At 70.8% G+C, this 56,243-nt stretch carries 53 protein-coding genes (2 of these 53 cut by a window edge); 24 read left to right on the plus strand and 29 right to left on the minus strand.

Annotation, left to right across the window (positions count from 1 at the left end; genetic code table 11):
- The 3 genes from ACGFX9_RS35925 to hmgA all read right to left on the minus strand — a co-directional run.
- Nucleotides 1-544, minus strand: the 5' end (the start) of a protein-coding gene (locus ACGFX9_RS35925; RefSeq protein ID WP_393483216.1) for a type ISP restriction/modification enzyme. 671 nt of this gene lie to the left of the window's left edge; only the first 544 of its 1,215 coding nucleotides appear in the window; the start codon lies at nt 542-544; its stop codon lies beyond the left edge, outside the window.
- Between the two features lie 15 nt (nt 545-559).
- Nucleotides 560-1,309, minus strand: a complete 750-nt coding sequence (locus ACGFX9_RS35930; RefSeq protein ID WP_393483219.1) for a GntR family transcriptional regulator — start codon at nt 1,307-1,309, stop codon at nt 560-562.
- A 65-nt stretch (nt 1,310-1,374) separates the two neighbouring features.
- Nucleotides 1,375-2,730, minus strand: coding sequence for a homogentisate 1,2-dioxygenase (gene hmgA, locus ACGFX9_RS35935; RefSeq protein ID WP_393483221.1), 1,356 nt, complete (start codon nt 2,728-2,730; stop codon nt 1,375-1,377).
- A 102-nt stretch (nt 2,731-2,832) separates the two neighbouring features.
- Here hmgA and ACGFX9_RS35940 point away from each other — a divergent pair, with 102 nt between their 5' ends.
- From ACGFX9_RS35940 to ACGFX9_RS35955, 4 genes are all read left to right on the plus strand, one after another.
- Entirely contained in the window at nt 2,833-3,477 is a 645-nt protein-coding gene (locus ACGFX9_RS35940; protein ID WP_393483223.1) for a TetR/AcrR family transcriptional regulator, read from the plus strand.
- A 133-nt stretch (nt 3,478-3,610) separates the two neighbouring features.
- On the plus strand, nt 3,611-5,872 hold the full coding sequence (locus ACGFX9_RS35945; protein WP_393483226.1) for a molybdopterin oxidoreductase family protein: 2,262 nt from the start codon (nt 3,611-3,613) through the stop codon (nt 5,870-5,872).
- Between the two features lie 121 nt (nt 5,873-5,993).
- Nucleotides 5,994-7,427: a CitMHS family transporter gene (locus ACGFX9_RS35950; protein WP_393483229.1), complete on the plus strand. Its 1,434-nt coding sequence runs from the start codon at nt 5,994-5,996 to the stop codon at nt 7,425-7,427.
- Complete coding sequence (locus ACGFX9_RS35955; protein ID WP_393483231.1) at nt 7,427-8,695, plus strand: MFS transporter; 1,269 nt, start codon at nt 7,427-7,429, stop codon at nt 8,693-8,695. Before ACGFX9_RS35950 ends, ACGFX9_RS35955 begins: the two co-directional genes overlap by 1 nt.
- 78 nt (nt 8,696-8,773) lie before the next feature.
- Here ACGFX9_RS35955 and ACGFX9_RS35960 read toward each other — a convergent pair whose 3' ends face one another.
- The 3 genes from ACGFX9_RS35960 to ACGFX9_RS35970 form a co-directional block, all read right to left on the minus strand.
- The gene (locus tag ACGFX9_RS35960; protein WP_393483234.1) at nt 8,774-9,988 is read right to left on the minus strand and encodes a S8 family peptidase; all 1,215 of its coding nucleotides are present in this window, start codon (nt 9,986-9,988) and stop codon (nt 8,774-8,776) included.
- A 307-nt stretch (nt 9,989-10,295) separates the two neighbouring features.
- Nucleotides 10,296-11,405 carry a hypothetical protein gene (locus ACGFX9_RS35965; RefSeq protein ID WP_393483237.1) on the minus strand — a complete coding sequence of 370 codons (1,110 nt, stop codon included), beginning with the start codon at nt 11,403-11,405 and terminating at the stop codon, nt 10,296-10,298.
- Between the two features lie 2 nt (nt 11,406-11,407).
- Complete coding sequence (locus tag ACGFX9_RS35970; protein WP_393483239.1) at nt 11,408-12,478, minus strand: hypothetical protein; 1,071 nt, start codon at nt 12,476-12,478, stop codon at nt 11,408-11,410.
- A 180-nt stretch (nt 12,479-12,658) separates the two neighbouring features.
- On the opposite strand from ACGFX9_RS35970, the gene ACGFX9_RS35975 reads away from it, so the two are divergent.
- The 3 genes from ACGFX9_RS35975 (at nt 12,659) to ACGFX9_RS35985 (ending at nt 16,753) form a co-directional block, all read left to right on the plus strand.
- Entirely contained in the window at nt 12,659-14,047 is a 1,389-nt protein-coding gene (locus ACGFX9_RS35975; RefSeq protein WP_393483242.1) for an aldehyde dehydrogenase family protein, read from the plus strand.
- Between the two features lie 59 nt (nt 14,048-14,106).
- Nucleotides 14,107-15,189: a Zn-dependent alcohol dehydrogenase gene (locus ACGFX9_RS35980; RefSeq protein ID WP_393483244.1), complete on the plus strand. Its 1,083-nt coding sequence runs from the start codon at nt 14,107-14,109 to the stop codon at nt 15,187-15,189.
- A gap of 187 nt (nt 15,190-15,376) precedes the next feature.
- Entirely contained in the window at nt 15,377-16,753 is a 1,377-nt protein-coding gene (locus ACGFX9_RS35985) for an MFS transporter (protein WP_393483247.1), read from the plus strand.
- Here the strand turns inward: ACGFX9_RS35985 and ACGFX9_RS35990 are convergent.
- The 3 genes from ACGFX9_RS35990 to ACGFX9_RS36000 are packed head-to-tail and all read right to left on the minus strand — an operon-like array spanning nt 16,719 to nt 19,219.
- Nucleotides 16,719-17,762: an urea transporter gene (locus ACGFX9_RS35990; protein WP_393483250.1), complete on the minus strand. Its 1,044-nt coding sequence runs from the start codon at nt 17,760-17,762 to the stop codon at nt 16,719-16,721. The two genes, ACGFX9_RS35985 and ACGFX9_RS35990, sit on opposite strands and share 35 nt — an antisense overlap.
- A 55-nt stretch (nt 17,763-17,817) precedes the next feature.
- Nucleotides 17,818-18,525, minus strand: a complete 708-nt coding sequence (locus ACGFX9_RS35995; RefSeq protein WP_393483253.1) for an ArsR/SmtB family transcription factor — start codon at nt 18,523-18,525, stop codon at nt 17,818-17,820.
- Between the two features lie 43 nt (nt 18,526-18,568).
- Nucleotides 18,569-19,219 carry a TetR/AcrR family transcriptional regulator gene (locus ACGFX9_RS36000; protein ID WP_393483256.1) on the minus strand — a complete coding sequence of 217 codons (651 nt, stop codon included), beginning with the start codon at nt 19,217-19,219 and terminating at the stop codon, nt 18,569-18,571.
- An 84-nt stretch (nt 19,220-19,303) separates the two neighbouring features.
- Here ACGFX9_RS36000 and ACGFX9_RS36005 point away from each other — a divergent pair, with 84 nt between their 5' ends.
- The 3 genes from ACGFX9_RS36005 (at nt 19,304) to ACGFX9_RS36015 (ending at nt 21,536) form a co-directional block, all read left to right on the plus strand.
- Complete coding sequence (locus ACGFX9_RS36005) at nt 19,304-20,455, plus strand: acyl-CoA dehydrogenase family protein (protein WP_393483259.1); 1,152 nt, start codon at nt 19,304-19,306, stop codon at nt 20,453-20,455.
- 86 nt (nt 20,456-20,541) lie between these two features.
- Nucleotides 20,542-20,832, plus strand: a complete 291-nt coding sequence (locus ACGFX9_RS36010; protein ID WP_393483262.1) for a YiaA/YiaB family inner membrane protein — start codon at nt 20,542-20,544, stop codon at nt 20,830-20,832.
- A 68-nt stretch (nt 20,833-20,900) separates the two neighbouring features.
- Complete coding sequence (locus ACGFX9_RS36015; protein WP_393483264.1) at nt 20,901-21,536, plus strand: TetR/AcrR family transcriptional regulator; 636 nt, start codon at nt 20,901-20,903, stop codon at nt 21,534-21,536.
- Nucleotides 21,537-21,551: 15 nt separating this feature from the next.
- Here the strand turns inward: ACGFX9_RS36015 and ACGFX9_RS36020 are convergent, their stop codons facing one another.
- Complete coding sequence (locus ACGFX9_RS36020) at nt 21,552-22,016, minus strand: MaoC family dehydratase (RefSeq protein ID WP_393483267.1); 465 nt, start codon at nt 22,014-22,016, stop codon at nt 21,552-21,554.
- A 116-nt stretch (nt 22,017-22,132) separates the two neighbouring features.
- Here ACGFX9_RS36020 and soxR point away from each other — a divergent pair, with 116 nt between their 5' ends.
- Nucleotides 22,133-22,600, plus strand: coding sequence for a redox-sensitive transcriptional activator SoxR (soxR, locus tag ACGFX9_RS36025; RefSeq protein WP_393483270.1), 468 nt, complete (start codon nt 22,133-22,135; stop codon nt 22,598-22,600).
- Here the strand turns inward: soxR and ACGFX9_RS36030 are convergent.
- The gene (locus tag ACGFX9_RS36030) at nt 22,557-23,879 is read right to left on the minus strand and encodes a uracil-xanthine permease family protein (RefSeq protein ID WP_393483273.1); all 1,323 of its coding nucleotides are present in this window, start codon (nt 23,877-23,879) and stop codon (nt 22,557-22,559) included. The genes soxR and ACGFX9_RS36030 overlap by 44 nt on opposite strands.
- A 4-nt stretch (nt 23,880-23,883) precedes the next feature.
- Nucleotides 23,884-25,050, minus strand: coding sequence for an aryl-sulfate sulfotransferase (locus tag ACGFX9_RS36035; RefSeq protein WP_393483276.1), 1,167 nt, complete (start codon nt 25,048-25,050; stop codon nt 23,884-23,886).
- 102 nt (nt 25,051-25,152) lie between these two features.
- Between ACGFX9_RS36035 and ACGFX9_RS36040 the strand changes: the two genes are divergently transcribed.
- Complete coding sequence (locus ACGFX9_RS36040; RefSeq protein ID WP_393483279.1) at nt 25,153-25,728, plus strand: helix-turn-helix domain-containing protein; 576 nt, start codon at nt 25,153-25,155, stop codon at nt 25,726-25,728.
- Between the two features lie 575 nt (nt 25,729-26,303).
- Here the strand turns inward: ACGFX9_RS36040 and ACGFX9_RS36045 are convergent.
- Nucleotides 26,304-27,044: a 3-keto-5-aminohexanoate cleavage protein gene (locus tag ACGFX9_RS36045; RefSeq protein WP_393483394.1), complete on the minus strand. Its 741-nt coding sequence runs from the start codon at nt 27,042-27,044 to the stop codon at nt 26,304-26,306.
- Nucleotides 27,045-27,083: 39 nt separating this feature from the next.
- Between ACGFX9_RS36045 and ACGFX9_RS36050 the strand changes: the two genes are divergently transcribed.
- Complete coding sequence (locus tag ACGFX9_RS36050; RefSeq protein ID WP_393483281.1) at nt 27,084-27,605, plus strand: hypothetical protein; 522 nt, start codon at nt 27,084-27,086, stop codon at nt 27,603-27,605.
- A 15-nt stretch (nt 27,606-27,620) separates the two neighbouring features.
- Here the strand turns inward: ACGFX9_RS36050 and ACGFX9_RS36055 are convergent, their stop codons facing one another.
- Nucleotides 27,621-28,229, minus strand: a complete 609-nt coding sequence (locus ACGFX9_RS36055; protein WP_393483283.1) for a hypothetical protein — start codon at nt 28,227-28,229, stop codon at nt 27,621-27,623.
- Between the two features lie 249 nt (nt 28,230-28,478).
- Between ACGFX9_RS36055 and ACGFX9_RS36060 the strand changes: the two genes are divergently transcribed.
- On the plus strand, nt 28,479-31,295 hold the full coding sequence (locus ACGFX9_RS36060; RefSeq protein WP_393483286.1) for a penicillin acylase family protein: 2,817 nt from the start codon (nt 28,479-28,481) through the stop codon (nt 31,293-31,295).
- A gap of 11 nt (nt 31,296-31,306) precedes the next feature.
- On the opposite strand, the gene ACGFX9_RS36065 is transcribed toward ACGFX9_RS36060, so the two are convergent.
- From ACGFX9_RS36065 to ACGFX9_RS36080, 4 genes are all read right to left on the minus strand, one after another.
- A complete protein-coding gene (locus ACGFX9_RS36065) occupies nt 31,307-32,578 on the minus strand; it encodes a serine-threonine protein kinase (RefSeq protein ID WP_393483291.1) in 1,272 nt (423 codons plus the stop codon).
- Nucleotides 32,579-32,636: 58 nt separating this feature from the next.
- Complete coding sequence (locus ACGFX9_RS36070) at nt 32,637-33,890, minus strand: MFS transporter (protein WP_393483397.1); 1,254 nt, start codon at nt 33,888-33,890, stop codon at nt 32,637-32,639.
- 125 nt (nt 33,891-34,015) lie between these two features.
- The gene (locus ACGFX9_RS36075; protein ID WP_393483294.1) at nt 34,016-35,341 is read right to left on the minus strand and encodes an erythromycin esterase family protein; all 1,326 of its coding nucleotides are present in this window, start codon (nt 35,339-35,341) and stop codon (nt 34,016-34,018) included.
- Nucleotides 35,342-35,448: 107 nt separating this feature from the next.
- On the minus strand, nt 35,449-36,717 hold the full coding sequence (locus ACGFX9_RS36080) for an exo-beta-N-acetylmuramidase NamZ domain-containing protein (protein WP_393483297.1): 1,269 nt from the start codon (nt 36,715-36,717) through the stop codon (nt 35,449-35,451).
- A 155-nt stretch (nt 36,718-36,872) separates the two neighbouring features.
- Here ACGFX9_RS36080 and ACGFX9_RS36085 point away from each other — a divergent pair, with 155 nt between their 5' ends.
- Genes ACGFX9_RS36085 through ACGFX9_RS36095 form a run of 3 tightly spaced genes read left to right on the plus strand, consistent with a single transcriptional unit; the run spans nt 36,873 to nt 39,975 of the window.
- Entirely contained in the window at nt 36,873-37,640 is a 768-nt protein-coding gene (locus ACGFX9_RS36085) for an SDR family oxidoreductase (RefSeq protein WP_393483400.1), read from the plus strand.
- Nucleotides 37,637-39,355 (plus strand): class I adenylate-forming enzyme family protein, encoded by a 1,719-nt coding sequence (locus tag ACGFX9_RS36090; protein ID WP_393483300.1) that lies wholly within the window; start codon nt 37,637-37,639, stop codon nt 39,353-39,355. Before ACGFX9_RS36085 ends, ACGFX9_RS36090 begins: the two co-directional genes overlap by 4 nt.
- 26 nt (nt 39,356-39,381) lie before the next feature.
- Nucleotides 39,382-39,975, plus strand: coding sequence for a TetR/AcrR family transcriptional regulator (locus tag ACGFX9_RS36095; RefSeq protein ID WP_363210818.1), 594 nt, complete (start codon nt 39,382-39,384; stop codon nt 39,973-39,975).
- 74 nt (nt 39,976-40,049) lie between these two features.
- Here the strand turns inward: ACGFX9_RS36095 and ACGFX9_RS36100 are convergent, their stop codons facing one another.
- The 3 genes from ACGFX9_RS36100 to ACGFX9_RS36110 form a co-directional block, all read right to left on the minus strand.
- Entirely contained in the window at nt 40,050-41,264 is a 1,215-nt protein-coding gene (locus ACGFX9_RS36100) for an acyl-CoA dehydrogenase family protein (RefSeq protein WP_393483303.1), read from the minus strand.
- Between the two features lie 7 nt (nt 41,265-41,271).
- Nucleotides 41,272-42,306 (minus strand): phosphotransferase family protein, encoded by a 1,035-nt coding sequence (locus ACGFX9_RS36105; protein ID WP_393483305.1) that lies wholly within the window; start codon nt 42,304-42,306, stop codon nt 41,272-41,274.
- A 251-nt stretch (nt 42,307-42,557) separates the two neighbouring features.
- Nucleotides 42,558-42,854: a hypothetical protein gene (locus tag ACGFX9_RS36110; RefSeq protein ID WP_393483308.1), complete on the minus strand. Its 297-nt coding sequence runs from the start codon at nt 42,852-42,854 to the stop codon at nt 42,558-42,560.
- A gap of 150 nt (nt 42,855-43,004) precedes the next feature.
- On the opposite strand from ACGFX9_RS36110, the gene ACGFX9_RS36115 reads away from it, so the two are divergent.
- Nucleotides 43,005-43,940, plus strand: a complete 936-nt coding sequence (locus tag ACGFX9_RS36115) for an NADP-dependent oxidoreductase (RefSeq protein WP_393483311.1) — start codon at nt 43,005-43,007, stop codon at nt 43,938-43,940.
- Nucleotides 43,941-43,958: 18 nt separating this feature from the next.
- Here the strand turns inward: ACGFX9_RS36115 and ACGFX9_RS36120 are convergent, their stop codons facing one another.
- Genes ACGFX9_RS36120 through ACGFX9_RS36145 form a run of 6 tightly spaced genes read right to left on the minus strand, consistent with a single transcriptional unit; the run spans nt 43,959 to nt 47,676 of the window.
- Nucleotides 43,959-44,315 carry a DUF202 domain-containing protein gene (locus tag ACGFX9_RS36120; RefSeq protein ID WP_393483313.1) on the minus strand — a complete coding sequence of 119 codons (357 nt, stop codon included), beginning with the start codon at nt 44,313-44,315 and terminating at the stop codon, nt 43,959-43,961.
- A complete protein-coding gene (locus ACGFX9_RS36125; protein WP_393483316.1) occupies nt 44,312-44,704 on the minus strand; it encodes a YidH family protein in 393 nt (130 codons plus the stop codon). Before ACGFX9_RS36125 ends, ACGFX9_RS36120 begins: the two co-directional genes overlap by 4 nt.
- A gap of 20 nt (nt 44,705-44,724) precedes the next feature.
- A complete protein-coding gene (locus ACGFX9_RS36130; RefSeq protein ID WP_393483320.1) occupies nt 44,725-45,261 on the minus strand; it encodes an NUDIX hydrolase in 537 nt (178 codons plus the stop codon).
- 15 nt (nt 45,262-45,276) lie between these two features.
- The gene (locus ACGFX9_RS36135) at nt 45,277-46,050 is read right to left on the minus strand and encodes a glucose 1-dehydrogenase (protein ID WP_393483323.1); all 774 of its coding nucleotides are present in this window, start codon (nt 46,048-46,050) and stop codon (nt 45,277-45,279) included.
- Nucleotides 46,047-46,673 (minus strand): TetR/AcrR family transcriptional regulator, encoded by a 627-nt coding sequence (locus ACGFX9_RS36140; protein ID WP_393483326.1) that lies wholly within the window; start codon nt 46,671-46,673, stop codon nt 46,047-46,049. The genes ACGFX9_RS36135 and ACGFX9_RS36140 overlap by 4 nt, the downstream gene beginning before the upstream one ends.
- 25 nt (nt 46,674-46,698) lie before the next feature.
- Entirely contained in the window at nt 46,699-47,676 is a 978-nt protein-coding gene (locus ACGFX9_RS36145) for a DMT family transporter (protein WP_393483403.1), read from the minus strand.
- Nucleotides 47,677-47,867: 191 nt separating this feature from the next.
- Between ACGFX9_RS36145 and ACGFX9_RS36150 the strand changes: the two genes are divergently transcribed.
- The 5 genes from ACGFX9_RS36150 to ACGFX9_RS36170 all read left to right on the plus strand — a co-directional run bounded on the left by ACGFX9_RS36150 (nt 47,868) and on the right by ACGFX9_RS36170 (nt 53,849).
- Nucleotides 47,868-49,523, plus strand: a complete 1,656-nt coding sequence (locus ACGFX9_RS36150; protein ID WP_393483329.1) for an FAD-binding dehydrogenase — start codon at nt 47,868-47,870, stop codon at nt 49,521-49,523.
- Nucleotides 49,524-49,764: 241 nt separating this feature from the next.
- Complete coding sequence (locus ACGFX9_RS36155) at nt 49,765-50,724, plus strand: hypothetical protein (protein ID WP_393483333.1); 960 nt, start codon at nt 49,765-49,767, stop codon at nt 50,722-50,724.
- Between the two features lie 43 nt (nt 50,725-50,767).
- Nucleotides 50,768-52,333 carry an APC family permease gene (locus ACGFX9_RS36160; protein WP_393483336.1) on the plus strand — a complete coding sequence of 522 codons (1,566 nt, stop codon included), beginning with the start codon at nt 50,768-50,770 and terminating at the stop codon, nt 52,331-52,333.
- A gap of 141 nt (nt 52,334-52,474) precedes the next feature.
- Complete coding sequence (locus ACGFX9_RS36165) at nt 52,475-53,140, plus strand: molybdopterin-dependent oxidoreductase (RefSeq protein ID WP_393483406.1); 666 nt, start codon at nt 52,475-52,477, stop codon at nt 53,138-53,140.
- The gene (locus tag ACGFX9_RS36170) at nt 53,112-53,849 is read left to right on the plus strand and encodes a cytochrome b/b6 domain-containing protein (protein ID WP_393483339.1); all 738 of its coding nucleotides are present in this window, start codon (nt 53,112-53,114) and stop codon (nt 53,847-53,849) included. Before ACGFX9_RS36165 ends, ACGFX9_RS36170 begins: the two co-directional genes overlap by 29 nt.
- Here the strand turns inward: ACGFX9_RS36170 and ACGFX9_RS36175 are convergent.
- The gene (locus ACGFX9_RS36175) at nt 53,846-55,243 is read right to left on the minus strand and encodes a gluconate:H+ symporter (RefSeq protein ID WP_393483342.1); all 1,398 of its coding nucleotides are present in this window, start codon (nt 55,241-55,243) and stop codon (nt 53,846-53,848) included. The two genes, ACGFX9_RS36170 and ACGFX9_RS36175, sit on opposite strands and share 4 nt — an antisense overlap.
- A gap of 71 nt (nt 55,244-55,314) precedes the next feature.
- Nucleotides 55,315-55,824, minus strand: a complete 510-nt coding sequence (locus ACGFX9_RS36180; protein WP_393483345.1) for a gluconokinase — start codon at nt 55,822-55,824, stop codon at nt 55,315-55,317.
- Between the two features lie 169 nt (nt 55,825-55,993).
- On the opposite strand from ACGFX9_RS36180, the gene ACGFX9_RS36185 reads away from it, so the two are divergent.
- Nucleotides 55,994-56,243, plus strand: partial view of a FadR/GntR family transcriptional regulator gene (locus ACGFX9_RS36185; RefSeq protein WP_393483348.1) — the 5' end (the start) only. The gene runs 452 nt beyond the window's last position; the window shows 250 of its 702 coding nt (coding positions 1-250); it begins with the start codon at nt 55,994-55,996; the stop codon falls past the right edge of the window.

Raw genomic sequence — 56,243 nt, forward strand, 5'->3', positions numbered from 1 at the left:
GCAGCCCCGGCGTCACATTGGGTTCGAGCCCTCCGGGGCGGCGGAACAACGGCCGGACGCGCCCAGGACGCCCGGCGGGGGAGCGGCCGTCCGGCAGCACGGCGGAGGCAAGGACCGCGGGCCCGGCGGAACCGGTGACGTACCCCTGCTCGACGAGGAACAGCTGCCCCGCGCCGGCGACCCGCCACAGCTCCGGCCGCGCGGCGTCGATCAGGCGGTGGTCCGGGATCAGCCACTGCTCGTCGAAGGGGCCGTGCAGGACGCGTACGGGGTCGGGGCAGGCGCCCGACTCGGTGGCCAGCGGAGCCGTGGTGGCCCGGTGGCCGGGGAGCTGGGCGACCGCGGTGTGCAGCGTGCGGGAGCGCGAGGGGCGCAGCAGCTCCTCGCGGCCCGTCGCGTCCGCCTTCACGAACGCGGCCCAACGGGCTCTGAGGGATGCGGCGTCCGGTCCCATCGGCCACCCACGGCCCGGCCGGAGCGGTGCGACGGACCACGGCATCAGGTCCGCCAGCAGCGGCGCTTCGTCGTGCGTCACGCCCGGCATCGTACGACGAGACCCTTACGTCGCGTCGAGGGTGACGGTGAAGGAGAAGCGGTCGCCGCGGTAGTGGATGCGGGCCACGTCGAGGGCGCGTCCGTCCTCGTCGTACGTGATGCCCGTGTAATGCAGGATCGGGCTGAGCAGCGGTACTTCGAGGAGCCTGGCCGTCTCCGGGTCGGCGAGCGTGGCCTCGACGGTGTCGGTGATGCGGCTGATGCGGACGCCCACGACATCGCGCAGGACCTTCGTCATGGGCCAGCGCGCCAGATCGTCGAGGTCTACCCGCTCGGCGATCTCGGGGCGGATGAAGTTGTGGGCGTGATTGGTCGGTTCGCCCGTCTTCTCGTCGCAGCGCAGCCGGTGGTACGTCGCGACCTCGGCCAGATCCGGGAAGTGCTCGGCGAGTTCACCGGAGACCGGAGCCGTGCCGTGGGCAAGGAGCCGGCTGCTCATGCCCGACTGCTGGGCCACGATCGCGTCGACCGAGCCGAGCAGCCGGACCGGGGAGCCGCGCCGGACGCCGGGCTCGATGAACGTGCCGCGCCGCCGGTGCCGGGAGATCAGGCCCTCGTCCTCCAGCTCCTTGAGCGCCTGCCGCATGGTCAGGACGCTCACCCCGTAGTGCCCCGCGAGCTGCTCCTCGGTGGGCAGCCGGAGCGGGGCGTCGAGGGAGCGGCCGAGTATCGAGGCACGCAGGGACTGCGACACCTGATACCAGAGCGGCAGCTTGCGATTCAGGACGATCGAGTCCGGGGCGAAAGCGGTCACGGTCTCTCCGAATCAGTCCGCATCGGCATCGAAACGGGATCAGTCACCGGATAAGTCACCCGGGATCAGTTTCGAAAATGGCGCTCCAGACCCTCCCACACATCGTCGTATCCGCGCTGCAGATGGGACGCCTGAGCTGCCTGTTCCGTAGCCGTGAGGGGCCAGCGCGTCTCGAACATGAAGGCAAGGCCGTCGTCGATCTTCTGCGGCCTCAGCTCGGCGGCCGACGCCTTCTCGAAGGTGTCGCGGTCGGGGCCGTGCGCCGACATCATGTTGTGCAGCGAACCGCCGCCGGGCACGAAGCCCTCCGCCTTCGCGTCGTACGCGCCCTCGATCAGGCCCATGTACTCGCTCATCACGTTCCGGTGGAAGTACGGCGGCCGGAAGGTGTCCTCGCCCACCAGCCAGCGCGGCGCGAACACCACGAAGTCGACGCCCGCGAGGCCCGGGGTGTCGGACGGCGAGGTGAGCACCGTGAAGATCGACGGGTCCGGGTGGTCGTAGCTGATGGAGCCGAGGACATTGAAACGGTGCAGGTCGTAGACGTACGGGACGTGGTTGCCGTGCCAGGCGACGACGTCGAGCGGCGAGTGGTCGTAGGTCGCCTTCCACAGGTTGCCGCAGAACTTGTTCACCACCTCGACCGGCCGGTCCTCGTCGGCGCTGTCTTCGTATCCGGCGACAGGAGCCCTGAAGTCCCGCGCGTTCGCGAGGCCGTTGGCGCCGATCGGGCCCAGGTCGGGGAGCTGGAAGGCCGCGCCGTAGTTCTCGCACACATAACCGCGGGCGCTCTCGTCGAGCAGCTCCACACGGAAGCGCACCCCGCGCGGGATCAGCGCCACCTCGCCCGGCTCAGCGCGCAGCAGCCCGAACTCGGTGCGCAGCAGCAGCCCGCCCTGCTCGGGGACGACGAGGAGTTCGCCGTCCGCGTCGCTGAACACCCGGTCCGTCATGGAGGAGTTGGCGTGGTAGAGGTGCACGGCCATGCCGGTGCGCTGGGTGGCGTCTCCGTTGCCGCCGAGCGTCCACAGGCCCGCGAGGAAGTCCGTGCCGGGGGCGGGCTCGGGGAGCGGGTTCCAGCGCAGCCGGTTGGGGTCGGGGGTCTCGGCGAAGGGGGCCGTCCGGATGGCGCCGTTGTCCACGCGGGTGAACGCCGGGTGCGCGGCGGAGGGGCGGATGCGGTAGAGCCATGAGCGGCGGTTGTGCGCGCGGGGCTCGGTGAAGGCGGTGCCGCTCAGCTGCTCCGCGTAGAGCCCGAGGGGTGCGCGCTGGGGCGAGTTGCGCCCGTGCGGCAATGCGCCGGGCACCGCCTCGGAGCTGTGTTCGTTGCCGAAGCCGGAGAGGTACGTCAGTGCCTCGGCCGTCTTGCGGGCGTCGCTCGCATCCGGACGGCTTGCGTCGCTGGTGTGTTCCCGGCTCATCATCGGCTCCCTCGTCAACGATTCCTATGGGTCACCGTAGGATTCAGGATTTCCTTCCGCAAGAGGGATCCATGGATGTGAACAATGCTCTACTCTCCCGGAATGCCCCACCGTGATCAGCACCGTGATCAGCCAAAGCCCCCGCCGCCGCCCAGGACCCTGCGCCGCGTGCCCGTGCAGGAGCGCAGCGCCGAGCGTCTGACGCGCATCCTCGATGCCTGCGCCGAGGTCCTGGACGAGGCCGGTTACGAAGGCCTCAGCACCCGCGCCGTGGCGAACCGCGCCGGCGTCCCGATCGGCTCGGTCTACCGCTTCTTCGGCAACAAGCGGGCCATGGCGGACGCCCTCGCCCACCGCAACCTCGACGCGTACGGCGAACGCGTGGCGGCGCGCATGGCGGGGGTGGAGCGCGGCGACTGGCGCGGCGCGGTCGACGCCGCCTTCGACGAGTACCTCGCGATGAAGCGCACCGTCCCGGGCTTCGGCCTGGTCGACTTCGGCATCCCCTCGGCCCCCGAGGCGATGCCCGACGCCAACTCGGACGTCGCCGAACGTGTCGCGGGCCTGCTCGCCGCCCACCTCGACCGGCCGCTGGACGCGAAGCTGCGCCGCACGGTGCTCGTCGGGGTCGAAGCGGTGGACGCCGTCCTTCAACTCGCCTTCCGCGCACACGCGTCGGGCGACCCGGACCTGATCAACGAGACGCGGACCCTGCTGCACGCCTACTTCGCGGGGTCACTGGACTGAGCGGGGTCGCTGGACTGAACCGGGGGGCTCGCGGTTTTGCGACGTGACCCTTCGTGGGGCCTGACGCCATGCATACCGGTCGGTATGGTGAGAGCGCACGCGCGCCGTCGCCGCCGCCCCTGGAGGGTCCGCCATGCCCAGCACCGCCCTGCGTATCTGCCCCCTCTGCGAAGCCACCTGCGGGCTCACGCTCACCATCGAAGGGACCTCTGACAGCGCGCGCGTGACCGGCGCCCGAGGAGACCGGGACGATGTGTTCAGCCACGGCTTCATCTGCCCCAAAGGCGCTTCCTTCGGGGAGGCCGACTCCGACCCCGACCGCCTGAAGGGCCCCCTCGTACGCAAGGACGGCGTACTCCGAGAGGCGAACTGGGAGGAGGCGTTCGACGCCGTCGCCGCCGGGATCCGCTCCCTGGTCGAGAAGTACGGGCCGCAGTCCGTCGGTGTGGTGCTCGGCAACCCGAACGTGCACACCATGGCGGGCGGCCTCTACCCGCCCCTCCTGCTCGGCTCCATCGGCACCCGCAACGTCTTCACCGCGAGCACCGTCGACCAGATGCCCAAGCACGTCTCCAGCGGGCTCCTCTTCGGCGACGCGCTCGCCATCCCCGTGCCCGACCTGGACCACACCGACCATCTGCTGCTGCTCGGCGCCAACCCCCTGGACTCCAACGGCAGCCTGTGCACGGCCCCCGACTTCCCCGGCAAGCTCAAGGCGCTGCGCGCACGCGGCGGCACCCTCACCGTCGTCGACCCGCGCCGCACCCGCACCGCCAAGCTCGCCGACCGGCACCTCGCGATCCGGCCCGGCGCCGACGCACTGCTGCTCGCGGCCATGGCCCACGTCCTCTTCGAGGAGAAGCTCACCGACCTCGGCGCGCTCGAAGGACAGGTGGAGGGCGTCGATGAAGTGCGCGAAGCCGTACGGGACTTCACCCCCGACGCCGTGAGCGCGGCCTGCGATCTGCCCGCCGACACCATCCGCGCCCTCGCCCGCGAACTCGCCGCGGCGCCCACCGCCGCCGTCTACGCCCGCGTGGGCGCGAGCACCGTCGCGTACGGCACCCTCACCAACTGGCTGGTCGACGTCCTGAACGTGCTGACCGGCAACCTCGACCGGCCCGGCGGCGCCCTGTTCCCCCTCTCGGCCACCGACCGCGAACCCCGCCCGGCAGGCCCCGGCAAGGGCTTCGCGCTCGGCCGCTGGCGCAGCCGCGTGAGCGGGCACCCCGAGGCCAAGGGCGAACTGCCGATCGCCGCGCTCGCCGAGGAGATCGACACCCCCGGCGACGGCGCGATCCGCGCCCTCGTCGCCATCGCGGCCAACCCGGTGCTCTCGGCGCCCGACGGCGACCGCCTCGACAGGGCCCTGGAGTCACTCGACTTCATGGTCAGCGTCGACCCGTATCTGAACGAGACCTCGCGCCACGCCCACGTGGTCCTGCCGCCGCCCCCGCCCGCGCAGAGCGCCCACTTCGACTTCGCCTTCAACGCGCTCGCCGTACGCAACCAGGCCCGCTACACCCGCGCCGCCCTCCCCCTGAAGACGGGCATGATGCCGGAGACGGAGATCCTCGCCCGGCTCGTGCTCGCCGCGGGAGGCATGCACGGCGCCGATCCCGGGGCCGTGGACACGATGGTCGTCGACAAGATCATCGGCAAGGCGGTCACCGAGCCGCACTCGGCCGTATACGGCCGTGACCCCAAGGAACTCGCCGCCCTGCTCACCGGCGAAAGCGGCCCCGAGCGGCGCCTCGACCTGATGCTGCGCCTCGGCCCCTACGGCGACGGATTCGGCGTACGAGAGGACGGACTGACCCTGGAGCGGCTCATCGCCCATCCGCACGGCATCGACCTCGGACCCCTGGGCTCCCGCCTCCCGCAGATCCTCAAGACGCGCAGCGGCCGGGTGGAACTCTTCCCCGCGCCCATCGCGGACGACCTGCCGCGGCTCACGCGAGCGTTGCGCGGCGCCCCGGACGAGCTCGTCCTCGTAGGACGGCGTCATCTGCGCTCCAACAACAGCTGGATGCACAACGTCCGCACCCTCACCGGCGGCACCAACCGCTGCACCCTGCACGTCCACCCCGATGACGCGGCCCGCGCCGGCATCGAAAACGGCGGCCACGCGCGCGTGGCCGCCGCCGGCGGCTCGGTCACCGTCCCCGTGGAGGTGACCGACACCGTGCGCCCCGGAGTCGTCAGCCTGCCGCACGGCTGGGGCCACGACCGCCCCGGGACCCGCCTGAGCGTCGCGGCCGAGAACCCCGGGGTCAATGTGAACCAGCTCCTGGACGGCACCCTCCTCGACCCGCTCTCCGGGACGGCTGTCCTGAACGGCTTTGCGGTCTCCGTGACGCCACTCGTACAGGCGATTCCGGCAGCAAGTCGTTGACCTGGAGTTTTGCGCTTATTGCTCGCACGTCAACATCTTGTTAACGCCGGAGAGCGGGTCCTAACGTCATCCGGACCGCCAGACCTGGTGGGAGTTCGATGGTGAACGTTAGGTAGCCCCCATGCTGACAATCCTCGGATTCGTCATGATCGCCACCTTCCTGGTGCTGATCATGATGAAGAAGATGTCGCCGATCGCGGCGCTGGTGCTGATCCCCGCCCTCTTCTGCGTGTTCGTAGGAAAGGGAGCACATCTCGGGGACTACGTCCTCGAAGGCGTCGGCAATCTGGCGCCCACGGCGGCCATGCTCATGTTCGCCATCGTGTACTTCGGCGTCATGATCGACGTCGGCCTCTTCGACCCGATCGTCCGGGGCATCCTGCGCTTCTGCAAGGCAGACCCCGTACGCATCGTGGTCGGCACCGCGCTGCTCGCCGCGATCGTCTCCCTCGACGGCGACGGCTCGACGACCTTCATGATCACGGTCTCGGCGATGTACCCGCTGTACAAGCGCCTCAAGATGAGCCTCGTCGTGATGACGGGCGTCGCGGCCACCGCCAACGGCGTCATGAACACCCTGCCCTGGGGCGGCCCGACCGCCCGCGCCGCGACCGCCCTGAAGGTCGACGCGGCCGACATCTTCGTACCCATGATCCCGGCGCTCGCCATGGGCCTCGTGGCCGTCTTCCTCCTCTCCTACGCACTGGGCCTGAGGGAGCGCAAGCGGCTCGGCACGCTCTCCCTTGACGAGGTCCTGGAGAAGGAGACCGCGGACGAGACGGTCCTGGTGGGCGCGGGCGGCGCCGACGGGCGTACCCCGTCCCTGACGAAGAAGACCACCGGGGGAGCGGGTTCGGGCACGGACGCCGAAGCCGCCTCCGCCGGAGGAGCCGACGCCGACGAGGACGACGGGTTCCAGGGGCTCGACCCCAACCGCTCCACCCTGCGCCCCAAGCTCTACTGGTTCAACGCCGGGCTCACCGTGGTCCTGCTCACCGCCATGATCATGGAGTGGCTGCCGATCCCGGTCCTCTTCCTGCTCGGCGCCGCGCTCGCCCTGACGGTCAACTTCCCGCACATGCCCGACCAGAAGGCCCGCATCGGCGCCCACGCGGAGAACGTCCTCAACGTCACCGGCATGGTCTTCGCCGCCGCCGTCTTCACCGGCGTCCTCCAGGGCACCGGTATGGTCGACAACATGGCCAAGTGGCTCGTCGACGCGATCCCCGAGGGCATGGGCCCGCAGATGGGCCTGGTGACCGGCCTGCTGTCCCTGCCGCTCACGTACTTCATGTCGAACGACGGCTTCTACTTCGGTGTCCTGCCGGTCCTCGCCGAAGCGGGCCAGGCGCACGGCGTCAGCACCCTGGAGATCGCCCGCGCCTCGATCGCAGGGCAGGCCCTGCACATGTCGAGCCCGCTGGTGCCCGCCGTGTACGTCCTCGTCGGCATGGCCAAGGTGGAGTTCGGCGACCACACCAAGTTCACCGTCAAATGGGCCGTACTCACCTCGCTCGTGGTGCTCGGCTCCGGAATCCTCTTCGGCATCATCTGATGCCATCGACACCGGGCCGAGCCTGGTTGCTGCGCCTCGTCATCGCCTTCAGCTTCGCGCAGGGGGCGGTGTCGATGGCGCGTCCGGCCGTCTCCTACCGGGCCCTCTCGCTGGGCGCCGACGAACGGGCGATCGGTGTCATAGCCGGTGTGTACGCCCTGCTCCCGCTCTTCGCGGCCGTGCCATTGGGGCGTCGGACGGACCATGGGCGGTGCGCACCGCTGCTGCCGATCGGTGTGGTCCTGATCTCCGGCGGGTGCGCGCTGAGCGGTACGGCGGGGTCGCTCGGCGCGCTCGCCGCCTGGAGCGGCGTGATGGGCCTCGGCCACCTCTGCTTCGTTATCGGCGCCCAGTCGATCGTCGCCCGGCAGTCCGCCCCCGACGAACAGGACCGTAACTTCGGGCACTTCACGATCGGTGCCTCGCTGGGGCAGCTGGTCGGGCCGATCGCCGCGGGTTCCCTCATCGGCGGGGACATGGGCCGCACGAGTGCCTTCGCCCTGCTCGTCTCGGGGGTGGTCGCGGCGGTCTCCTTCACCTCGCTGTGGCGCATCGAGCATGTGCGGCCGGGCGCTTCCGGCGCGGGGCGAGCGGCTTCCAAGGTGCCGGTGCTCGGGATTCTGCGCACCCGAGGGGTGCCCGCCGGGATCTTCATCAGCCTCGCGGTGCTCTCCGCGACGGACATCCTCACGGCCTATCTGCCGGTGGTCGGTGAGCATCGGGGCATCGCGCCCGCCACGGTCGGGGTGCTGCTCTCGCTGCGGGCCGCCGCGACGATCGCCTGCCGGCTGGTGATGACGCCGCTGATCAATCTCCTCGGCCGTACGGTGCTGATCGTCGTCACGTGTCTGCTGGCTGCCGTGCTGTGCGCGGGGATTGCGCTGCCGGTGCCTGTGTGGGGGCTTGGGGCGATGCTGGTGCTGCTGGGGTTCTGTCTGGGGGTCGGGCAGCCGCTGTCGATGACGACGGTCGTTCAGGCCGCTCCGGAGGGGGCGCGTTCTACCGCGCTCGCCTTGCGGCTCACGGGGAATCGGCTGGGGCAGGTGGCTGCGCCTGCCGGGGCCGGTCTCATTGCCGGGGTCGCGGGGGTGGCGGCGCCCTTTGTGATGCTTGGGGGGCTGCTGCTGGTAGCTGCTGGACTGGGGCTGAGGCGGGACCCTGCGGGGCCTTCCCCAACCCCGCCCCTTCCCGGCCGTGACATTTGCGGCTCCGCCGCGCGGGGGGGCTCTGCCCCCAGACCCCCGCTCCTCAAACGCCGGAGGGGCTGAAAGGTGCGAACGCCGGACGGGCCAGAGACAGCCCGTCCGGCGTTTGAGGACGAACGCGGCGAAGCCGGTGACAGACGACTACGGGACGAGCTTGAGCAGCCTGTTCGGAGAGCCGCTGCCCGCGCTCGTCACCTTGCCCGACGTGGCCCCGTTCACCAGCGCCGATGAGACCTGCGCGGGCGTGGCCGAGGTGTGGCCCGCCAGGTAGACCGCCGCGGCACCCGCGACATGGGGAGTGGCCATCGACGTACCGGAGATGGTGTTGGTGGCCGTGTCGCTGGTGTTCCAGCCCGCCGTGATGGAGACGCCCGGCGCGAAGATGTCCAGGACCGAGCCGTAGTTGGACCAGCTGGCCTTCGCGTCCGTGTTGCTGGTGGCGCCGACCGTGATGGCCGCGGGGACCCGCGCGGGGGACGACGAGGAGGCGTTGACGCCCTCGTTGCCCGCCGCGACCGCGTAGCTGACGCCGTCGGCGATGGAGTTCTTCACCGCGTTGTCGAGCGACGTGGAGGCGCCGCCGCCGAGCGACATGTTGGCCACGGCCGGGGCGCCGGCCGCGTGGTTGGAGGTCACCCAGTCGATGCCCGCGATGACACCGGCGGTCGTACCGGAGCCGTTGTTGTCGAGCACGCGGACCGCCACGATCTTGGCCTTCTTCGCCACGCCGTACGTCTTGCCCGCGATGGTCGTGGCGACGTGCGTGCCATGGCCGTTGCCGTCCTGGGCGGTGCTGTCACCGTCCACGGCGTCATAGCCGTTGACCGCGTGGCCACTGATCTCGGAGTGCGTGATGCGTACGCCGGTGTCGATCACGTACGCGGTGACGCCGGAGCCCGCGGTGTCCGGGTAGGTGTAGGTGCCGGACAGCGGCAGGCTCGTCTGGTCGATGCGGTCCAGGCCCCAGGGGGCGTTGGACTGGGTCGCGTCGGCCCGCACCTTCTGGTTCTGCTCCACGGAGGCGACCGCGGGGTCGGCGGCGAGCTGTCTCGCCTCCGCCGCGCTGAGGCTGACGGTGTAGCCCTTGAGAGCGGACTTGAAGGTCTTGGTCACCGACCCGCCGTACTCGGATATCAGGCCCTTGCCCTGGGCCGAGGCGGCACTGAAGCCCGAGCCCTTCTTCAGGGTGACGATGTAGCTGCCCTTCACGGCGTCGGCCGAGCCGGCCCCGATCACGGTGCCTTCGGCGGGGGCGGCCTGGGCCGGAAGGGCGGTGACCGCGCCGAACAGGGTGGCGGCGGTTGCGGTCGAGATCGCCGCGGCGATCACAGTCTTCTTGCTGCGCAGCATTGCCATTACGAGGGAGTCCTCCTCATAGGCGGCGCACGCCCTGGGGTCGGGCGGCGCAACTGTGGGGGCGTGTGCGTGATCGCACACACAGCCAGGAGCGGTGCGTTCCGCTCCCGGCGCGAGGAGCAGACTTGCGGTTCTACAGGCGTAGATCAAGGGAGTTGGCTACTTGTCATGTGTCTGTCACATGACTGCAATCGAATACCCGGCGAACGTGCGGGGGCCGGAACGTGTGCACGCCGCGACCACGCGTGGAAGGGGGCTCCGTCCGAGGTGGACGGAGCCCCCTTGCACGCGTGGTGGCAGCGTCGTCTCAGCCGAACCGCAGGATGCGCGGCGCGAAGGTCCCCCCGGGGCCCTCGGCACGGCCTACCGACCACACCGTCTCCGAGCCCGGCACCGGTGCGAGGCGCAGAGTCGAGGACTCGCCCTCCCCGGCCACCGCCGGTTCGCCGTACGGGGTGAACGCCTGTCCGTTCCAGGCGAGGAAGTCAGGCCCGGGGACGAGCGGCGGATAGCTGCCGGGCGGGCCGAACTTCTGCGAGCGGGCCACCGAGACCCAGCCAAGATCGCCGGACGCGGAGGGCGACAGCGAGCTGATCGCGCCGAAGTCGGTGGGCACGGCCACCTTGTTCCACGCCGTCCCGTCCCAGCGGACCAGCAGCGGCGGAATCGGCTTGCCCACCGGACCGCCGACGAACCCGGCCGTGCCGCCCGCCCACACCTCCGTGTCCGAGACCGCGAGGACACTGCTCACGCCCGACCGCGGGAAGCCGTCCACGATCGTCTGCTTCCACTCCTGCCCGTTCCAATGCGACACGGCCGCGCCCGAGTTGGTGTCGCCCGCGGCCCAGACGTCGTCGGCCGCCTTGACGTGCAGGCCGTACACCGCTCCCGGCGGCACCGGCACGTCCCGCCAGCCGTGCCGGTCCCAGCGCAGCAGCACCTGCGCGCCGTCCCGCGAACCGATCAGCCAGGTCTCACCGCCGCCGGCGGCGGCTCTGGTCAGCCGGACACCGCTCGGCGGCCGGCTCTCGGACCAGGCGGTGCCGTCGAAGCGGAGCAGTCGGGCGCCGCCCGCCGAGTCACGGCCGACCGCCCAGGCCGCGGTCGGTGAGGCCGCGGCGATGGACAGCAGCTCTCCCTGCCAGCCCTTACCGGGCAGGCTCTGGCGCTGCCACGCGGTTCCGTCCCAGCGCAGCAGCAGCGGGAAGCCCGGCGCCTCACGACCGACGGCGTCGGCACCCACCGCCCACGCCCGGTCAGGGCCGAACGCCACGGCTTCGTTCAGCCCGGCCTGCGGGCGTACCTGCGCCGGGACCGGGACGTGGTGCCAGGACCCCGTTTCCGCCGCCGCCGAGCTCATGACGGCGATGATGGTCATGGCGACAGCGAGGGCCGCGACGAGAAGTCTGCGTGCCATGGTCAGCCTCCAAGCCGCTCACTCATCAGGTTCGGTTTCGAGCCGTAGATCTCGACGGTCCCGAAGGACAGCAGTGAGGACCCGGTGGTCGCCAGCGCGAGCGGCTTGACGTCGATCGCGTTGGTGCGCTCCGGGCCGTACGAGAAGGTCGTGCGGGAGCCGTTCACCCGCGCGTACTTGGACTGGAAGGCGCGGTCGCTGCGCATCGGCAGCCACAGCGCGCCGTCCGGGCCGCGCACCATGCCCTCGGTGTAGGTGTCGCCGAGCGGCGGGTAACTGGTGTGCCAGGCATGGCCGTTCCAGGTCATCAGGTAGGTGCGGGGCTGGCCCTCGGAGTACTGGCTGCCGCCGATCGTGGCCCGGCCTGACGGTTCGAGCATCACCGTGTGCACGTTGCTGTTCGACGGAAGCGGCACCTTCGCGTCCCGCCACGCCGTGCCGTCCCAGCGCAGGATGGCGCTCCCGGTGCTGGTGTCCGCCCAGGCCCAGGCGTCGGTGGCCGTACGCGCGGTGATCCCCATCAGGTACTGCACGCCGTCCGGGGTGGACTGTGTGGTCCAGCCGGAGCCGTCGTAGCGCAGTACCTTCAGGCCGGTGTCGTCCTCGCCGACCACCCACGCGGCGCCCGGTACCGCGGTGAAGTCCTGGTAGACCCACAGGGTCTGCGGCAGCGGTACGGCGCTCCAGCCTGCCGCCGAGCGGCGCAGGATCTCCCCCTCACCGCCGCGGTTGTGGAAGATCCACACCTCCTTGCCGACGAACTGCACCTTGCCGAGCCAGCCCGGCTCGGCGGCGCCGGGGAAGGTGGTGTCCCGGCTCCACGCGCTGCCGTCCCAGCGGTACAGCATCGGCCGCATTCCATCGGCGGCGTGCTCGTACCCGCTCGCCCATGCCTCGCCAGGACCGCGGGCGGCGAGATCGGACACGGTCACCGGCGATGTCGCCGCCGGCGGCACGGGAAGCGCCGACCAGCTCGGCGCCGCGGCCGAGGCGGGCGACGCCACCGCGGTCGGCGACAGCGCCGCGGCACACGCGATCACAAGGCAGATGATGACCGTACGGAGACCGTTCACGGGACCTCCCCCACGCGAAGGCCGCTCAGCGTATTGGCATGTACCCGCCGTGAATAGACATCGCGCCGCGTACGCGCCGAAGACGCCCCTGGTGTCTAAAAACTATCAGCGCTAGTTTGGGGTGCGGACGACGACGTGCGGACGGCAATCCGACGTGCGGACGACAATCTGAGGAGAGCGATGAAGGCCCACGACGGCATGTACATCGGCGGCGCCTGGCGGCCCGCCGTCGGAACGGACACGATCACGGTCCTGAACCCGGCCGACGAGCAGTCCATCGGCCAGGTCCCCGCGGGCACGGCGCGGGACGTCGACGCGGCGGTGCGCGCCGCGCGCGAGGCCTTCCCCGGCTGGGCCGCGACCCCGCCCGCCGAGCGTGGCGCGCTCATCGGGGCGCTGCGTGACCAGCTCGTCGCCCGCAAAGACGAGATCGCCGAGACGGTGACGGCGGAGCTCGGCTCCCCGCTCCCGTTCTCGCAGATGGTGCACGCGGGCGTCCCGATCCTGGTCGCCGGTTCCTACGCCGACCTTGCCGCGACGTACGCCTTCGAGGAGAAGATCGGCAACTCCACCGTCTACTTGGAGCCGGTCGGCGTCGTCGGCGCGATCACGCCCTGGAACTACCCCCTCCACCAGATCGTCAACAAGGTGGCCCCCGCGCTCGCCGCGGGCTGCACGGTGGTCCTCAAGCCCGCCGAGGACACCCCGCTCACCGCCCAGCTCTTCGCCGAGGCCGCGCACGAGGCGGGCATCCCCGCCGGTGTCTTCAACCTGGTCACCGGGCTCGGCCCGGTCGCGGGTCAGGCGCTCGCCGAGCACGAGGGCGTGGACCTGGTCTCCTTTACCGGTTCGACGGCGGTCGGCAAGCAGATCGGCGCCACCGCGGGCGCGGCGGTCAAGCGCGTCGCCCTTGAGCTCGGCGGCAAGTCCGCCAACGTCATCCTGCCGAGCGCGGACCTGGCCAAGGCCGTCAAGGTCGGCGTCGCCAACGTCATGTCCAACTCCGGCCAGACGTGCAGCGCGTGGACCCGCATGCTCGTGGACTCCGCGCGCTACGACGAGGCGGTCACGCTGGCCGCGGCGGCGGCGGACAAGTACGGCTCCCGCATCGGCCCCGTCGTCAACGCCAAGCAGCAGGCCCGCGTGCGCGGTTACATCGACAAGGGCGTCGAGGAGGGCGCCCGCGTGGTGGCCGGCGGTTCCGAAGCGCCCGTGGACCAGGGCTACTTCGTACAGCCCACGGTCTTCGCCGACGTCACCCCCGAGATGACGATCGCCCAGGAGGAGATCTTCGGCCCGGTCGTCTCGATCATCAGGTACGAGGACGAGGACGACGCCCTGCGGATCGCCAACGGCACCGTGTACGGGCTCGCGGGCGCGGTCTGGGCCGCCGACGACGCGGAGGCGGTGGCGTTCGCCCGCCGCATGGACACCGGACAGGTCGACATCAACGGCGGCAGCTTCAACCCCCAGGCTCCGTTCGGGGGTTACAAGCAGTCCGGCGTCGGCCGTGAGCTGGGCCCGCACGGACTCGCCGAATACCTCCAGACGAAGTCCCTCCAGTTCTGAATCCCCTGCCCGCCAGCTCCCCGCACCTCCGCTGTCAGCCCTCTTAGGAGTACGTCACCGTGGTCCGCGCCGCTGTTCTGCCCGCCGTCGGCTCTCCCCTGGAGATCACCGAGATCGACCTGCCCGAGCCGGGCCCCGGCCAGGTGCGGGTGCGTCTCGCCGCCGCCGGGGTCTGCCACTCCGACCTGTCCCTCACCAACGGCACGATGCGCGTGCCGGTGCCCGCGGTGCTCGGACACGAGGGCGCCGGGACGGTTCTCTCCGTGGGTGAGGGAGTCGCACATGTCGCTCCGGGCGACGCGGTGGTCCTCAACTGGGCGCCGTCCTGCGGACGTTGTCACCCCTGCACGCTCGGCGAGGTATGGCTGTGCGTGAACGCGCTGGCCGGTGCGGCGGACGTGTACGCCAAGCGGGCCTCCGACGGCAGCGACCTGCACCCCGGCCTGAACGTCGCCGCGTTCGCGGAGGAGACGGTGGTCGCGGGCAACTGCGTGCTGCCGGCGCCGGACGGCGTCCCGCTCACGGACGCGGCGCTCCTCGGCTGCGCCGTGCTCACCGGATACGGCGCCGTCCACCACTCGGCGAAGGTCCGCGAGGGCGAGACGGTGGCGGTCTTCGGGGTCGGGGGAGTGGGCCTCGCGACGCTCCAGGCGGCGCGGATCGCGGGCGCCTCGCAGATCATCGCGGTCGATGTGTCCCCGGAGAAGGAGGAGTTGGCGCGGTCCGCGGGGGCCACGGAGTACGTGGTCGCCTCCGAGACGACGGCCAAGGACATCCGCAAGCTGACCGGCGGGCAGGGCGCCGACGTGGCCGTGGAGTGCGTGGGCCGCGCGGTGACGATCCGCACGGCCTGGGAGTCGACGCGGCGCGGCGGCCGTACGACGGTGGTCGGGATCGGCGGCAAGGACCAGCAGGTCACGTTCAACGCCCTGGAGATCTTCCACTGGGGGCGGACGCTGGCGGGCTGCGTCTACGGGAACTCGGACCCGGCGGTGGACCTGCCGGTACTCGCTGACCACATCCGGGCGGGGCGCTTCGATCTGAGTGTCCTGGTGACCGACCGGATCGCCCTGGACGGGATCCCGGCGGCCTTCGAGAACATGGTCGCGGGGAAGGGTGGGCGGGCGTTGGTGGTGTTTTAGCCCGCGGGTCACAAGATGTCCTCAAACGCCGGACGGGCTGAAAGATCCAGCCCGTCCGGCGTTTGTCTGCCGCGAACAGAACCCTGCGTGAACCGTTGACCACATACCCACCGGTCGGTACGGTCCCTGGACGTCACAGCACCCCCCACCCTGTCCCGTCCCCGGACCCCCCGGAGTGTGCTCCCCCATGGACCCCGCACCGTCCGTGCCCTCAGCGGCCCCCCACCCCGATTCGGCTCCACGCACGCAGGACCAGCAGGCGGATCCCCACCGCCGCAAGGTGGCGACCGCGGCAGCCCTCGCCTCGGCCGTCGAGTGGTACGACTACTTCGTCTTCGGCATCGCCGCGGCCCTCGTCCTCGGCGACCTCTACTTCCCCTCCGGCAGTTCCTCCGCGGGCGTGCTCGCCGCGTTCGCCACCTTCGCCGTCGGCTTCCTCGCCCGTCCCGTCGGCGGCATCATCGCGGGCCACCTCGGGGACAAGCGGGGCCGCAAACCCATGCTGGTCCTCGCGCTGACCCTGATGGGCCTCTCCACCACGGGCATCGGTCTGCTCCCCACGTACGAGACGGTCGGCATCGCCGCGCCGATCCTCCTCGTCACGCTCCGCGTGCTCCAGGGCATCGCGGTCGGCGCGCAGTGGGGCGGCGCGATGCTGATGGCCACCGAGTACGCCCCCGAGGGCAAGCGCGGACTCTACGGCAGCCTGGTCCAACTGGGCGTCCCCATCGGCGTGGTGACCGCCAACACGGTCTTCCTGGTCGCCGGTGCCGTCACCAGCGAGGGCGCCTTCGAGGCGTGGGGGTGGAGGGTGCCGTTCATGGTCGGCCTGTTCGTCCTCGTACTCGCCTGGTACATCCACACGCGCGTGGAGGAGACACCGGAGTTCCGTGAGGCCGAACGGGCCCTGGCCGAGAAGGAGAAGAGCCGGCAGGGCGAGGGCGGTGAGGGAGGCGAAGGGATCTCACCGCTGCGCACGATCCTGCGCCACCACCTCGGCACCGTCTTCCTCGCCGGTGGCTCCTTCGCCGTGAACACCGCGACGTTCTACATCATCATCACCGGCGTCCTCGACTACACCACCCGCGAACTCGACATGAAACGCAGCGCGGTCCTCACCGTCTCGCTCTGTGTCAGCCTCACCCAACTCGCCCTGATACCGGCCTCCGCCGCGCTCTCCGACCGCATCGGACGGCTGAGGATCTACGCCATCGGGGCGGCGGGGCTCGCGGTCTGGGCCGTGCCGATGTTCCTGCTCATCGACACCGGCTCACTGCTCTGGCTGGCTGTCGGCACCTTCGTGACCAGCTGTTTCCTCAGCATCATGTACGGGCCGCAGGCCGCGCTCTTCTCCGAGCTGTTCACCGCCGAGATGCGCTACACGGGGGCCTCGCTCGGTTACCAGATCGCGGCGGTGTTCGGCGGCGGGCTCGCCCCGTTCGTCATGGTGCTGCTCCTGGAGGCGACGGGCACCTCGATGGCCGTGGCCGCGTACATCATCGGCCTCGCGGTGATCGCGCTGATCTCCATCAAGGTGCTTGCGGGGCGGGCGGGTTCCCGCTGACGACAGGGGGTACGAGCGGGTCCGGCGCCGTTGCTTCCGACGGCGCCGGACCCGTCGTACGCAGCCGCGAGAAGGATTTGGCCGCTGCCAGGAACGCGAGGGTCGTCAGGACGAACGGCCAGGTGAACGTGTGGCCGCCGGACGGTGCCAGGAGCGCCGACATGGCCGAGCTGACGGCGGTCGCCGTGGCGGCGCCGACGACCGCGTACGCGAGGGTCGCGCCCCGTGCCGGAAGGAAGACGCCGCACAGCGCGAGCGCGACGAGCACCGAGTTGTATCCCATCGTGCCGTCCGCGATCTGCGCGGCCGGCGCCCCAAGGGCCCACGCCGAACCGATGCCGACGACGCTGCCGAGGCACGCCACGGCCCCCGCGCGACGACTCGCGACGAAGAGGCCCAGGAGCAGCACGGCACCGACGTACCACTGCGGCATGAAGAAGATCTGGGCGAAGTCGGCGAAGAACGCCCTTGCCAGATCGGTTAGTTGGAGCGAGGTGGGGCCCGTTGCCGCGCGCGTCAGCGCTGCCAGGGCGTCCCCGTTGTGCCAGATCCGCTCGAAGCCGGGCGCGGCGATCGTTGTCGCGCTCGCGAGCAGGCAGTACGGGAGCGTGAGCGAGGGGAGGTCCCAGACGGCCAGGAGGTTGGCCGCTGCCGCCGTCACGACGGTGACGACCACGCAGCCCGCGAGGGCCAGCGCCGCTGTGGAGAGGTGCCCGGCGCCGAGGAAGACGGCGAAACACAGCGCGGTGAGGCAGGCGTTGAAGCCTTCGAGGCCGGTCGAGACCCGGTCGTGCGCCGCCCCCAGGAGTCTCGCCGTGGCCGTGCCGACGGCGGTCCCGGCCAGGCCGTAGAGCCCGTACTCCCAGCCCGCCGCGAAGAGCGCCACGCAGAAGACGGCGCCCGCCGCCGTGCTGGGCAGGAAGGTCACCTGTGCCTGGCCGCGCAGGACGTGGGCGGCGAAGGACAGTGCCCCAAGTGGCAGACCCCTGGCATCCGTTGAGTGCCGCACGGCTCACTCCCGTGTTACGTCCATGTTTCACCGACAAGGCAGATGTAACTTACATCTACCTGTCGGAGGTGGCGAGACCGAGGTGCGTCTGAAGGGCGCGGGACCCGGCAGGCGTCACCCTGACCGCCCGCTCCGAACCGATCCGCACGCACCACCCGGCGTCCAGCGCGTGCCGGCACAGCGCCGCGCCCGCGACGCCCGCCAAGTGCGGCCTGCGTTCCGTCCAGTCGAGGCAGCCGCGGGCCAGCGGGCGCCGGCCGGTGCGCTCCAGGCCGATGCTCAGCTCCCCGAACCAGCCGAGCCCTTCGTCGGTGAGGGCGAACCCCGCGTCCTGCCGCAACAGGCCGCGCTCCGTCATCGCCTCGGTGATCGTGATCCCCAAGTGCCCCGCCAGATGGTCGTAACAGGTGCGCGCCCGCGCCATCGCCCCGCTCGCACCGGCCTCCCGCAGTGTGCGCGGCGGCCGGACCGCGGCGGCGTCCCGCGTCACGTACGAGGTCAGGTCCTCGATCAGCTGCGCCGCCCGCGCGTCGGCGAGCCGGACGTAGCGGTGGCGCCCCTGCCGCTCCTCGGTGAGCAGCCCGCCCGCGACCAGCTTCCCCAGGTGCTCGCTGATCGTGGACGCGGCGACCCGCGCGTGCCGGGCGAGTTCGCCCGCCGTCCACGCGCGGCCGTCGAGCAGGGCGAGCAGGCAGGCGGCGCGCGTCTCGTCGGCGATGAGCCCGGCGAGCGTGGCAAGGCGGGGGGCTGCGGGATCCGTCATGGCTCAAGGATGCGCCGGGAACGGTTCGGTCCGCGCCGAACCGTCACCGCGTGGGTGCCGCCACCTGCGCGTACTGGAGCGCGAGGCCGTCGAGCAGGGCCCGCAGGCCCGTCTCGAAGGCCCGATCGTCGATCTCCTGCTGGCGCTCGGCCAGGAGGTGCGCCTGGCCCAGATGGGGATAGTCGGCGGGGTCGTACGCGGTCTCGTCGTCCACGAAGCCGCCGGCGAACGAGCCGAGCGCCGAGCCCATGATGAAGTACCGCATCAGCGCGCCGATCGACGTGGCCTGCGCGGCGGGCCAGCCCGCGTCGACCATCGCCCCGAACACCGCGTCCGCGAGCCGCAGTCCGGCCGGGCGGCGCCCTGGCCCGCCTGCGAGGACCGGGACGATGTTGGGGTGCAGCGTGAGCGCCGCGCGGTAGGAGACGGCCCAGTCGTGCAGCGCCGTGCGCCAGTCGCGCTCGTCGTCGGCCTCGAACATCGACAGATCGACCTGTGCGCTCACCGAGTCCGCGACCGCCTCCAGGATCTGGTCCTTCGTGCGGAAGTGGTTGTAGAGCGAGGGTCCGCTGACCCCGAGCTCGGCGGCCAGACGGCGCGTGGAGACGGCCGCGAGGCCCTCGGCGTCCACGAGCGCGCGCGCCGTCCCGACGATGCGGTCTCTGCTGAGGAGGGGCTTGCGCGGTCGGGCCATGCGGCACATAGTAGGGCTGCCGCAAGAAACTAGCAGTGCTAATTTAAGTTTGTTCCACCGAGCCGACCCGAAGAGGTGCCCGCGATGAATCTGGAGCTCAGTGAGGAGCAGTCCGCCGTCCGGCAGCTGGCCAAGGACTTCGTGGCCCGCGAGATCGCCCCGCACGTGATCGAGTGGGACCGCGCCGAGAGCGTGGACCGCTCGATCGTGAAGAAGCTCGGCGAGGTCGGCTTCCTCGGGCTCACCATCGACGAGGAGTACGGCGGCTCCGGCGGCGACCACCTCGCGTACTGCCTGGTGACCGAGGAGCTCGGCCGCGGCGATTCCTCCGTGCGCGGCATCGTCTCCGTATCGCTGGGGCTCGTCGCCAAGACCATCGCGTACTGGGGGGACGAGGAGCAGAAGCAGCAGTGGCTGCCGGGGCTCACCTCCGGCGAGTACGTCGGCTGCTTCGGACTCACCGAGCCGGGGACCGGCTCCGACGCGGGAAACCTCTCGACGAAGGCCGTGCGCGACGGCGACTCCTATGTCATCAACGGCTCCAAGATGTTCATCACGAACGGCACTTGGGCCGATGTCGTGCTGCTCTTCGCGCGGACCGGCGACGCGCCCGGCCACAAGGGCGTCTCCGCCTTCCTCGTGCCCACCGACACCCCAGGCCTGAGCCGCCGCACCATCCACGGCAAGCTCGGCCTGCGCGGCCAGGCCACCGCCGAGCTGAGCCTTGAGGACGTACGGGTCCCGGCGTCGGCCATGATGGCGCCCGAGGGCAAGGGGTTCTCGGTCGCCATGTCGGCGCTCGCCAAGGGGCGGATGTCGGTCGCCGCCGGGTGTGTGGGCATCGCCCAGGCCGCCCTCGACGCGGCGGTGACGTACGCAGGCGAGCGCGAGCAGTTCGGCAAGACCATCGCCCACCACCAGCTGGTGCAGGAGCTGATCACCGACATCGCGGTGGACGTGGACGCCGCACGCCTGCTGACCTGGCGGGTCGCCGACCTCATCGACCGGGGGCAGCCCTTCACCACGGAGTCCTCCAAGGCCAAGCTCTTCGCCTCGGAGGCCGCGGTGCGCGCCGCGAACAACGCGCTCCAGGTGTTCGGCGGTTATGGCTACATCGACGAGTACCCGGCGGGCAAGCTGCTGCGCGATGCCCGCGTGATGACGCTCTACGAGGGCACGAGCCAGATCCAGAAGCTGGTCATCGGGCGCGCGCTGACCGGAGTCTCGGCGTTCTGAGCGTGCGTGACGGGCCTGCGAACTGAGTACGGGCGCTGAGTACGGGAGCGGATGTGGCGCGGCCCTGCCTGGGCGAGGCTCTGACCATGAGTGAGACACCGGTCAAGCAGCAGGGTTCCACCGCCTACTACGGCCAGGCGGTCGCGTCGTTCGCCGTGGCGCTCGGCGCGGTGGCGATCGGCATCTACAGCCTCGACGTCAGCGGCTGGATCCGCGCCTTCCTCGCCATCTCCGTCCTGTACCTGACGACGTCCGCGTTCACCCTCGCCAAGGTGATCAGGGACCGGCAGGAGGCCGACCAGCTCGTCAGCCGCGTCGACCAGGCCCGGCTGGAGAAGATCCTCGCCGAACACGACCCGTTCAAACCGGCCGTCTGACCGGCGGCCTAAGCGCTTGCTCACCGTCAGGGGTATGGTGTCCCTCCGAACGGCGGAAGGAGTGGGCGATGAGCGCGGCGGAGGAGACCGAGGTCGAGGTCGAGGACCAGCCATGGGGCGAGGTCACGCCTGATGCGGCGAGGCGGCTGCTGATCGCCGCCGTCGAGGCCTTCGCCGAGCGCGGGTACCACGCGACGACGACCCGGGACATCGCGGGCCGCGCGGGCATGAGCCCGGCGGCGCTCTACATCCACTACAAGACCAAGGAAGAGCTGCTCCTGCGCATCAGCAGGATCGGCCACGACAAGGCCCTGCACATCCTGCGCGCGGCGGCCGACGGTCCGGGCACGGCGGCGGACCGGCTCACCGACGCCGTGCGGTCCTTCGTCCGCTGGCACGCCGCCCACCACACCACCGCGCGCGTGGTCCAGTACGAGCTCGACGCGCTCGGCGACGAGCACCGCACGGAGATCATCGCGCTGCGCCGGCAGTCGGACGCCGCCGTGCGGGACATGATCAACGACGGGGTGCGGGACGGCGAGTTCGACGTCCCCGACGTGCCGGGCACCACGCTCGCCGTGCTCTCGCTCTGCATCGACGTGGCCCGCTGGTTCAACGTCGCCGGTCACCGGACGCCCGACGAGGTCGGCGCGCTCTACGCCGACCTCGTACTGCGGATGGTGGGGGCCCGGAAGGGCGCCTGACTCCCCGGGCGGGGCTCAGAAGTAGTAGCGGGACACCGACTCCGCGACGCAGGCGGGCTTCTCGCCGCCCTCGCGCTCGACGGTGACCACGGCGGTCACCTGCACACCGCCGTCCTTGGTCCGCTCGACCTCCTTGAGTACGGCGGTCGCCCGCACCCGGGAGCCCGAGGGCACAGGCGAGGGGAAACGGACCTTGTTGGTGCCGTAGTTGACCCCCATCTTCATGCCCTCGACCCGCATGACCTGCGGTACCAGGCTCGGCAGCAGCGACAGCGTCAGATAGCCGTGCGCGATGGTCGTCTTGAAGGGGCCCTGCGCCGCCTTCTCCGCGTCCACGTGGATCCACTGGTGGTCCCCCGTGGCGTCGGCGAACAGGTCGATCCGCTTCTGGTCGACCTCCAGCCAGTCGCTGTGTCCGAGCTGCTCGCCGACTCCGGCACGCAGGTCGTCGGGCGACGCGAAGATCCTCGGCTCTGCCATGTCCCTGGCCTCCTCAAAGTATTCGAACTAAGCGCTTGCTCAGCATGCTGTGTACGCCGACGTGTGTCAACGGACCAGGCATCTCTGCCGCCGGACCAGCCATTAGGGTCTGAGGGGTGCCCCAGATCCCAGAGAAGATCCACGAGCTCACGGTCGGCCAGCTTTCCGCCCGTAGCGGTGCCGCCGTGTCCGCCCTGCACTTCTACGAGTCCAAGGGCCTGATCAGCAGCCGCCGCACCTCGGGCAACCAGCGCCGCTACCACCGTGACACCCTGCGCCGCGTGGCCTTCGTCCGCGCCGCCCAGCGCGTCGGCATCCCGCTCGCGACCATCCGTGCGGCCCTCGACTCGCTCCCCGAGGAGCGCACCCCCACCCGCGAGGACTGGGCGCGCCTCTCGGAGGCCTGGCGCTCCGAACTCGATGAGCGGATCAAGCAGCTGGGGCGGCTGCGCGATCACCTCACGGACTGCATCGGCTGCGGCTGTCTCTCCCTGGAGACCTGCGTGCTCTCCAACCCGGACGACGTCTTCGGCGAACGCCTCACGGGCTCCCGTCTGTTGGTGGAGCGTCGGCCCCGGACATGACCCCGGGCATGACCACGGGCCGTTCCCGCGGCCCCAGATGGCGGAAGGCCGCGCTCAGGACCACCGCGGCGAGCGCACCGGCCGCCACTCCGCTGCCGAAGATCGTGTGCGCCCACGACGGCAGCGGCGCGTACAGCTCGGGGGTCATCACCGGCAGCAGCCCCACGACCAGGGCCAGCGCGACGACCACGCTGTCGGTGCCGTGGGCGAGGTCGACCCGGGAGAGCATGCTGAAGCCGAGGACGGCGATCACCGCGTAGATCACCAGGCCCGCCGCACCGATCACCGGCTCGGGGATGGCGGCGAGCACCCGCGTCAGCGGTGTCAGCAGCCCGCAGACGACGAGCAGCACGCCCGCGCCCGCGGTGACGAACCGGCTGCGTACGCGCGTCAGTTGGACGATGCCGATGTTCTCGGCGCTTGTCACCATCAGCGAGGTGCCGAAGACGCCCCCGGCGAGCGAGACGAGGGCGTCGGCCCGTGCGATGCGCGGTACGTCACGGCCCGCGTCCGGAGTGCGGCCCACCGCCTCGCTGTTGAGCACCGTCTGCCCCGTGGCCTCGGCGAGCGAGGCGAGCGCGAAGACGAGCAGCGGGAGCGCCGCGAGGAGGTCGAAGTGCGGGGCGCCGTACGGAAACGCGTCCGGCAGCGCGAAGGAGCTGCCGGACGCGAGGTGGATGTCCGTGCCGAGCAGGAGTGCGATGAGCGTGCCGCCCGCGAGGCCGAAGAGCACCGCCATCTGCCGCCACACGCCCCGCAGGACGAGGAAGAGGACGGCGATGACGCCGAGCGTCGCGAAACCGGCCCCCGGCCCCGACGCCACCATCGGTGCCGTCACCTTGATCATGTTGATGCCGATCAGGACGACCGTCGTGCCCATCACCAGCGGCGGGAACAGCCGCACCACCCTTCCGTAGAAGGGCAGTACGCAGATCAGGAAGGCCGCGGCGGTCAGTACGGACCCCGAGGCCGTGGCGGGCCCGTACTCCTTCCCGATCTGCAGGAAGATCGCCACCGCGGCCCCGCCCGGCAGCATCAGGAACGGCAGCCGGGCGCCGACGCGCAGCACCCGCACCCCGAGGGACTGGAGCAGCGCCCCGATGCCGCACAGCACCAGGGTGGCGCTGAGCAGCGAGGCCGTCTGGGCCGCGGACAGGCGCAGCGTCGTACCGATCAGGATCACCGAGGAGACGGGGGCGGCGATCCCGGCGAGCAGGTGCTGGACGGCGAGCGGGGCGAGGCGCGGCAGGGGGAGGCGCTCGTCGACGGCGGCCACCACGGGCTCAGCCCTTCGCGGGAGCGGGAGTCGGGGCGAGCCAGGGCAGTTCGGACGCGGCGTAACGGTAGGCGCGGAAGACGGCGTTGGGCTCGGAGGGGAAGAGCTTACGAACCTCTTCCTCCTCATAGCCGCCGAAGAACGGAACGATGTACTCCCAGCACAGATAGCCGTCCTCGGTGACCTCGAAGAGGCGGCCCGCGGGGGAGTCGGCGATCAGGGTGTTGCCGTTCGGAAGGCGCTGGGCGCTGCCCATGAAGGGCGCGAAGAACGACTCGCGGGCCGGGTCGTGGTACTCCCAGACGACCTTGCCGCTCGCCCGCTCGATCTCGATGACCCGGCTGAACGGCACGTCCCAGTGCGGGCGGAAGACGCCGTTGTCGAAGACGAGGAAGTTCCCGTTCTCCAGCTCGGTCGGGCAGTGCTGCTGGGAGACGGTGCCGGGCTCGGAGCGCCAGATGATGTCGCCGGTCTCGCGGGATATGACGACGACGGCGGAGACCGAGCGGAAGCTGGCGAGGATGTTGCCGTCGCTGGTCGGCAGGACGCTGTTGATCAGCGGGTAGTGCTCGCGGGCGTAGTCGGGGTGGAGCGGGAAGTCCTCCCGGTCGAGCCGCTCGGCGACCTTCCACTCCCAGGTGGTGTTCCCCTCGGCGTCCACCTCGACGATCGTGTCCGCCCACACCGTGCCGCCTTCGGCCTCGGAGCCGGGCACGCCACCGCGTACGGCTGCCGCGTCGGCGCCGGTCAGGGGTTCGAGCGCGGTGTAGAGGAGACGGCCGTCCCCGTAGTGGTGCGCGTCGTGGTGCTGGAAGCGGTCGCGGTGCTCGCGCAGGACCGTGCCGTCCGGGGCGATCTCCTGCATGATTCCGCCGCGGTACTTGTGCCACATCGGGAAGAGGGTGGGCTCGTCCGGCTCGTCCGGCTCGTCGGTCTCGTTGGGGAGTACGCCGCTGTAGGCGAGGTTGCCGTTGGGCAGGATGCGGGCGTGCCGGCCCGGGCGGTGCGGGAGGTTCCACTGGTGGGCGATCTCGCCGTGGGCGTCGATGAGGTAGACCTCGCCGGAGCCGGTGAGGGGCGCGAAGAGGGTGTAGCCGCCGTAACTGGCGTCCTCGTCGAGGGCGATGAGGCCGGTGGTGCGGCGGCGGCGTTGGTTCTGGTCTACGTGGGCCATGGTGGTGGTCGGTCCTCTCTACTTAACTTTATTAAGCGACGCGGAAGACATTAACCCACGGGATAGGCTGAGGGACATGGGTGAGCGACGTGGGTGAGCGACGTGGGTAAGAGTGATGCGGACGCCCCGCAGGTCGGTCCCGGGATCCGCAGGCTGCGCCGCGCCCTGGACCTGACGCTGGCCGATGTGGCGGAACGGGCGGGGGTGTCGGCGCCCTTCCTGAGCCAGGTGGAGAACGGCCGCTCCCGGCCCAGCATGGGGTCCTTGCAGCGCATCGCGGACGCCCTGGACACCACGGCGGTCCAACTCCTCGCCTCGGCGGATCCGCCGCGTCCGGTGGACGTGGTGCGGGGTGGGTCGGCGTCCGTGGGCGAGGGTGAGGGCGAGGGCCGGATGCGCCCGCTGGTCCGGGGCCACCAGAGGCTGCACGCCCTGGAGTTCACCGGTGACCATGGCTGGGGGCGCGAGTACCGTCACCGCAACGACGAGGTCCTGTACGTGGCGGATGGCTCGGCGGAGGTGGAGGCGGACGGCTCCGTGTACCGCCTGGAGCGGGGCGACACGCTGTACTGCGCGGCGGAACTGCCGCACCGGTGGCGGCCGTTGGAGGCGGGGACGCGGGTCTTGGTGGTCGGAATCGCCGATGGGGTGCGGGTGACGGACGAGGCTGGACGCTGAGGAGTCCGGTACGTCTACGTCTACGCCTGCGGGTGGTGCGGTGCGGGTCGTCTGGGGGCGGGGGTGTGCTGGGCCGGGGGTGCGGTGCCTGTCCGTTTTGGCTGCGGGGCCGTGGTGCGGGTGGCCGGGGTGCGGGGTCTGTTCGTCTGTGGGTGCGGGGCCGCGCCGGTATGTCCGTCCTCGCTATCGTCCGGTGGCCGATGGGCTACTGCGGCACCGGAGCGCCGCGAACCGTGCTCCGGGCGGAAATACCGACACGTCCCCTCGCGTCTCACTGCCGACTGCGGACGAGTGGGGCTGTCGCCGACTGCGAACACGTGGCAGCCGTCGCCCGCCCGCGGCTCGTGTCGGATGGCACCATGCACGCTGCCCCCCACCCGCCCGCCGTCTTACGTGCACGGCTCCCCAGCGCTGTACGAGACCCACCAACCCCGCGTCACACGAGTCACCCGCCCGCCCACCCCTCACTCATCAGCGCTGCGGGGCAATCGGGTGGGTGGGCGGGAAAGCTTGTTCGTTCAGGGGCGGATGCGGGGTGAACGGGCGGGTGGGTGGGAGAGGCCTGTTCGGGCAGGTCATGATGCGGGGGAAGGATTGCCCGCACCCCCGAGCAAGACGGAAAGCCCCGCCGAGACCAACTGAGCGTTAGAGATCGCCGCACCCCCGTCCGGCAGGACCAACGTGTCCTCCAGACCAACCCGGGTCGCAAGACCCAAGCGCCCCGCCAGGCGCAACACAGGCCAAGTACCCCCCTCCTCCCCGTGCAGCAGAACAGGGCGGCCATGCGCCGCGCCGATCGCGGCAAGGAGCGCGCGGGCCGAGCCCCGTGCCGTGGCCGGATCCGGGTCCATCACCTCCGCGAGGACCCGCAGCACCCGCGGACCGAGCGGCGACGCCGCGAAGAGCCGAGCGCCGTCCGTGCCCGACCAGATCCCCGCCTCCACGCCCACGCCACGCGCGAGGAGCGCCTGAGCCACCGCCTCCGCGCCCGGCTCATGCCAGTTGACCGACGCGTGGTCCGGCAGCACCGTCCACGCGCGGATCTGCGCCACCCGCTGGTCAGGGTCCGGTTCCGCCCACGCGCCCGTGGTCACCCCGACCGGGACGGAAACCGCGGAACGGATCGCCTCAAGCGCGGCCGCAACCGCCCGTGACGTCAACGTGTCTTGCCCACAAGGTGACTTGGGGTGTACATGAACATCCCGAGCGCCGACCGCGACGGCCTCCGCCGCGGACTCGGCCATCGCCCCGGGCGACAGGGGGATCAGCGCGCCATCGCCCGCGCCGCGGGCGCCGTTCAGACATACCTGCATCACCACAGGACAGCACACACGACAACACACAGGGGAGGGCCGATGGGAATCGCCGTCTGCTCGTTGAAGTGGGAGGCAGCCCGCACGGGGCGACAGAAGATCACGTACGACAGCGACGGTTACCACCTCGTGCGGTTCCCGTACCAGGACGCCGAGGAGTCGTACGACCCGTGGCACATGCACGACCCCGACAAGGGGGTCGGCACAAGGCCGTCGAAGTTTCCCGACGCCCGCTCCGGGCTCATCTGGCCGAGCCACGACGGCTGGGGCACCCTGTCGGCGATGATCTTCTGGGCCCCGGACGCCCGGCCCACGGAGTACCGCGCGCGCTACGTACGCGATCCGCTCGGCGGCTCGACGGGGTACGACTCGACGGCCACCACCGACTGGGCCGCGACCAGGGGCGGGCAGTACCGCACGTACACCTGGCAGATGTTCGTGCATCCGCAGACACCGGTCGGCCTGAAGGTATCGGCGCGCGGCACGGGCGACGTGAAGATCGCCGCGCCGCTCGTGCTCGCCGAGTTCAAGCTGGCCATCCAGTGGGACGTCTCGACGCCCTGACCGGACGACCCGCCTTCACGCCGTGACCAGCGGCCGTTCCCGCCGGGCCCGAGCCCGCTCCCTCGCCGTGGGCGTGAGCACCGGGTCCGGCACCACGATCCCGCAGCCCGTGCAGACGGCGCCCGCGGAGGGCTCGTGCGCGAGGCCGTACATCCAGACGAGGTCGGGCCGCGCGCACACCGGGCAGACCGCGTCCGGCTCCCGCTCAAGGGCGGCTATCAGCCGGCGCAGCACCTCGGCGAGCGGTTCGGAGGGGTGGACGCCGGGATCGTCGCACCAGGCGACCCCGCACCCTCCCCAGGTGCAGCGGTGCCAGTCGTCGGCGCTGCCGGGCCGCCTGAGCCCGTCGTGCTTCTCCTTGCGGCGCCGCTCCGCGAAGTCTTCCTCGTACGCGAGCCAGACCGCACGCGCGGCCTCAAGCTCGTCGAGCGCGGCCACGAGCCGCGCCGGGTCGGGCGACCGGTCCTCGGGGCCGAAGCCCGCGCGGGAGCACAGATGGTCCCAGGTGGCCCGGTGGCCGTAAGGGGCGAACCTCTCCAGGCACTTGCGCAGTGAGTACCGCCGCAGTGCCAAATCGCTCAGCGGATCACGCACCTGTCTCGCGAGACTCCGGAATCCGGCCATCGCCCTGCACCTCCGTCGCACGTTCTCGGACGTTGCCGAGTAGACGTATCGACACGCGATTCGGCTCCCTTGTGGCCCATCCGATTTCGGATGGATGCCATCAGACCCGAGATGTAGGGCGTTGAGCAGCGACGATGTGACGATTCTGGAAAGGCGACGCATGTTCATCTTCCGGGTTCGGCAACCCGCCAGTAACCTCCGCCCCAACTCCCTCCCACAGGAGCACAAGCGGAGCCCAGAGGAGCACACATGCGACAGCGCATCGTCCGGCTCAGAACCCTCACCGCCACCGCGGCGCTCGCCCTCGCCGCGTCCCTCCTCGCGCCGCAGCAGGGGACGGCGGCAGACGAGCCCCCGCCGGCAGCCACCGACTACTGCGAGGGGCAGTGTGCGGACGTGCTGCCGCCCGGCGCGAACGGCAACGCCACGCTCGCCGAGATCCTCGGTCACCGCGTCTTCGGCACCAAACCCGCCCACGCGGAAGACCAGTTGGGGCCCTACGACAAGCTCTCCTCCGGATATCCGTCGCTCACCGACGACAAGCTGACGGAGTTCTTCGACGACGCCTCCTTCGGCGTACCGGACGGCCAGGCGGCTTCCGTCACCAAGCCGCGCGACGACGTGACGATCACCCGGGACAAGAAATACGGCATCCCGCACATCAAGGGCAGCACGCGCTACGGCACCGAGTTCGGGGCGGGCTTCGCGGCCGGGCAGGACCGGCTCTGGCTCATCGATCTCTTCCGGCACATCGGCCGCGGCGAACTGACCTCCTTCGCGGGCGGCGCGCTCGCCAACCAGGGCCTGGAGCAGCAGTTCTGGCCGCAGGCCCCGTACACCGAGGAGGACCTGGAGAAGCAGGTCGAGTACATAAAGACGACCCAGGGCGAGCGCGGCAAACAGGCCATGGAGGACGCGCAGGCCTACATAGACGGGCTCAACGCCTACCGTGTGAAGTCCAAGAACGGCCGCTACTTCCCCGGCGAGTACGTCCTCACCGGCAAGATCGACGCGATCACCAACATCGGTGAGATCCAGCCCTTCAAGATCACCGACATGATCGCGCTCGCGTCCGTCGTCGGCGGGCTCTTCGGCAACGGCGGCGGGGGAGAGGTCGACGCCGCCCTGTCCCTCCTGAAGTCCCAGGAGAAGTACGGCGTCGAGAAGGGCACCAAGGTCTGGGAGTCCTTCCGCGCCCGCAACGACCCCGAGGCCGTCCAGACCATCCATGACGGCACGAGCTTCCCGTACGCGGGCAAGCCGGCGAACGCGCGCGGCACCGCGATGCCCGACCCCGGCTCGGTCGAGCGCGAACAGCTCGTGTACGACCGTGAGGGCGGGGCCAAGACGGCGGCCAAGGACCCGGTCAAGGCGCCCAAGAAGCTCAAGCCGCTCCAGGGGATGTACGACGACGGGGTGCTGCCCGCCGACCTCTTCAAGAAGGACGGCAGCAAGAAGGGCATGTCGAACGCCCTGCTCGTCTCCGGCAAGCACACCGCGAGCGGAAACCCGGTCGCCGTCTTCGGCCCGCAGACCGGCTACTTCGCCCCGCAGCTGCTGATGCAGCAGGAGCTCCAGGGTCCCGGCATCAGCGCGCGCGGTGTCTCCTTCGCGGGTGTCGGGATGTACGTCCAGCTCGGGCGCGGCCAGGACTACGCCTGGTCGGCCACGTCCGCCGGGCAGGACATCACCGACACGTACGCCGTCGAACTGTGCGAACCGGGCGGCGGCGCGCCCACGAAGCAGTCCACCCACTACGTCCACCACGGCACCTGCACCCCCATGGAGAAGCTGGAGCGCAAGAACGCCTGGAAGCCCACCCTCGCCGACTCCACCGCCGCGGGCTCCTACCGCATGCAGGTGCACCGCACGAAGTACGGCGTCGTGACGCACCGCGCGAACGTCGACGGCAAGCCCGTCGCGTACGTCTCGCTGCGCTCCACCTACCGCCACGAGGCCGACTCGATCATCGGCTTCCAGATGCTCAACGACCCGTCGTACGTCAAGGACGCCTCGACCTTCAAGAAGGCGGCCCAGAACATCAGTTACGCCTTCAACTGGTTCTACGCCGACTCCCGCGACATCGCGTACTACAACAGCGGCGCGAACCCCGAGCGCGCCAAGGACATCGACCCCGCGCTTCCGGTGAAGGCCCAAGAGGCGTACGAATGGCAGGACTTCGACCCTGAGGACAACACCTCGGCACAGACCCCGCCGGGCGAACACCCGCAGTCCGTCAACCAGGACTACTACATCTCCTGGAACAACAAGCAGGCCAAGGACTTCAGCACGGCGGGCTTCGGCCTGAGCGCCGTGCACCGCGGCGACCTGCTCGACGGACGGGTCAAGAAGCTCACCCAGGAGGGCGGCGTGACACGCGCCGCGCTGACCCAGGCCATGTCGGAGGCGGCCGTCACCGATCTGCGCGGCGAGCAGGTGCTGCCCGAGCTGCTCAAGGTGGTGCGGAGCAAGCCCGTCACCGACCCCCAACAGGCCAAGGCTGTCCAGCAGTTGGAGGCGTGGCGCAAGGCCGGGGCGCAGCGCAACCAGACGGCGGCGGGCTCCAGGACCTACGCGCACCCCGACGCCGTACGCATCATGGACGCCTGGTGGCCCCTGCTGATCGAGGCCGAGTTCAAGCCGGGCATGGGCAAGGACCTGTACGAGTCGCTGACGGCGCAGCTCGGGACCGACGAGTCACCGTCCGCGGGCCACGGCCCCACCGGTGCGCACGCCGGATCGGCCTTCCAGTACGGCTGGTGGGGCTTCGCGGACAAGGATCTGCGGGCGGTGCTCGGGGAGCCCGTGGAGGGCAAGCTCGGGGACGCCTACTGCGGCGATGGGAAGCTCGACGCCTGCCGTGACGCGCTCCTGGCCACCCTGACGCAGGCCGTCGCGAAGCCCGCGACCGAGGTGTATCCCGGCGACGACAACTGCGAGCCGGGCGAGCAGTGGTGCGCGGACTCGATCATCCACCGGGCGCTCGGCGGCATCACGCACGGGCCGATCCAGTGGCAGAACCGGCCCACGTACCAGCAGGTCGTCGAGTTCCCCAAGCACCGTTAGACGGCAAGGAGTCACACCAGAGGGATCCGCCCCGCGGCGAACACGACACGCGCCAGTTCCTCATGGCAGATGTCGCTGTGCGCGCCGGCGGGCGGACCCCCGCGGCGCACCACATCTGACGCGTCCACACTCACGCACCCCTTGGCGGGGATGGCCCGGCCCAGCTTGACGCGCTTCGCGCCGTCCACCGCCCGGATGCCGTCGTACCCGATGGCACCCCAGCGCTCCCACAGACCGAGGAAGGTAGAGGAGTCCCCGGCGATCTTCGACGCCAGGGGGTAGATCTTGCCGAGCGCGGCGTCGTGGCGGGAGTAGCAGGACACCAGGGGGCCGTCGATCCGCCGCTGTACGCCGTGCAGCGCGCCGCCGCGCGAGCGGTCGTGCGGCAGGCGGTTGGAGAACGCGTAGTGCGAGAAGGCCCCTTGGAGCAGTGTCGTGGACTTCACCGTACGCACCGGCGCGGGCATCCCGCGCAGCGCGTACGACACGAGGCGGGCGCCGAAGCTGTGCCCGATGAGGTGCACCCGCACGTCAGGTGCCTCACGGGCGAGCAGCCCGATGGCGGGGCCGAGCCCCAGTTGGCCCACCGAGCCCGCCCGGCGTTTCATGGCGTAGTAGCTGGCCTGGCGCAGCAGTTCGTGCGCCCCGCTCCAGAGCCGTTTGCCCAGACCGCCGAAGAGTTCGAGCTGTCCGGTGCCCTCCATCGCCGCGGCGAACATCTGGCACACCTCGACCGCGTCGTCGGTCAGCATCGCGGGCTCGCCCGCCCACGTGTCGTTGGCGAAGAGCTGAGCGGCGCTGTTCTGGTGTACGGCCACCAGATCGCGGACGAGCCGCCCGTACTCGTAGAGCCGCGAGGGCACCCGCGAGTGCTCGGCCAACAGGGCGCCGATTCGCAGGAGTTCGGTCTCACGGCCGGGGAACGTGCGGGTGAGGAGGCGCAGGGTCGGTTCGTCGAGCAGGGGTCCCACGCCCGGCGCGGGGTTCGCCGCGGTGGCCGTGACCGAGGGTTCGAAGTCGGGGATCCGCTCGTCGGGGAAGCGGATGGCGGGCCACATCACGCCCACATATCCCAGGCGTACCCGCGGGTCCGCGAGGTCCCGGCAGGGCCCGAAGAACCGTCGGTAGAGGTCGGTAGCCATGTCTTGGTCGTTGTTCCAGCCGTGCGCGAGGACGAGGAGATCGGTGACGTGCTCGTCGGCCACCCCCGCGAGGAGGTGATCGCGCTGCGCGGTGTCGACATCTCCGTCGGCGTCGAAGGTCAGTTCCCAGTAGGGCTCCACGCGGCCATCGTCCTGCGGCCACGGTGTACTGACCAGATGTCCCGCATGTCTATCGAGTTCACGACAGTTCCCGCTCGCGGGTTTCCGGCAGGGCGAGGACACACACCAGGGACACGACCGCCATCGCGCTCACGTACCAGCCCACGGAGGAGGAGCCGAACGCGGACTGCAGCCGCGTCGCCACCAGAGGGGAGACCGCGCCGCCGAGGACACCGCCCAGGTTGTAGGCGAGCGAGGCGCCCGAGTAGCGCACGTTGGTGCCGAACAGCTCCGGCAGATATGCGCCCATCGGCCCGTACACCACGCCCATGCAGAACAGCGCCCCGCCGATCGCCAGGGCCATGAGCACCGGCTGCTCGGTGTCCAGGAGCGGGAAGAGCACCAGACCCCACACCGCCGCCAGCCCCGCGCCCACGAGGATCAGCTTGCGGCGGCCCACACCGTCGGAGCGGGTCGCGGCGAGCCACGTTCCGGCGGCGAGGAAGAGGCAGGCGACCAGCGACAGGCCCAGCATGGTGTTGCGGGAGACGCCAAGCGTGCCGGTGGAGTAGGCGAGGCAGTACGTCGTCGCCGTATAGAAGAGGCCGTACGCGACGATCATCCCGCCCGCGCCGAGCAGCAGTTCACGCGGATAGCGCCGCAGCACGTCGAGCGTGGGGACCTTGCTGGCCTCCTGCGCGTCCATGACCTTCGCGAAGACCGGAGTCTCGCTGATGCGCAGGCGTACGAAGAGTCCTACGCCGACCAGCAGGAAGGAGAGCAGGAACGGCACGCGCCAGCCCCAGGACCGGAACGCGTCGTCGCTCAGGACGGACGAAAGGAGCCAGAAGACACCGGTCGCCGCGAAGAACCCCACGGACGGGCCGAGTTGGGGGAAGGCGGCGTACAGGCCGCGCTTCTTCTTCGGCGCGTGCTCCACCGCGAGGAGCGCGGCGCCGCCCCACTCACCGCCGAGCCCGATGCCCTGGAGGAAGCGCAGCAGGATCAGCAGGACCGGCGCCCAGACGCCCAGCGTGCCGTAGCCGGGAAGCAGTCCTACGAGCGCCGTCGACAGACCCATGAGCAGCAGCGAGGCCACGAGCACCGATTTGCGCCCGACCCGGTCACCGAAGTGCCCGAAAACAACCGAGCCGATGGGCCGTGCCGCGAACGCCACCGCGTAGGTGGAGAAGGAGGCGAGGGTGGCGTTGACCGGGTCGAGGGTCGGGAAGAACGCCTCGTTGAGCACGAGGGCGGCCGCCGTGCCGTAGATGTAGAAGTCGTAGAACTCGATGGCCGTCCCGATGAACGACGCCACTGCCACCCGGCGCATGCTCTCGGGGCTCGCCTCCGGCTCGGCGTCCGGCTGGGTCTTCTCTGGGGAGATTTCGCTGTGCACGAGCGGCACTCTCACGGTGGATGTATGGGCCAGTCAATAGGCAGGACGGCCTGTCTCGATCATTGAGACTGGCGGTGAGCTGCGGTGACGCGGTGCAGATGGACGAGGATGTCGTGCGAGGGCGCGAGTTGGATCTTGTATGGCCCGTCGGGGTAGGCCGTCCCTATGCTCTGGGTCAGCCGGCCCTTGCCGAGCCATTTGCGGGCGGGCGCGGGAGCGGTCCGCATGTCCAGGAAATAGTCGTCGTGGCGCACCTTGTCGAGCGTGTATTCGTTCATGCCGCGCGTGGCCGCGCCCACCGAGCGGGGCTTCCACACCTCGGACTCCGCGCTCTGCGCCATGAACGACCCCTGGTCGAAGGTGAACCCGATGCTCACATACCGCTTGCCGAGCCGGTCCCGCAGGAAGGCGCCCTGCATCTTCGGGTAGCGGGGGTCATAACTCTCGTACGACACATGGGCGTTGTGTGCCGACAGGAGGACCTTGCCGCCGGTGTGCCGCTGCCACCAGGCGGTGTTCCGCGCCATCAGGCGGTCGCGGTACAGCATGGCGTCCTTCTGGCCCTCGGGGGTGTCCAGGGCGAAGGCGTAGACGGTAGCGGTCTGTGAGAGGGAGCGGGCGTGCTGGAGCGCCCAGGTGAACTTCGTGCTTTTCGACGAGGGTTCGCGCTTCTCCAGGAGCCGGAGTGCCTCGCGTGCCTTCCCGGCCAGCTCCCGCCGCTCCTCCAGAGGCCTCGCCATGTACGCGTCGCCATTCGTGAGGCGGCGGATCGGCGCGTACAGCTCGGTGATCCTGGGCAGCAGGTCCGGCTCGTGTGCGCGTATGTAGTCCTCCACCCCCTCGAACAACTCGACCCCGATCTCCGGGTAGTTGAGGTCATCGCCCATGAAGCGCACCTGGCGGGGCGGATGCTTGTCGTTGTAGGCGCGCATCCACGTCAGGAGCTCGACGTACTCCTTTGTGTCCCACGGGGTCTTCGCCAGTTCCTTGTGGACGAGCGCGCGCACGTCGCCCTCGCCTCCACGCACGTACGCGTCGAAACGCAGGCCCGTGGTCCAGCTGACCTCCTGGGCGAAGGTGGTGAACCCCTTCTCCTCCACGAGATAGCGGAACACGCGGTCCTTCATGGTGAAGAACTCGTGCGAACCGTGTGTGGCCTCACCCAGGCCCACCACCGAAGCGTCACCCACCATCCGGCCCATCGGCCTCAGGTCCTTCATGGAGCCGCCCGGACCGGTCGAGCGCAGGGCGTGGGCCGCGCGCTCGATCGCCGGTACGGGGTCCGTGGACGCAGGGGCCGCGCCGGCCTGAGGGGCGATGAGCACCCCTAGGCCGAGCGCGCTGACCAGCAATACCGGAACCCTGCGTCCTGCTGTCCGTGCCATGCGGAATCTCCTCAACTCAGGTGTACGGAGCTGAAGATCACGATCCCGGTCCGCCCGGCGCCACACCACCCGGCAGGCACCCCCTTGCAGGTGGGGGTTGTCCCCCGTTACTTGTAACGCAGGTACCGCTTCCGCACGGCTCGGAAGTGCGCGAGGTCGTCCTGCCAGGCGGCCACCACCTCGTCCGTGCCCGCGCCCGCGTCGATCATGGTGCGCACCCGCGTCGTGCCCGTCAGCTTGTCGATCCAGTTGTCCGGGCGCCAGGCGAAGCCGCTCCACACCTTCTTCGCGGTCACCAGGAGCGCGATGCCGGTGCTCACCGGTTCGAACGCCTCGCGGTCGTGCACGTGCAGCTGGACGCCCCCGACGGTCTTGCCCTGGAACTTGGAGAACGTCGGCGCGAAGTAGGCCTCCCTGAAGTGCACGCCGGGCAGGCCGAGTTCGCTTACCGCCGCCGCCCACTTCCGGTCGATGCCCTCCGCGCCGAGCAGCTCGAACGGGCGGGTCGTGCCGCGCCCCTCGGAGAGGTTCGTGCCCTCGAAGAGACAGGTGCCGCTGTAGACGAGCGCGGTGTCGGGCGTCGGCATGTTCGGGCTCGGCGGCACCCACGGCAGCCCGGACGCGTCGTAGAAGTCCGAGCGTTTCCACCCCGTCATCCGCACCGTCTCCAGCTCGACGGGCCGCTCCAGGAACTCGCCGTTGAACAGCAGCGCCAGCTCCGTCACCGTCATCCCGTGCGCCTGCGCGATCGGCTGCCGCCCGACGAACGTCGCGAACTCCTTGTGCAGGACGGGGCCGTACGCGCCGCGCCCCGTCACCGGATTCGGCCGGTCGAGCACCACGAACCGCTTGCCCGCGAGCTCCGCCGACTCCATGCAGTCGAAGAGCGTCCAGATGTACGTGTAGAAGCGCGCCCCCGCGTCCTGGATGTCGAAGACGATCGTGTCGACGCCGGAGGCCGTGAAGACGTCGGCCAGCGCCTTGCCGCTCTTCTGGTACGTGTCGTAGACGGGAAGCCCGGTCGCCGGATCGTCGTAGCGCCCCTCGGAACCGCCCGCCTGCGCCGTCCCCCGGAAGCCGTGCTCCGGGCCGAAGACCGCGACCAGGTTCACGCGGTCGTCGGCGTGCATGACGTCCACGATGTGCCGTACGTCCCTGGTGACACCGGTGGGGTTCGTCACGACGCCGACCCGCTCGCCCTCCAGGAGTGCGTAGCCGTCCGCGGAAAGACGCTCGAAGCCGGTGCGCAGCCGCCGGCCGCCGCCCGATCCGCCTCCGCCTCCCGCGGCGGACGCGGGGGCCGCCGATGTGAGGGCGGTGGCCGTGGTGACGGCCAGCAGGCCCCGTCTGGACAGGCTGCGGCGGGACAGGTTCATACAGAGACCTCCGTGAGCGCGGTGGCTGTCATGGCCACGCACGCTAGCGCGCGGACTCCCGGCGGGGAACGAAACCGGCTGCCCGGCCCCCTTCCATCCGAACATACCGACTGGTTAGTCTGCGATCACAGCGGAGCCGCAGTCGAAGGAGACTGATCGTGGAGAGCCTGCAGGACAAGGGTGTTGTCGTCACCGGCGCCGGAGGCGGGATCGGGGCCGCGCTGGCCCGCCGGTTCGCCGCCGCAGGGGCGCGCGTCGTGGTCAACGACCTGGACGCGGTCAAGGCCAAGGCCGTGGCCGACGAGATCGGCGCCGTGGCCGTGCCGGGCGACGCCTCCACGATCGTGCCGGAGGCCAGAGAGGCGCTGAGCGGCACGGTCGACGTGTACTGCGCCAACGCGGGCCTCGGCTCGGGCGGCTCGGAGGCCGCGCCGGAGGAGGTCTGGGCCACGGCCTGGGACGTCAACGTCATGGCCCATGTCCGCGCGGCCCACGCGCTGCTCCCCGACTGGCTCGAGCGCGGCAGCGGCCGCTTCGTCTCCACCGTCTCGGCGGCGGGACTGCTCACCATGATCGGCGCCGCGCCCTACAGCGTCACCAAGCACGGCGCGTACGCCTTCGCCGAGTGGCTCTCCCTCACCTACCGCCACCACGGGATCAATGTCCACGCGATCTGTCCGCAGGGCGTGCGCACCGACATGCTCGCCGCCACCGGCACCGCGGGCGACCTCGTCCTCACGCCGACCGCGATCGAGCCCGAGGACGTCGCGGAGGCGCTCTTCGCCGGGATCGAGGAGAACCGCTTCCTGATCCTGCCGCACCCCGACGTCGCCGAGTACTACCGCATCCGCGCCGCGGAGCCCGACAAGTGGCTGACCGGCATGAACCACCTCCAGCAGAAGTGGGAGGCGACCGAGCGGTGAGCGACGTGACCCCGACTCCGTCCGAGGGGACCCCGACCGCGTCCATCTACGCCGCCAAGCCCTGGCTCGCCCGGCTCACCGAGGCCCAGCGCGGCCCGGTCGAGCCCGCCGCCTCCGTCGTGCACGCCTTCCGCGCCTCGGTGCTCAAGGCCCCCGACCACACCGCCCTCGCGTACTTCGACGGCCGCCTCAGCTACCGCGAGGTGGACGCCCTCACCGACTCCGTCGCCGGTTATCTGGCCGCGCGCGGCCTTGAGCGCGGCGACCGGGTCGCGATCCTCCTGCAGAACACCCCGCACTTCGTGATCGCGCTGCTCGGCGCGTGGAAGGCGGGCGCCACGGTCGTGCCCGTGAACCCCATGTACAAGTCGGCGGAGGTCGGGCACGTCCTCGGGGACGCCGACGTGACCGCGCTGATCTGCTCGGACCGCGCATGGGAGACGTATCTGCGCGAGACGGCCGCGGCCTCTCCCGTACGCATCGTGCTCACCGCGTGCCAGCTCGACCTGCAGACCCGCAACGACACCCGCGTCCTCGACTTCGAACGCCTCCCGCAGGCCGCCGACGCCGATGACCTGGTGACGGTCGCCCGGCAGAAACTGCCCGCCCCCGGTGACCGGCGGCTCGGCCCCGCCGACATCGCGCTGATCAGCTACACCTCGGGCACCAGCGGCACCCCCAAGGGCGCCATGAACACCCACGGGAACATCACCTACAACGCCGAGCGGCAGCGCACCGGCTCCGGCATCCCGGAAGGCGCCTGCTACTTCGCGATGGCGCCGCTCTTCCACATCACGGGCATGGTCGCGCAGGTCGCGGGCGCCCTGACCAACGCGGGCACCCTGGCGCTCGCCTACCGCTTCGAGGCCGGGGTCGTCCTCGACGCCTTCGCCGAGCACAGGCCCGCCTACACCGTGGGCCCCTCCACGGCGTTCATGGCGCTCGCCGCGCACCCCTCCGTGACGCGGGAGCACTTCGACTCCTTCACGATGATCTCCTCGGGCGGGGCGCCGCTGCCGCCCGCCCTGGTGGAGAAGTTCCGCGCGAACTTCGGCCCCTACCTCCACAACGGCTACGGCCTCACGGAGTGCACCGCGCCCTGCGCCTCCGTACCGCCCGGCCAGGAGGCGCCCGTCGACCCGGTGTCCGGCACGCTGGCCGTGGGCGTCCCCGGCCCCGAGACGGTCGTCCGCATCGTCGACGACCACGGCCAGGACGTCCCCTTCGGCGAGCAGGGCGAGATCACCGTGCGCGGCCCGCAGGTCGTCCCCGGCTACTGGAAGCGCCCCGAAGCCACCGAGGAGGCCTTCCCCGAGGGAGAGCTGCGGACCGGTGACATCGGCTTCATGGACGCCAAGGGCTGGCTCTACGTGGTCGACCGCAAGAAGGACATGATCAACGCCTCCGGCTTCAAGGTCTGGCCGCGCGAGGTGGAGGACGTCCTCTACAGTCATGCCGCCGTACGCGAGGCGGCGGTGATCGGCGTCCCCGACAGCTACCGCGGCGAGACGGTCAAGGCCTTCGTCAGCCTGCGCCCGCAGGCCGATGTGGCGCCGGACGAGCTGGCGGCGTACTGCAAGGAACGGCTCGCCGCGTACAAATACCCGCGCGCGGTCGAGATCCTGCCGGAGCTGCCGAAGACCACAAGTGGGAAGATCCTCCGGCGGGAACTGCGTTCCCGCAACGACAGCGGCTCTCGGCACGACGAGAGCTAGCGACACTCGAAAGGCAGGTGGCGGCAGTGGCCAGGACGACGGACGGTGACGGCACGCCCGTCCCTCAGCGGCTGCTCGCCGCCGCCACGCGGCTCTTCGCCGACCGCGGCTACGACCGCACGTCGGTGCAGGAGATCGTGGAGTCGGCAGGCGTCACCAAGGGCGCGCTCTACCACTACTTCGGCTCCAAGGACGATCTCCTGCACGAGGTGTACGCACGCGTCCTGCGCGTGCAGCAGGAGCGCCTGGACGCCTACGCGGACGCCGACGCGCCCATCGAACAGCGGGTGCGGGACGCGGCGGCGGACGTCGTCGTCACGACGATCGACAACCTCGACGACGCCTCGATCTTCTTCCGCTCCATGCACCACCTCAGCCCGGAGAAGAACAAGCAGGTACGGTCCGAGCGCCGCCGCTACCACGAGCGGTTCCGCGCGCTGATCGAGGAGGGCCAGGAGGCCGGCGTCTTCTCCAAGGCGACCCCCGCGGACCTGGTGGTGGACTACCACTTCGGCTCCGTCCACCACCTGTCCACCTGGTACCGCCCCGGCGGCCCGCTCACCCCGCAGCAGGTCGCGGACCATCTGGCGGACCTGCTGCTGAGGGCGTTGCGGCCGTGAAATTCAGCCCGTCCGGCGTTTGAGGACGAACTCGGCGAAGCCGGTGATCGCCGGTGCCCGAGGCCCCTGGCCCGCTACGCGTACTTCTTCAGCTCCCTGCGGGCCAGCGACCGCTGGTGGACTTCATCCGGCCCATCAGCCAAGCGCAGCGTCCGCGCCCCCGCCCACAGTTCGGCCAGCGGGAAGTCCTGGCTCACCCCGCCCGCGCCGTACAGCTGGACGGCCTGGTCGAGGATGCCGACCACCGTGCGCGGGGTCGCGATCTTGATGGACTGGATCTCCGTGTGCGCACCCTTGTTGCCCACGGTGTCCATCAGCCACGCGGTCTTCAGTACGAGAAGACGCAGCTGCTCCACGGCGACCCGCGCGTCCGCGATCCACTCCTGGACGACGCCCTGCTGGGCGAGCGGCTTGCCGAAGGCCGTACGCGCCACCGCACGCTGACACATCAGCTCGATGGCCCGCTCGGCCATGCCGATCAGGCGCATGCAGTGGTGGATACGGCCGGGGCCGAGCCGCGCCTGGGCGATGGCGAAGCCGCCGCCCTCCTCGCCGATCAGATTGCTCACGGGAACCCGGGCCCGGTCGAAGACGACCTCGGCGTGCCCGCCGTGGGAGTGGTCCTCGTAGCCGTACACCTGCATCGCGCGCCGCACTTCGACGCCGGGGGTGTCGCGCGGCACGAGGACCATGGACTGCTGGCGGCGCGGGTCGGCGCCCTCGGGGTCCGTCTTGCCCATCAGGATGAAGATCTGGCAGTCCGGGTTCATCGCCCCGGAGATGTACCACTTGCGCCCGGTGATGACGTACTCGTCACCGTCACGCTCGATCAGCGTCGTGATGTTCGTGGCGTCCGACGACGCCACCTCCGGTTCGGTCATCGCGAACGCCGAGCGGATCTCACCGGCGAGCAGCGGCTCCAGCCACCGCTTCTTCTGCTCGTCGTCGCCGAACTGGGCGAGCACCTCCATGTTGCCGGTGTCCGGCGCGGCGCAGTTCAGCGCGGTGGGCGCAAGCTGCGGGGAGCGGCCGGTGATCTCGGCGAGGGGGGCGTACTGGAGGTTGGTGAGCCCCGCGCCGTGCTCGGCATCAGGCAGGAAGAGGTTCCACAGGCCCTGCTTACGGGCCTCGGCCTTCAGCTCGTCGACGATCGCCGGGGTGTCCCACGGCGACGCGAGGAGGGCGCGCTGCTCCGCGGCGGTCTTCTCCGCCGGGTAGACGTGCTCGTCCATGAAGGTGAGGAGCTTGGCGCGCAGCTCTTCGGTGCGGGCGTCGAATGCGAAGTCCATGGCTGTCTCAGCCTTCCTGTCGTCCTTGGAGGGTGGTGAGGCCGTGCTCGATGAAGACGGGAACCAGCTCGCCGATGCGGTCGAACCCCGCTCCGACCGTCTGGCCGAGCGTGTACCGGTAGTGGATGCCCTCCAGGATCACGGCGAGCTTGAACCACGCGAACGCCGTGTACCAGGAGACCGCGGAGACGTCGCGACCCGAGCGCGCGGCGTACCGCTCGATCAGCTCGGCGGCCTCCGGGTGTCCGGGGGCGCCCGCCGTGGTGCTGATGGGGGAGTTGGGCAGTTCGAGCCGCTGGCTGTACATGACGAGCAGGCCCAGGTCGGTGAGCGGATCGCCGAGCGTGGACATCTCCCAGTCGAGGATCGCCTTGATCTGGTCGTCGTCGCCGATCAGGACGTTGTCGAGGCGGTAGTCGCCGTGCACGACGGTGGCGGTGGGGGAGTCGGGCAGCTGGCGCCCCAGCGCCGCGTGCAGCTCGTCGATCCCCGCGAGGTCGCGGTTGCGGGAGGCGTCCAGCTGCTTGCCCCAGCGGCGCAGCTGCCGGTCGAGGAAGCCGTCGGGGCGCCCGAAGTCACCGAGGCCGACCGCTTGTGGGTCCACGGAGTGCAGCTCGACGAGGGTGTCGACCAGGCCGAGTACGGCGGCACGGGTGCGCTCGGCGCCCAGCGGTGCCAGCTCCTCGGCGGTGCGGTACGGCGTGCCGTCCACGAAGTCCATGACGTAGAAGGGCGCCCCGAGCACGTCGACGTCCTCGCACAACAGCACGGGCCTCGGCACCGGTACCTCGGTCCCGTGGTGCAGGGCGCTGATCACGCGGTGCTCGCGCTTCATGTCGTGCGCGGTCGCGAGCACGTGCCCGAGCGGTGGCCGCCGGACCACCCAGCGCGCGCCGCCGTCCGTCACCGCGTACGTGAGGTTCGACCGGCCGCCCTCGATCAGCCGGGCGGTGAGCGGGCCGCCCACGAGGCCCGGCCGCTCGCGGTCCAGATGGCCGCGCAACTGGTCGAGGTCGAGGCCTGGCGGATGGTCTGAGCTCATCTTCGCTCCTGGTCGGACGGTCGTCGTCGGTATGCCGCGCTGCGTCGCGCTGACGTTCATGATGCCGACCAGTCGGTATGTAGTCCAGAGCGCAGGAGGAACGTGATCGGGATCGCGCCGCCGGGGAGAACCCCCGAACACGCCGATCCCCCGCCACGGACTGCCGGTCGGCGTCCGTGCGGGGGAAGTGGGGGGGGAAGTGGGGGAAGTCGGCGGGGGCGGCGCGGCCCCGGGGTGGCCAGGGTGAGGCCTCAGTGGTCGTCCCAGTGGCCGTCGTGCTCCGCGTGCCGGTGACCGTCATGGACGTAGTCGACGTGGTCCCCGTGCGCGACCGAGCTGTGCCCGCAGCCCTCGCCGTGCCGGTGGTCGTGCCCCTCGTGGATGGCGTGCCCGCTGGGCTCGCACTCGTCCCAGTGGCCGGAGTGCAGGCGGTGCATGTGCCCGTCGTGCGCGTAGTCGACGTGGTCGCCGTGCGGCACTTCCGGGTGGCCGCAGGCGGGACCGTGGATGTGCTCGTGTACGGGGTGTTCGTGGTGGAGCGTGGTCATGGTGCGTGCGCCTTCTGTGGGAGGGGATGACCCTCTCAGGCTAGTCCTCGATGCCTGTTTGGTGGGGATATGGAAGCGTTGTTGATGTTTTCACCACCGCATGCCGCCCCACCGGCGATCCCACGAAGGCGCTCCCATGAAGTCGACCCCATGAAGGCGATCAGCTACCGCCGGTACGGCGGACCCGAAGTCCTCGAGTACGGCGATGTGCGCGACCCCAAGGTGGGGCCCGACTCGGTCCTGGTGAAGGTCCGCGCCGTGTCCGTGAACCCCGTCGAGTGGAAGTGCCGCGAGGGACACCTCGACGGCATCCTGGACCCCGTCTTCCCGGTGATCCCGGGCTGGGACGTCGCGGGCGTCGTGGTCCAGCCGGGCCTCTCCGTACCGGAGTACGCCGTGGGGGACGAGGTCATCGGCTACGTACGCGAGGACTTCCTCTCGCGCGGCACCCTCGCCGAGTACGTCGCGGCCCCCGTGCGCACCCTGGCCCGCAAGCCGCGCAACCTCACCTTCGCGGAGGCGTCCGGGCTGCCGCTCGCCGGGCTCACCGCCTACCAGGTGATCGTCAAGACCCTCGCGGTGACGGAGGGAGAGGTCGTCCTCGTGCACGCGGCGGCCGGCGGCGTAGGTTCGATCGCCGTCCAGCTGGCCCGGCACGCGGGGGCCCGCGTCATCGGCACCGCGAGCGAGCGCAACCACGACTTCCTGCGCGAACTCGGCGCCGAGCCCGTCACCTATGGGGACGGTCTCGCCGACCGCGTGCGGGCCCTCGCGCCGGACGGCGCGGACGCCGCCTTCGACAGCATCGGCGGCGACACTCTCAGGGTGTCCGCGGAACTCCTCGCGCCCGGCGGCCGTCTCGCGTCCATCGCGGACGGCGCGGTGATCGGCCTCGGCGGCCACTACTGCTTCGTACGTCCCGACGCCGAGGACCTCCAGCGCCTGACGCAGCTCGTGGAGCAGGACGTGGTCACGGTCCACGTCTCCGAGACGTTCCCGCTGGAGCGGGCGGCGGACGCGTACCGCAAGAACGAGGAGGGGCGCACGCGGGGCAAGGTCGTCGTCACGGTCGACTGGGGGGACTGACCGCTTCCCGCGGCGCGGTCAGAACACCATCGCCGTCGCGCACACCGCGAGGGCCAGCGTGCACAGCGCGGCGGTCGCCGCGGCCCGCGCCGGAAGCCTGAGCGGCCTGCTGGTGGCCGCGAGCTCCGTCATCCTGCGGTGCGCCACGCCCAGGAAGCCGAGCCACAGGAGCAGGCAGAGGGCGCAGGCGATGACGGCCAGGGCGGTAGTCCCCTCCTTGAGCGCGGCCCGCGCAGCGAGGACGGCCGCGACGGTGCAGGACAGCGTCGTGCGCCGCCACGCGAGCGCCGTACGCTCCGGCTGCAGCCCAGGATCGCGGACCGGGGCCGGGACCGGGACCGGGGCCGGGACCGAGTCCGGGTCCTGTCCCGTCACCCCTCCCACCCGAAGAGCACGACGACGACCATCGCGAGCGCCACGAACGCGACGGCCAGACTCAGGACCGTCGGGAAGCGAGAGACCGGCAGATCCTGCCCCCGCCGCATCGCCCGCTCACAGCGCACCCAGTGGTTGACCGCCCGCAGCGAGCTGAGCACACCGGCGGCGAGCAGCGCGAGGGCGAGCCCGATGCGCCACCCCCAGCGCAGGTCCGGCAGGAACTGGTCCACCGCGAAGCCGCCGCCGATGAGGGCGAGCGCGGTGCGCAGCCAGGCGAGGAAGGTGCGCTCGTTGGCGAGCGAGAAGCGGTAGTCGGGGGTGTCGCCCTCCTCGCGGATCCGCTCGGGCGCGAACCACAGGCGCAGGCTCTGTACGAAGTTGCTCACTCGCCGCACCCTAACCCGCCCTAACCCGCACGGAACTCCCGCAGCCGCTCGAACGCGGCGAGCCCGTCCGGCACCCACGCCCACTCGCCGAGTCGCTCGGCCAGCTCCGCGTCGGTGACGAAGGCGTGCCAGGCGACCTCCTCGACCTGCGGATTCACCGGCAGGTCGCAGCGCACCTCGTAGAGGTACGACCACCAGGTGTGCCCCGCGCCGTCGTCGTACAGGAACTTGAACAGCGGTGTGGGGCGCGGCAGTCCGTCGACCCCGAGCTCCTCCTGGGCCTCGCGCAGGGCGGCGTCGTCGTAGGACTCGCCGGCCCCGACGACACCGCCGACGAACATGTCGTACATCGAGGGGAAGACCAGCTTGGTCGGGGTGCGCCGGTGCACGAAGACGCGGCCTTCGGCGTCCCGCGCCTGGATGAACACGCAGCGGTGGCGCAGGCCCCGCGCGTACGCCTCACCGCGCGGGGCCTCGCCGACGACCTCGTCGTTCTCGTCGACGATGGACAGGATCTCTTCACCGGGGTCGGGCACGGGCAGGCTGTTCGTCGTCATGGCGGCCATCCAACCTCACTGGCCCATGACGTACTTCAGGGTGGGTCCCGCGGTCCAGCCGCCGTCGACGGCGAGCTCGGAGCCACTCACGTACGAGGCGGCGTCGGAGAGCAGGAAGACCGTGGCGCCCGCGATCTCGTGCGGTTCGCCGACCCGGCCCATCGGGGTGTTGGGGTAGTTGCCCTCGCCCTTGTCGATGCCCGCCTGTGCGGTCATCGGGGTGTACGTCATGCCCGGGTGGACGGAGTTGACGCGAATCCGGGCGGTGCCGAGCTCCACGGCGCCGATCTTGGTGAGGCCGCGGACGCCCCACTTGGAGGCGCCGTAACTGCCGGTGAGGGCGAGACCCATGAGCCCGGCGGCCGAGGAGATGTTGACGATGGACCCGCCACCGGACTCCTTCATGGCCGGGATGACGGTCTTCATGCCGATGAAGACGCCGGTGAGGTTGATGTCGAGCACCTTGCGAAAGTGCTCGACCGACTCCGACTCCAGGAACTGGCCGGTGGCGATGCCGGCGTTGTTGACCAGGCCGTGGATCCCGCCGAACTCGGCGACGGCGAGGTCCGCGACGCGCTGCCAGTCCTCTTCCGACGTCACGTCGTGGTGGACGAAGCGGGCGCGCTCGCCGAGCTCGGCAGCCGTGGCCTCGCCCTCCTCGTCCAGTACGTCGGTGAGGACGACGTTCGCACCGGCGGCCACGGCCTGACGTGCGGCCTCGGCGCCGAGACCGCGGGCCGCGCCGGTGATGACGACGGTCTTGCCGGTGAGGTCGTGCGCTGCGCTCATGGTTCTCTCCGCGGGATGGGGGCCCGAAGCAGGGCCGTGGTGGTCTCGACGAGATCGGCGAGGAAGAGTGGTTCGTCGGTCAGGGGGGTGGTGCGGGCCAGATACTGGCGGGCGCGGTCGGCCAGGGCGGCGCCGATCAGGGTGAGCGCGAGATCGAGCCGCTCAAGGCGCAGCGGCTCGGGGAGGTCGGCGAGGCAGTCCTCGACGCGTCCGATGAGTTCCCAGTAGACGGTGGAGTCGAGGGTGGGGTGCGGGGTGCGGGTGCGCACGCCGCTCTCGTGGCTGAGCTGGGCGGAGATGCGCAGGCAGCGGCGGCCTCGTTCGGTGCGGAGCTCGGTGGCCTCCGCGGCCACCAGGGCGGTGAGCAGTCCGTGGAGCCCGTCGTCCGCCTTCTCCAGCTCGGCTGCGAGCTGCTTCTCCGTACGGGTCTGACGCTCGGCCATGACGGCGTCCAGGAGGCGGGCCCGCGAGCCGAAGTGGTACTGCACCGCGGAGGGGTTGCTCTGCCCGGCGAGCCGCACGATGTCCCGCAGCTGCGCTCCGTCCACGCCTTGCGAGGCGAACAGTTCCTCGCCCGCGCGGATCAGCTTCTCGCGGGTCTCGGGTCCTGAGGTCCTGGGCATGGCCTCATAGTAATGCTGGCCATTACTAAAAGCGAGAGTCCCCAATCCCCCGCGCCGGGAGTTCAGCCCGTCCGGCGTTTGAAGACGAACTCGGCGAAGCCGGTGATGGGGGTGCGCAAGGCCCAGGGGCCCGTAATCGCGTCGCGGACCTGGGCATCGCCGGGTGCAGCCCCAGCAGCACGATCCCGCCCACGACGGCCGCGAGGCCAACCGCCTGCCAGGCGAGCGCCCCTGGGTCCGTCCGCAGCTGGTCCCCCAGGAACCCCACCCCGCACACGATCCCGGCCAGCGGCTGCGCGGCCGTCAGCGCGGGCAGCGACATCCGCAGCGGCGCGGTCTCGAACGCGCTCTGCACGAGGAGCAGCCCCGTCACCCCAAGGGCAAGGACGGCGTACGGCTGCCACCCCGTGAGCAGCTCCGACCAGCCCCCGTCGGAGAACCGCCCCCCGCTCTCCCGCGTCAGCGCGTCCTGCACCCCGTACAGCAGCCCCGCCGCGACGCCGAGCAGGACGGGCCCGGCGGTGAACCGGTGCCTGGACCCCTTCGCGTACACCGTGAGGAGCGTCGCGGTGCCCACCATCACGCCGATGATCAGCCACTGCCGCAGCGGATCGGACCCGGCGTCCCCGCCGCGCGGCTCCCCGGCCACGATGAACGCGGTGACCCCGCCCGCGAGCAGCACGAGCCCCGACCAGCCCTGACGCCCCAAGGCCTGCTTGGTGCGATGGCGGGAGAGGGTGAGCGCGAAGAGCAGGTTCGTGGCCAGGAGCGGCTCCACCAGGGACACCTCGCCCTGGCCGAGCGCGAGCGCGCCGAGGACCATGCCGCACACCATGAGGCCGATCCCGCCGAGCCACTCCGGCACCCGCACCAGGTCGAGCAGCAGCCGCGGCGAGAGGAAGTCGCCGAGGGGGGCGCGCTGCGCCGCGTCCTGCTGGAAGACGAAGCCGAAGCCCAGGCAGCAGGCGGCCGACACGGAGAGGACGAGGACCAGGACCGACACGTCGTACCTCAAGACGGGAGACGGGCTCGAGGCGGGCCAGAAGGCGGGGATTCGGCGGGTTACCCGGCCGACGATAGCCCTCGGCCGGGCGCTTCGCTCCACGAGTCCCCCGAGCCTGACGGTTGACGCCGGTCACTTCGCTGCCCAGGATCTGACTCACCAGTAAGCCCCTGCTTAGGAGGAACCCCCGGATGGCCTACGACGCAGACGTCATCGTGATCGGCGCGGGCCTGGCCGGCCTGGCGGCCACGGCCGAACTCGTCGACGCGGGCCGCCGGGTCATCCTCGTCGACCAGGAGCCCGAACAGTCGCTCGGCGGCCAGGCGCACTGGTCCTTCGGCGGCCTCTTCTTCGTCGACTCCCCGGAGCAGCGCAGGCTCCGCATCAAGGACTCGCACGCGCTCGCCCTCCAGGACTGGATGGGCACGGCCGCTTTCGACCGCCCCGAGGACCACTGGCCGCGCAAATGGGCCGAGGCGTACGTCGACTTCGCGGCGGGCGAGAAGCGGCCTTGGCTGCACCGGCAGGGGGTGCGCTTCTTCCCCGTGGTGGGGTGGGCCGAGCGCGGCGGGTACGACGCGCAGGGGCACGGCAACTCCGTGCCGCGCTTCCACATCACCTGGGGCACCGGGCCCGGCCTCGTCGCCCCCTTCGAGCGCCGCGTCCGCGAAGGCGTCGCCCGCGGCCTGGTCCAGCTCAAGTTCCGGCACCGGGTCTCGGGCCTCTCCCGCAGCGCGGGCAGTGTCGACACCGTCACCGGCGAGGTCCTTGAGCCCTCCGGCGTCGAGCGCGGCAAGGCCAGCAGCCGAGAGGTCACCGGGTCCTTCGAGTTCAGGGCCCAGGCGGTGATCGTCACCTCCGGCGGCATCGGCGGCAACCACGACCTCGTACGCGCCAACTGGCCCGAGCGGCTCGGCACTCCGCCGGAGCGGATGGTCGCGGGTGTGCCCGCGCACGTGGACGGGCGGATGCTCGGCATCACCGAGGAGGCCGGTGGGCGCCTCATCAACCGCGACCGCATGTGGCACTACACCGAGGGCATCCAGAACTGGAACCCCATCTGGGACAACCACGGCATCCGCATCCTGCCCGGCCCCTCCTCGCTCTGGCTCGACGCGCGCGGCGACCGGCTGCCCGTGCCGCTCTTCCCCGGCTTCGACACCCTCGGCACGCTCGAACACATCATGAAGTCCGGGTACGAATACACCTGGTTCGTCCTCAACCAGCGCATCATCGGCAAGGAGTTCACGCTCAGCGGCTCCGAACAGAACCCCGACCTCACCGGCAAGTCCGTGCGCGGCGTCATCGACAGGGCGCGCGCCGATGTGGCCGCCCCGGTGAAGGCGTTCATGGACAACGGCGCCGACTTCGTCGTGGAGAAGGACCTCTCCTCCCTCGTGCGCGGCATGAACGCCCTCACCAAGGAGCCCCTCATCGACGAGGCCGCGCTGCACCGCACGATCGCCGCGCGCGACCGAGAGATCGCCAACCCCTTCACCAAGGACCTCCAGGTGACCGCCATCCGCGGCGCCCGCAAGTTCCTCGGCGACCGCCTCATCAGGGCCGCCGCCCCGCACCGCATCCTCGACCCCAAGGCGGGCCCCCTCGTCGCGGTGCGGCTCAACATCCTCACCCGCAAGACCCTCGGCGGCCTGGAGACCGACCTCTCCTCCCGCGTCCTGGCGCAGGGCGGCGAACCCCTTCCCGGTGTGTACGCGGCGGGGGAGGCGGCCGGTTTCGGCGGCGGGGGAGTGCACGGCTACCGCTCGCTCGAAGGCACCTTCCTCGGCGGCTGCCTCTTCTCGGGGCGCACGGCGGGCCGGGCCGCCGCCAAGTCGGTGAGCTGAAGGGTGCGTTCGTCGCATCGCGGAATATTCGTCGCATCCCGGAATGATCGACGCCACTTGTCAGCCACTTGTCCGAATCGTGTCCTGAGGCGCAACCCCGCAGGTCGGGGGTGAAGTCTGAGAATTTTGAAACGAGTTGGTGAAGGGTAGGTATGTAGGCGGCCCTTGACTGGAGCGCCGCCTACCGCTTTGCTGTGCGTGATCATCCGCACGCGAGCCGCGCCGGGGAGGAAGTCCCGCGGTGTCACCACCCCCACCCCCCTTGGGCCGTTCACGCAAGCGAGCGGCGCACACCTTCGACTCCGCGCTCGACGACGCCGAACTCGCCACCGCCCGCACAGCGTTGGCGCAGGGCCGCTGGACCGAGGTCCGCGCGCTGCTCGCGGCGACCGGCGACGACTGGGACCGCAGGGGCCACCGGTTCGACGTACTCGCGCAGGAGCACACCACCACCGCCTGGGCCCGTGACTGGCGGATGGCCGAGCCGGAGAGCACCGACGCCGCGGTGCTGCTCGCCTATGCCTCCGTGCACCTCGCGCTACGCGGCAAGGGGCGTTCGGAGAAGGCGCGGGAGGCCTGCCGTGAGGTGGCCGCGCTCCTGCCCGCCGACCCCACCCCCTGGCTCGCGCTGCTCACCCTGGAGCGCTCCCTGGGCCGCGAGGAGGACGTCGTTAGGCTCTTCGACGAGGTCCGCCACCGGCACCCCGGACACCACCACGCCCACCACCTGATGGTCGCAAGGCTCGCCGAGCGGCGCCCCGCGGCGGGTCAGGACCCGCTGCACGAGGTGTACGACTTCGCCGCCTGGGCGGCCGAACAGGCGCCCGCGAACTCGCCGTTGGCGGTCCTTCCCGTCATCGCGCACGCCGAGCGCTACCGCGTCCTGGCCACCGCGGGCAGTGAGCCCGCCGACCCGGCCGCCTCCGGGCACTGGACGGGGCGCCGGGCGCGGCAGGTGATGAAGGCCGCCTTCGACTGGTGGCTGGAGTGGGAGATGCCGTTGCACGTGACCCGCCCGCGCAGCCACGTCGACCTCAACTTCCTCGCCCACGCCAAGTTCTGCGAGGGCCGGGCGGCCGAGGCCGCCGCCCTCTTCCACCGCATCGGACGGCACGCGACCCGGGCGCCCTGGTCGTACCCGGACCGTGACCCGTACGAGGCGTTCACCGCCGCGCGCAGCGCCGCGCTCGGCTCCGCCTGAACCCATCCGCATCAACCGGCCCTCCTGAAAGGACAACCGCGCCATGGCGACGGGCAGTTCCAGCAGCACGAGACCCGCGAGCAAAGCCGCTGACGGCAGCGGGATCAGCACGTACAAGGGCCAGGAGACGGCACTGCGCGCCGGCCGGCTCGGCACGGCGGGCCTCCTCCTGTCCGTGCTCGCTGCGACCGGGCCGCTCATGGTCGTCGCCGGTGTCATGCCCACCACATACGGCGTGATGGGTGTGGTCGGACAGCCGCTGCTCTTCCTCATCCTCGGCGTCGTCCTCGGCCTCTTCAGCTTCGGGTACGCCGAGATGAGCCGCCACGTCCACAACGCCGGCGCGTTCTACGCGTACATCTCGAGGGGCCTGGGAGGCACCGCGGGCGCGGGCGCCTCGCTGGTCGCGCTCGTCGCCTACAGCGTCCTGCAGGCGGGCCTCTACGGCCTCCTCGGCTTCGAGGTCTCCGGGCTGCTCAACACCTACTTCGACGTCGAAGTGGCCTGGTGGATACCGGCGTTGTTCACCGTCGCCGTCGTCGGCGTACTCGCCTGGCTGAAGATCGACCTGAACGCGCGCGTGCTCGGTGTGCTGCTGCTCGTCGAGGTGGCGCTCGTCGTCATCTTCGACATCGCGGCCATCGCGGACCCGGCCAAGGAGGGCCTGTCCCTGCACGCGTTCAACCCGGACACCCTGACGGGCGCGGGCGTCGCCACCTCGCTCTGCTTCTGCATCGCGGCCTTCACCGGCTTCGAACAGGCCCCCGTGTACGCGGAGGAGACCAGCCGCCCGCAGGTCGTCGTCGCCCGCGTGATGTTCTTCGCCGTCGGCTTCGTCGCGATCTTCTTCGCGATCAGCTCCTGGGCGCTGACCGTCGCCGCGGGGCCGTCCGGCATCGTCCCCGCGGCACAGGAACAGAGCGCCGGGCTGCTCTTCGGGCTCACCGAGTCCCGGCTCGGCGGCACCTTCACCGACGTACTCCATGTCCTGTTCGTGACGGGCATGTTCGCCGCGATCCTCTCCTTCCACAACGTGGTCGCCCGCTACGCCTTCGCCATGGGCCGTGAGGGCCTGCTGCCCGCCGCGTTCGGCAAGACCAACACCTCCACCGGAGCGCCCGGCACCGGCTCCCTGCTCCAGAGCGTCGTCTCCGTCCTGATCGTGGTCGCCTTCGCGGTCACCGACGACGGAAAGTTCGGCGACCCGACCGCGCCGGTCCTGCACCTGTTCACCTGGGGCGGCAACATCGGCGCCCTCGGCGTCATCCTCCTGATGGCCACCGCGTCCGTCGCGGTCATCGTCTTCTTCGTACGACGCGGCGCCGCGCGCGCCCAGGCCTGGCGCATCACCGCGTCCGCCCTGGCCGCGGTCGGCCTGCTCGTCATCGCGGGCTACACCGTCAAGGACTTCGACGTCCTCGTCGGCGCGGGCCCCGGCTCGTCGCTCAGCTGGGTGCTGCCCGGGATCATCCTGCTCGCCGCCGTGATCGGCCTGGCCTACGGCGCGTTCCTGCGCTCGGCGAGGCCCGAGGCGCACGCGCGGATCGGTCTTGGCAACGAGGCGTTCCAGCTGGAGAAGGCGGCGGAGGAACCGGCAGGCCAGGTGTGACGGAACTCTGACGGATGCCCGCGGCCCCTGTACCCCGGGGGCCGCGGGTGCTCGAATCGAGGGGTGACGACTTCCCCTCCGCCCAGGCCCGAGGAGGACGACGGCGCCGGTACGCCGGTCGGCCGCCGTCTGGTCCTCGGTATGCTCGGCCTCGGCGCCGTGGGCGTGGCCGCCGCGCCACCGCTCCAGCGAGGCCTCGAATCCTTCCTGGGCGCCGCCTCCGACAAGGACCCCACCGGTCTGACGGAGCTGCTGCCCAACGGTGGCGGCTTCCGCTACTACTCGGTGACCGCCTCGGTCCCCCACAAGAGCGCCTCGACGTACCGTCTGAAGATCGACGGCCTCGTGGACCGCCCCACGGCCTACTCGCTCGCCGAGCTGCGCGCCCTGCCGCAACAGCGCCTGGTCCGCGACGTCCAGTGCGTGACGGGCTGGCGGGTGCCGGGCACCCCCTTCGAAGGCGTACGCCTCTCCCGGCTCCTGGACGCGGCAGGAGTGCGCCCCAACGCCCGCGCCGTCCGCTTCACCTGCTTCGACGGGGCGTACAGCGAGAGCCTGACGCTGCGGCAGGCGCGGCGGGCGGACGTGATGGTGGCCCTGCGGATGCAGGACAAGGACCTGGGCCACAGCCACGGCGGCCCGGCCCGCCTCTATGTCGCCCCCATGTACTTCTACAAGTCGGCGAAGTGGCTCTCGGGCATCACCCTCACGGACGAGGTGGAGCCGGGTTACTGGGAGCGCCGCGGCTACGACGTCGACGCCTGGGTGGGTGATTCGAATGGCAGGGACGACGAGCCCACGACCTGAAGTGGCCGCACGGGTACGGAGGTTCAGCCCGGCACAGCGGTGGGCGCACCGGACGACCGCGCTGCTGATGGGTGTGTGCGTGGGGACCGCGGCTTGTCTGTACGTCCCTCAGCTGGCCGAGCTCGTGGGGCGCCGCGCGCTGGTGGTGACCGTCCACGAATGGTCGGGCCTGCTGCTCCCGGCCCCCTTCCTGGCGGGCCTGGCCTCCCGCGCCTTCCGCGGCGACCTGCGGCTCCTGAACCGCTTCGGCCCGCACGACCGGGCCTGGCTGCGGCGTCGGCGTGGCACCGCGCGCCGGCAGGCGGGGAAGTTCAACGCGGGGCAGAAGCTGTACGCGGGGTGGATCGGCGGGGCGGTCCTGGTGATGCTGGGGACGGGCCTGCTGATGTGGTTCACGCACCTGGCCCCGCTGTCCTGGCGTACGGGAAGCACGTTCGTCCACGACTGGCTGGCCCTCGCGATGGGCCTCGTGCTCGCCGGGCACGTGGGGATGGCGTGGGCGGACCCGGAGGCGCGGCGCGGCATGCGGACCGGGTCGGTGGACCCGGAGTGGGCGGAGCGGGAGCATGCGCTGTGGCTTTCAGCCCGTCCGGCGTTTGAGGACGAACCCGGCGGAGCCGGTGATCCGCCGAGCCAAGAGCCCGGCGGAGCCGGAACCTTCGGGAAGGGGCGGGATCGGGGAAAAGGACCCCGCCCTGACCCCGGCTAAATCACAAGCGACAGCAAAAGCACAAGACCGCCCGCAACCACGGAGATGATCGTCTCCATGACCGACCAGGTCTTGATCGTCTGCCCCACGTCCAGGCCGAAGTACTCCTTCACCAGCCAGAACCCCGCGTCGTTCACGTGCGAGAAGAACAGCGAGCCCGCACCGATGGCCAGCACGAGCAGGGCCGTGTGCGTGGTGGACATGTCCGCGGCCAGCGGAGCCACGAGCCCGGCCGCCGAGATGGTGGCCACCGTCGCCGAACCCGTGGCGAGACGGATGACCACGGCGATCAGCCACGCGAGCAGCAGCGCCGGGATCGACCAGTCCTTGGAGATCTCCAGGACCATCTTGCCGACACCCGAGTCGATGAGGGTCTGCTTGAAGCCGCCACCCGCACCGACGATCATCAGCACACCGGCGATCGGCGCGAGCGACTTCTCGACGGTGGTCGAAAGCCGGCCCTTGGTGAAGCCGGCCGCACGGCCCAGCGTGAACATGCCCACGATGACCGCCGCGAGCAGCGCGATCAGCGGCGAGCCGACGACGTCGAAGACGCGCTGAACCGTGTGCTCGGGGTTGTCCACGATGATGTCGACCAACGCCTTGGCCAGCATCATCACGACGGGAAGCAGCACGGTAGCGACCGTCACGCCGAACCCGGGACGCTTCTGAAGGTCCTCCGAAGGACGCTGCGGCATCATCTTCTCGGGAGCGGAGACGTCCACCCACTTCGCCGCGTACTTCGAGAAGACGGGCCCGGCGATGATCACCGTCGGGATGGCCACGAGGACACCCAGCGCCAGCGTGATGCCCAGGTTCGCGTCCACCGCGTCGATCGCGACCAGCGGACCGGGGTGCGGCGGGATGAGACCGTGCATCACGGACAGACCGGCGAGGGCCGGGATACCGATCCGCATCAGCGAGTAGTTGCCGCGCTTGGCGACCATCAGGACGACCGGGATCAGCAGCACGATGCCGACCTCGAAGAACAGCGGAAGTCCGATCACCGAGGCGATCAGGACCATCGCCCACGGCATCGCGCGCCCGCCCGCCTTGGCGAGGATCGTGTCGACGATCTGGTCCGCGCCGCCGGAGTCGGCGAGCAGCTTGCCGAGGATCGCGCCGAGCGCGATCAGCACACCCACACCCGCGACCGTAGAGCCGAGGCCCGCCGTGAAGCTGGCGATCGCCTTGTCGAGCGGTGCGCCCGCGAAGGCGCCGAGGGCGAGCGACCCGATGGTCAGGGCCAGGAACGCGTGCAGCTTGAACTTCGTGATGAGCAGGACGATGACGGCGATGCCCGCGAGGACGGCGATACCCAGCTGGGCATGGCCCGCGGAGGTGATCGGCTCGACGGCGTCCGCTGCCAGCATCTCAACGCTGAGACTGGTCACGGTGTCTTCCTTGTACGTCAGGGGAGGGGGGTGGCGGGGACGGGGGTCTTACGGGGGGCATTCCGGGGGGACTACCGGTCGAGCGCGCCCAGCGCCTCGAAGGCACGCTCGCTGATCTCTTCCGGACTGCCGGTGACATCGACGGCGACGCCCGCCTCGTCCGAGCCGAGCGGCTGGAGCGTGGCGAACTGCGAGTCGAGCAGGGCCGTCGGCATGAAGTGGCCCTGCCGGTGGGACATCCGGTCCTCGATGAGGGCCCGGTCACCGGTGAGGTGTACGAAGACGACGCCGGGCGCCGCGGCCCGCAGCCGGTCGCGATAGCTGCGCTTCAGCGCCGAGCTGCTGACCACACCGCCGAGCCCGGCCCTGCTGTGGGCCCAGGCACCGATGGCATCGAGCCACGGCCAGCGGTCGTCGTCGGTCAGCGGGGTCCCGGCCGACATCTTGGCGATGTTCGCCGGGGGGTGGAAGTCGTCGCCCTCGGCGTAGGGAACGCCGAGTTCTGTCGCGAGCAGGGGGCCGATCGTTGTCTTGCCGGTTCCTGCCACGCCCATCACCACGACGACGTGGGGGGTGCTCATCGCTGTCCTGCCTCGCTGTCCTCTTCGACATCGGTGTCACGAGCCACGGGCCGGGGGAGACCCGTGGCTCGTTCACGTCACTGAAACTCATTAGGTCAGACAAATTCAAGAGTCTGTGACATAAAAGTCTGACTTTTAACTCCCGGCCGCCCCCACATACCCTGACGTCATGACCGATCAGGCCCGTGGGCTGCACGCTCGCGTACTGGAAAGCCTCGGGCCCGCCATCACCGGAGGCGAGTACCCGCCGGGCAGTGTGTTGCGCACGGACGAGCTGGCCCAGCGCTTCGAGGTGTCGCGTTCGGTCGTACGGGAAGCGGTGCGGGTGCTCGAGTCGATGCACCTCGTCGAGTCCCGGCGCCGGGTCGGTGTGACCGTGCGGCCCACCGAGGAGTGGAACGTCTACGACCCGCAGGTCA

It is taken from the genome of Streptomyces sp. NPDC048436 (assembly GCF_043200355.1).
Classification (GTDB): Bacteria; Actinomycetota; Actinomycetes; order Streptomycetales; family Streptomycetaceae; genus Streptomyces.

Coding starts and splice junctions, on each gene's coding strand:
- ACGFX9_RS35995 (WP_393483253.1), bottom strand. CDS start 18,525: ATGACGGATCCCGCAGCCCCCCGCCTTGCCACGCTCGCCGGGCTCATC.
- ACGFX9_RS36165 (WP_393483406.1), top strand. CDS start 52,475: ATGCTCGGCCTCGGCGCCGTGGGCGTGGCCGCCGCGCCACCGCTCCAG.
- ACGFX9_RS36050 (WP_393483281.1), top strand. CDS start 27,084: ATGGGAATCGCCGTCTGCTCGTTGAAGTGGGAGGCAGCCCGCACGGGG.
- ACGFX9_RS36135 (WP_393483323.1), bottom strand. CDS start 46,050: ATGAGCGCAGCGCACGACCTCACCGGCAAGACCGTCGTCATCACCGGC.
- ACGFX9_RS36130 (WP_393483320.1), bottom strand. CDS start 45,261: ATGACGACGAACAGCCTGCCCGTGCCCGACCCCGGTGAAGAGATCCTG.
- ACGFX9_RS35955 (WP_393483231.1), top strand. CDS start 7,427: ATGCCATCGACACCGGGCCGAGCCTGGTTGCTGCGCCTCGTCATCGCC.
- ACGFX9_RS35950 (WP_393483229.1), top strand. CDS start 5,994: ATGCTGACAATCCTCGGATTCGTCATGATCGCCACCTTCCTGGTGCTG.
- ACGFX9_RS35940 (WP_393483223.1), top strand. CDS start 2,833: ATGCCCCACCGTGATCAGCACCGTGATCAGCCAAAGCCCCCGCCGCCG.
- ACGFX9_RS36140 (WP_393483326.1), bottom strand. CDS start 46,673: ATGCCCAGGACCTCAGGACCCGAGACCCGCGAGAAGCTGATCCGCGCG.
- ACGFX9_RS36110 (WP_393483308.1), bottom strand. CDS start 42,854: ATGACCACGCTCCACCACGAACACCCCGTACACGAGCACATCCACGGT.
- ACGFX9_RS36060 (WP_393483286.1), top strand. CDS start 28,479: ATGCGACAGCGCATCGTCCGGCTCAGAACCCTCACCGCCACCGCGGCG.
- ACGFX9_RS36005 (WP_393483259.1), top strand. CDS start 19,304: ATGAATCTGGAGCTCAGTGAGGAGCAGTCCGCCGTCCGGCAGCTGGCC.
- ACGFX9_RS35985 (WP_393483247.1), top strand. CDS start 15,377: ATGGACCCCGCACCGTCCGTGCCCTCAGCGGCCCCCCACCCCGATTCG.
- ACGFX9_RS36020 (WP_393483267.1), bottom strand. CDS start 22,016: ATGGCAGAGCCGAGGATCTTCGCGTCGCCCGACGACCTGCGTGCCGGA.
- ACGFX9_RS36070 (WP_393483397.1), bottom strand. CDS start 33,890: ATGCGCCGGGTGGCAGTGGCGTCGTTCATCGGGACGGCCATCGAGTTC.
- ACGFX9_RS36010 (WP_393483262.1), top strand. CDS start 20,542: ATGAGTGAGACACCGGTCAAGCAGCAGGGTTCCACCGCCTACTACGGC.
- ACGFX9_RS36150 (WP_393483329.1), top strand. CDS start 47,868: ATGGCCTACGACGCAGACGTCATCGTGATCGGCGCGGGCCTGGCCGGC.
- ACGFX9_RS35945 (WP_393483226.1), top strand. CDS start 3,611: ATGCCCAGCACCGCCCTGCGTATCTGCCCCCTCTGCGAAGCCACCTGC.
- ACGFX9_RS36035 (WP_393483276.1), bottom strand. CDS start 25,050: ATGGCCCACGTAGACCAGAACCAACGCCGCCGCCGCACCACCGGCCTC.
- ACGFX9_RS36000 (WP_393483256.1), bottom strand. CDS start 19,219: ATGGCCCGACCGCGCAAGCCCCTCCTCAGCAGAGACCGCATCGTCGGG.
- ACGFX9_RS36075 (WP_393483294.1), bottom strand. CDS start 35,341: ATGGCACGGACAGCAGGACGCAGGGTTCCGGTATTGCTGGTCAGCGCG.
- ACGFX9_RS36170 (WP_393483339.1), top strand. CDS start 53,112: ATGGCAGGGACGACGAGCCCACGACCTGAAGTGGCCGCACGGGTACGG.
- ACGFX9_RS36115 (WP_393483311.1), top strand. CDS start 43,005: ATGAAGGCGATCAGCTACCGCCGGTACGGCGGACCCGAAGTCCTCGAG.
- ACGFX9_RS35975 (WP_393483242.1), top strand. CDS start 12,659: ATGAAGGCCCACGACGGCATGTACATCGGCGGCGCCTGGCGGCCCGCC.
- ACGFX9_RS35960 (WP_393483234.1), bottom strand. CDS start 9,988: ATGGCAATGCTGCGCAGCAAGAAGACTGTGATCGCCGCGGCGATCTCG.
- ACGFX9_RS36015 (WP_393483264.1), top strand. CDS start 20,901: ATGAGCGCGGCGGAGGAGACCGAGGTCGAGGTCGAGGACCAGCCATGG.
- ACGFX9_RS36080 (WP_393483297.1), bottom strand. CDS start 36,717: ATGAACCTGTCCCGCCGCAGCCTGTCCAGACGGGGCCTGCTGGCCGTC.
- ACGFX9_RS35965 (WP_393483237.1), bottom strand. CDS start 11,405: ATGGCACGCAGACTTCTCGTCGCGGCCCTCGCTGTCGCCATGACCATC.
- ACGFX9_RS36160 (WP_393483336.1), top strand. CDS start 50,768: ATGGCGACGGGCAGTTCCAGCAGCACGAGACCCGCGAGCAAAGCCGCT.
- ACGFX9_RS36180 (WP_393483345.1), bottom strand. CDS start 55,824: ATGAGCACCCCCCACGTCGTCGTGGTGATGGGCGTGGCAGGAACCGGC.
- hmgA (WP_393483221.1), bottom strand. CDS start 2,730: ATGAGCCGGGAACACACCAGCGACGCAAGCCGTCCGGATGCGAGCGAC.
- ACGFX9_RS36100 (WP_393483303.1), bottom strand. CDS start 41,264: ATGGACTTCGCATTCGACGCCCGCACCGAAGAGCTGCGCGCCAAGCTC.
- ACGFX9_RS36105 (WP_393483305.1), bottom strand. CDS start 42,306: ATGAGCTCAGACCATCCGCCAGGCCTCGACCTCGACCAGTTGCGCGGC.
- ACGFX9_RS36055 (WP_393483283.1), bottom strand. CDS start 28,229: ATGGCCGGATTCCGGAGTCTCGCGAGACAGGTGCGTGATCCGCTGAGC.